At 73.4% G+C, this 55,221-nt stretch carries 51 protein-coding genes, 1 tRNA gene, 1 other RNA gene and 4 riboswitches (1 of these 57 cut by a window edge); of the genes, 21 read left to right on the top strand and 32 right to left on the bottom strand.

Annotation, left to right across the window (positions count from 1 at the left end):
- Together ACPYN7_RS03670 and ACPYN7_RS03665 are read right to left on the bottom strand one after the other, a co-directional pair.
- Positions 1–272: the start of an enoyl-CoA hydratase/isomerase family protein gene (locus ACPYN7_RS03670; RefSeq protein WP_424346718.1), read on the bottom strand. It extends 514 nt beyond the left edge of the window; only the first 272 of its 786 coding nucleotides appear in the window; it begins with the start codon at positions 270–272; its stop codon lies off the left edge, out of view.
- On the bottom strand, positions 272–1,480 hold the full coding sequence (locus tag ACPYN7_RS03665) for a thiolase family protein (protein ID WP_058875432.1): 1,209 nt from the start codon (positions 1,478–1,480) through the stop codon (positions 272–274). The genes ACPYN7_RS03670 and ACPYN7_RS03665 overlap by 1 nt, the downstream gene beginning before the upstream one ends.
- 280 nt (positions 1,481–1,760) lie before the next feature.
- Between ACPYN7_RS03665 and ACPYN7_RS03660 the strand changes: the two genes are divergently transcribed.
- Positions 1,761–2,141: a DUF1622 domain-containing protein gene (locus ACPYN7_RS03660; RefSeq protein ID WP_058875431.1), complete on the top strand. Its 381-nt coding sequence runs from the start codon at positions 1,761–1,763 to the stop codon at positions 2,139–2,141.
- 14 nt (positions 2,142–2,155) lie between these two features.
- Here ACPYN7_RS03660 and ACPYN7_RS03655 read toward each other — a convergent pair whose 3' ends face one another.
- The 4 genes from ACPYN7_RS03655 to ACPYN7_RS03640 all read right to left on the bottom strand — a co-directional run bounded on the left by ACPYN7_RS03655 (position 2,156) and on the right by ACPYN7_RS03640 (position 7,286).
- Positions 2,156–2,428 carry a hypothetical protein gene (locus ACPYN7_RS03655; RefSeq protein ID WP_058875430.1) on the bottom strand — a complete coding sequence of 91 codons (273 nt, stop codon included), beginning with the start codon at positions 2,426–2,428 and terminating at the stop codon, positions 2,156–2,158.
- Between the two features lie 95 nt (positions 2,429–2,523).
- Entirely contained in the window at positions 2,524–4,212 is a 1,689-nt protein-coding gene (locus ACPYN7_RS03650; RefSeq protein WP_058875429.1) for a thiamine pyrophosphate-binding protein, read from the bottom strand.
- 145 nt (positions 4,213–4,357) lie between these two features.
- Positions 4,358–5,767 carry an MFS transporter gene (locus ACPYN7_RS03645; protein ID WP_058875428.1) on the bottom strand — a complete coding sequence of 470 codons (1,410 nt, stop codon included), beginning with the start codon at positions 5,765–5,767 and terminating at the stop codon, positions 4,358–4,360.
- Between the two features lie 301 nt (positions 5,768–6,068).
- Entirely contained in the window at positions 6,069–7,286 is a 1,218-nt protein-coding gene (locus ACPYN7_RS03640; protein ID WP_424346717.1) for a cobalamin-independent methionine synthase II family protein, read from the bottom strand.
- A gap of 210 nt (positions 7,287–7,496) precedes the next feature.
- A riboswitch (SAM riboswitch) is annotated at positions 7,497–7,599 on the bottom strand.
- A gap of 192 nt (positions 7,600–7,791) precedes the next feature.
- Between ACPYN7_RS03640 and ACPYN7_RS03635 the strand changes: the two genes are divergently transcribed.
- Positions 7,792–8,556, top strand: a complete 765-nt coding sequence (locus ACPYN7_RS03635; RefSeq protein WP_424346716.1) for a 3-hydroxybutyrate dehydrogenase — start codon at positions 7,792–7,794, stop codon at positions 8,554–8,556.
- 118 nt (positions 8,557–8,674) lie between these two features.
- On the opposite strand, the gene ACPYN7_RS03630 is transcribed toward ACPYN7_RS03635, so the two are convergent.
- Entirely contained in the window at positions 8,675–9,454 is a 780-nt protein-coding gene (locus ACPYN7_RS03630; protein ID WP_424346715.1) for an IclR family transcriptional regulator, read from the bottom strand.
- A gap of 142 nt (positions 9,455–9,596) precedes the next feature.
- On the opposite strand from ACPYN7_RS03630, the gene ACPYN7_RS03625 reads away from it, so the two are divergent.
- From ACPYN7_RS03625 to ACPYN7_RS03615, 3 genes are read left to right on the top strand one after another with little or no spacing between them, the layout of a single operon-like run.
- On the top strand, positions 9,597–10,334 hold the full coding sequence (locus ACPYN7_RS03625; RefSeq protein ID WP_058875424.1) for a CoA transferase subunit A: 738 nt from the start codon (positions 9,597–9,599) through the stop codon (positions 10,332–10,334).
- On the top strand, positions 10,331–11,032 hold the full coding sequence (locus ACPYN7_RS03620; RefSeq protein WP_058875423.1) for a 3-oxoacid CoA-transferase subunit B: 702 nt from the start codon (positions 10,331–10,333) through the stop codon (positions 11,030–11,032). Before ACPYN7_RS03625 ends, ACPYN7_RS03620 begins: the two co-directional genes overlap by 4 nt.
- Positions 11,029–12,219, top strand: coding sequence for an acetyl-CoA C-acetyltransferase (locus ACPYN7_RS03615; RefSeq protein ID WP_424346714.1), 1,191 nt, complete (start codon positions 11,029–11,031; stop codon positions 12,217–12,219). Before ACPYN7_RS03620 ends, ACPYN7_RS03615 begins: the two co-directional genes overlap by 4 nt.
- Positions 12,220–12,247: 28 nt before the next feature.
- On the opposite strand, the gene ACPYN7_RS03610 is transcribed toward ACPYN7_RS03615, so the two are convergent.
- The gene (locus ACPYN7_RS03610) at positions 12,248–12,541 is read right to left on the bottom strand and encodes a hypothetical protein (RefSeq protein WP_058875421.1); all 294 of its coding nucleotides are present in this window, start codon (positions 12,539–12,541) and stop codon (positions 12,248–12,250) included.
- A gap of 278 nt (positions 12,542–12,819) precedes the next feature.
- Positions 12,820–14,346 (bottom strand): gluconokinase, encoded by a 1,527-nt coding sequence (locus ACPYN7_RS03605; RefSeq protein ID WP_424346713.1) that lies wholly within the window; start codon positions 14,344–14,346, stop codon positions 12,820–12,822.
- Positions 14,347–14,573: 227 nt separating this feature from the next.
- Here ACPYN7_RS03605 and ilvD point away from each other — a divergent pair, with 227 nt between their 5' ends.
- From ilvD to ACPYN7_RS03590, 3 genes are all read left to right on the top strand, one after another.
- Positions 14,574–16,406, top strand: coding sequence for a dihydroxy-acid dehydratase (gene ilvD / locus ACPYN7_RS03600; protein ID WP_424346712.1), 1,833 nt, complete (start codon positions 14,574–14,576; stop codon positions 16,404–16,406).
- Between the two features lie 212 nt (positions 16,407–16,618).
- Positions 16,619–18,097, top strand: coding sequence for an alanine/glycine:cation symporter family protein (locus ACPYN7_RS03595; protein WP_424346711.1), 1,479 nt, complete (start codon positions 16,619–16,621; stop codon positions 18,095–18,097).
- Between the two features lie 60 nt (positions 18,098–18,157).
- Positions 18,158–18,679: an OsmC family protein gene (locus ACPYN7_RS03590; protein WP_424346710.1), complete on the top strand. Its 522-nt coding sequence runs from the start codon at positions 18,158–18,160 to the stop codon at positions 18,677–18,679.
- 64 nt (positions 18,680–18,743) lie between these two features.
- On the opposite strand, the gene ACPYN7_RS03585 is transcribed toward ACPYN7_RS03590, so the two are convergent.
- The 9 genes from ACPYN7_RS03585 to ACPYN7_RS03545 all read right to left on the bottom strand — a co-directional run bounded on the left by ACPYN7_RS03585 (position 18,744) and on the right by ACPYN7_RS03545 (position 29,263).
- Positions 18,744–19,238: a CoA-binding protein gene (locus ACPYN7_RS03585; protein WP_424346709.1), complete on the bottom strand. Its 495-nt coding sequence runs from the start codon at positions 19,236–19,238 to the stop codon at positions 18,744–18,746.
- A complete protein-coding gene (locus tag ACPYN7_RS03580; RefSeq protein WP_424346708.1) occupies positions 19,235–20,578 on the bottom strand; it encodes an O-acetylhomoserine aminocarboxypropyltransferase/cysteine synthase family protein in 1,344 nt (447 codons plus the stop codon). The genes ACPYN7_RS03585 and ACPYN7_RS03580 overlap by 4 nt, the downstream gene beginning before the upstream one ends.
- An 81-nt stretch (positions 20,579–20,659) precedes the next feature.
- Positions 20,660–20,758, bottom strand: a riboswitch (SAM riboswitch).
- 110 nt (positions 20,759–20,868) lie between these two features.
- Positions 20,869–22,488, bottom strand: coding sequence for an SLC13 family permease (locus ACPYN7_RS03575; protein ID WP_424346707.1), 1,620 nt, complete (start codon positions 22,486–22,488; stop codon positions 20,869–20,871).
- An 80-nt stretch (positions 22,489–22,568) separates the two neighbouring features.
- Positions 22,569–23,291, bottom strand: coding sequence for a succinate dehydrogenase/fumarate reductase iron-sulfur subunit (locus ACPYN7_RS03570; protein ID WP_424346706.1), 723 nt, complete (start codon positions 23,289–23,291; stop codon positions 22,569–22,571).
- 124 nt (positions 23,292–23,415) lie between these two features.
- Positions 23,416–24,174, bottom strand: coding sequence for a succinate dehydrogenase (locus ACPYN7_RS03565; protein ID WP_424346705.1), 759 nt, complete (start codon positions 24,172–24,174; stop codon positions 23,416–23,418).
- Between the two features lie 86 nt (positions 24,175–24,260).
- Positions 24,261–26,387 carry an AMP-binding protein gene (locus ACPYN7_RS03560; protein ID WP_424346704.1) on the bottom strand — a complete coding sequence of 709 codons (2,127 nt, stop codon included), beginning with the start codon at positions 26,385–26,387 and terminating at the stop codon, positions 24,261–24,263.
- A 59-nt stretch (positions 26,388–26,446) separates the two neighbouring features.
- Entirely contained in the window at positions 26,447–27,274 is an 828-nt protein-coding gene (locus ACPYN7_RS03555) for an ABC transporter permease (RefSeq protein WP_058873850.1), read from the bottom strand.
- Complete coding sequence (locus ACPYN7_RS03550; protein WP_424346703.1) at positions 27,271–28,314, bottom strand: aliphatic sulfonate ABC transporter substrate-binding protein; 1,044 nt, start codon at positions 28,312–28,314, stop codon at positions 27,271–27,273. Before ACPYN7_RS03550 ends, ACPYN7_RS03555 begins: the two co-directional genes overlap by 4 nt.
- A gap of 115 nt (positions 28,315–28,429) precedes the next feature.
- Positions 28,430–29,263 (bottom strand): ABC transporter ATP-binding protein, encoded by an 834-nt coding sequence (locus tag ACPYN7_RS03545; protein ID WP_424346702.1) that lies wholly within the window; start codon positions 29,261–29,263, stop codon positions 28,430–28,432.
- Positions 29,264–29,268: 5 nt separating this feature from the next.
- A riboswitch (SAM riboswitch) is annotated at positions 29,269–29,373 on the bottom strand.
- 106 nt (positions 29,374–29,479) lie between these two features.
- Here ACPYN7_RS03545 and ACPYN7_RS03540 point away from each other — a divergent pair.
- The 4 genes from ACPYN7_RS03540 (at position 29,480) to ACPYN7_RS03525 (ending at position 33,850) form a co-directional block, all read left to right on the top strand.
- Complete coding sequence (locus tag ACPYN7_RS03540; RefSeq protein WP_424346701.1) at positions 29,480–30,157, top strand: maleylpyruvate isomerase N-terminal domain-containing protein; 678 nt, start codon at positions 29,480–29,482, stop codon at positions 30,155–30,157.
- A gap of 155 nt (positions 30,158–30,312) precedes the next feature.
- Positions 30,313–31,290, top strand: coding sequence for a hypothetical protein (locus ACPYN7_RS03535; RefSeq protein ID WP_424346700.1), 978 nt, complete (start codon positions 30,313–30,315; stop codon positions 31,288–31,290).
- Between the two features lie 259 nt (positions 31,291–31,549).
- Positions 31,550–32,014 (top strand): CoA-binding protein, encoded by a 465-nt coding sequence (locus tag ACPYN7_RS03530; protein ID WP_058873854.1) that lies wholly within the window; start codon positions 31,550–31,552, stop codon positions 32,012–32,014.
- Between the two features lie 225 nt (positions 32,015–32,239).
- Positions 32,240–32,354, top strand: a riboswitch (SAM riboswitch).
- Positions 32,355–32,431: 77 nt separating this feature from the next.
- The gene (locus ACPYN7_RS03525) at positions 32,432–33,850 is read left to right on the top strand and encodes an LLM class flavin-dependent oxidoreductase (RefSeq protein WP_058873855.1); all 1,419 of its coding nucleotides are present in this window, start codon (positions 32,432–32,434) and stop codon (positions 33,848–33,850) included.
- A gap of 189 nt (positions 33,851–34,039) precedes the next feature.
- On the opposite strand, the gene ACPYN7_RS03520 is transcribed toward ACPYN7_RS03525, so the two are convergent.
- A complete protein-coding gene (locus tag ACPYN7_RS03520) occupies positions 34,040–35,170 on the bottom strand; it encodes a Vms1/Ankzf1 family peptidyl-tRNA hydrolase (RefSeq protein ID WP_058873856.1) in 1,131 nt (376 codons plus the stop codon).
- Between the two features lie 160 nt (positions 35,171–35,330).
- Here ACPYN7_RS03520 and ACPYN7_RS03515 point away from each other — a divergent pair, with 160 nt between their 5' ends.
- Complete coding sequence (locus tag ACPYN7_RS03515) at positions 35,331–35,549, top strand: hypothetical protein (RefSeq protein WP_058873857.1); 219 nt, start codon at positions 35,331–35,333, stop codon at positions 35,547–35,549.
- 39 nt (positions 35,550–35,588) lie between these two features.
- Here ACPYN7_RS03515 and ACPYN7_RS03510 read toward each other — a convergent pair whose 3' ends face one another.
- Positions 35,589–36,335: an SDR family NAD(P)-dependent oxidoreductase gene (locus ACPYN7_RS03510; RefSeq protein WP_058873858.1), complete on the bottom strand. Its 747-nt coding sequence runs from the start codon at positions 36,333–36,335 to the stop codon at positions 35,589–35,591.
- A 203-nt stretch (positions 36,336–36,538) separates the two neighbouring features.
- Between ACPYN7_RS03510 and ACPYN7_RS03505 the strand changes: the two genes are divergently transcribed.
- From ACPYN7_RS03505 to ACPYN7_RS03490, 4 genes are all read left to right on the top strand, one after another.
- The gene (locus ACPYN7_RS03505) at positions 36,539–37,357 is read left to right on the top strand and encodes a DUF4397 domain-containing protein (protein WP_058873859.1); all 819 of its coding nucleotides are present in this window, start codon (positions 36,539–36,541) and stop codon (positions 37,355–37,357) included.
- 149 nt (positions 37,358–37,506) lie between these two features.
- On the top strand, positions 37,507–38,145 hold the full coding sequence (locus ACPYN7_RS03500) for a class F sortase (protein ID WP_157571345.1): 639 nt from the start codon (positions 37,507–37,509) through the stop codon (positions 38,143–38,145).
- A 128-nt stretch (positions 38,146–38,273) separates the two neighbouring features.
- The gene (locus ACPYN7_RS03495; protein ID WP_424346699.1) at positions 38,274–38,837 is read left to right on the top strand and encodes an RNA polymerase sigma factor; all 564 of its coding nucleotides are present in this window, start codon (positions 38,274–38,276) and stop codon (positions 38,835–38,837) included.
- Positions 38,821–39,669 carry an anti-sigma factor domain-containing protein gene (locus ACPYN7_RS03490; RefSeq protein WP_424346698.1) on the top strand — a complete coding sequence of 283 codons (849 nt, stop codon included), beginning with the start codon at positions 38,821–38,823 and terminating at the stop codon, positions 39,667–39,669. Before ACPYN7_RS03495 ends, ACPYN7_RS03490 begins: the two co-directional genes overlap by 17 nt.
- A gap of 16 nt (positions 39,670–39,685) precedes the next feature.
- On the opposite strand, the gene cls is transcribed toward ACPYN7_RS03490, so the two are convergent.
- The 5 genes from cls to purS form a co-directional block, all read right to left on the bottom strand.
- Positions 39,686–41,164 (bottom strand): cardiolipin synthase, encoded by a 1,479-nt coding sequence (cls, locus tag ACPYN7_RS03485; RefSeq protein ID WP_231738328.1) that lies wholly within the window; start codon positions 41,162–41,164, stop codon positions 39,686–39,688.
- A 53-nt stretch (positions 41,165–41,217) separates the two neighbouring features.
- Positions 41,218–41,736, bottom strand: a complete 519-nt coding sequence (locus ACPYN7_RS03480; protein ID WP_058873864.1) for a GNAT family N-acetyltransferase — start codon at positions 41,734–41,736, stop codon at positions 41,218–41,220.
- A 106-nt stretch (positions 41,737–41,842) separates the two neighbouring features.
- On the bottom strand, positions 41,843–44,140 hold the full coding sequence (gene purL / locus ACPYN7_RS03475; RefSeq protein ID WP_058873865.1) for a phosphoribosylformylglycinamidine synthase subunit PurL: 2,298 nt from the start codon (positions 44,138–44,140) through the stop codon (positions 41,843–41,845).
- 17 nt (positions 44,141–44,157) lie between these two features.
- Positions 44,158–44,952, bottom strand: a complete 795-nt coding sequence (gene purQ / locus ACPYN7_RS03470) for a phosphoribosylformylglycinamidine synthase subunit PurQ (protein ID WP_424346697.1) — start codon at positions 44,950–44,952, stop codon at positions 44,158–44,160.
- Between the two features lie 2 nt (positions 44,953–44,954).
- On the bottom strand, positions 44,955–45,218 hold the full coding sequence (purS, locus tag ACPYN7_RS03465) for a phosphoribosylformylglycinamidine synthase subunit PurS (RefSeq protein WP_058873867.1): 264 nt from the start codon (positions 45,216–45,218) through the stop codon (positions 44,955–44,957).
- Between the two features lie 214 nt (positions 45,219–45,432).
- Here purS and ACPYN7_RS03460 point away from each other — a divergent pair, with 214 nt between their 5' ends.
- On the top strand, positions 45,433–45,924 hold the full coding sequence (locus ACPYN7_RS03460) for a hypothetical protein (protein WP_424346696.1): 492 nt from the start codon (positions 45,433–45,435) through the stop codon (positions 45,922–45,924).
- A gap of 150 nt (positions 45,925–46,074) precedes the next feature.
- Positions 46,075–46,914, top strand: coding sequence for an SDR family oxidoreductase (locus tag ACPYN7_RS03455; protein WP_424346695.1), 840 nt, complete (start codon positions 46,075–46,077; stop codon positions 46,912–46,914).
- 55 nt (positions 46,915–46,969) lie between these two features.
- On the opposite strand, the gene ACPYN7_RS03450 is transcribed toward ACPYN7_RS03455, so the two are convergent.
- Complete coding sequence (locus ACPYN7_RS03450; RefSeq protein ID WP_424346694.1) at positions 46,970–47,392, bottom strand: CBS domain-containing protein; 423 nt, start codon at positions 47,390–47,392, stop codon at positions 46,970–46,972.
- A gap of 164 nt (positions 47,393–47,556) precedes the next feature.
- Here ACPYN7_RS03450 and ACPYN7_RS03445 point away from each other — a divergent pair, with 164 nt between their 5' ends.
- On the top strand, positions 47,557–48,162 hold the full coding sequence (locus ACPYN7_RS03445; protein WP_197412669.1) for a helix-turn-helix domain-containing protein: 606 nt from the start codon (positions 47,557–47,559) through the stop codon (positions 48,160–48,162).
- A 7-nt stretch (positions 48,163–48,169) separates the two neighbouring features.
- Here ACPYN7_RS03445 and ACPYN7_RS03440 read toward each other — a convergent pair whose 3' ends face one another.
- The 6 genes from ACPYN7_RS03440 to ffs all read right to left on the bottom strand — a co-directional run bounded on the left by ACPYN7_RS03440 (position 48,170) and on the right by ffs (position 54,941).
- The gene (locus tag ACPYN7_RS03440; RefSeq protein WP_058873871.1) at positions 48,170–48,544 is read right to left on the bottom strand and encodes a Rieske 2Fe-2S domain-containing protein; all 375 of its coding nucleotides are present in this window, start codon (positions 48,542–48,544) and stop codon (positions 48,170–48,172) included.
- Positions 48,541–49,476 (bottom strand): hypothetical protein, encoded by a 936-nt coding sequence (locus ACPYN7_RS03435; protein WP_058873872.1) that lies wholly within the window; start codon positions 49,474–49,476, stop codon positions 48,541–48,543. The genes ACPYN7_RS03440 and ACPYN7_RS03435 overlap by 4 nt, the downstream gene beginning before the upstream one ends.
- A 43-nt stretch (positions 49,477–49,519) precedes the next feature.
- On the bottom strand, positions 49,520–50,806 hold the full coding sequence (locus tag ACPYN7_RS03430) for an aspartate kinase (RefSeq protein WP_058873873.1): 1,287 nt from the start codon (positions 50,804–50,806) through the stop codon (positions 49,520–49,522).
- 103 nt (positions 50,807–50,909) lie between these two features.
- Entirely contained in the window at positions 50,910–51,506 is a 597-nt protein-coding gene (recR, locus tag ACPYN7_RS03425; RefSeq protein ID WP_058873874.1) for a recombination mediator RecR, read from the bottom strand.
- Positions 51,507–51,607: 101 nt separating this feature from the next.
- Entirely contained in the window at positions 51,608–54,769 is a 3,162-nt protein-coding gene (locus tag ACPYN7_RS03420) for a DNA polymerase III subunit gamma and tau (RefSeq protein WP_424346693.1), read from the bottom strand.
- Between the two features lie 75 nt (positions 54,770–54,844).
- An RNA gene (gene ffs / locus ACPYN7_RS03415) (signal recognition particle sRNA small type) lies at positions 54,845–54,941 on the bottom strand.
- Positions 54,942–55,075: 134 nt separating this feature from the next.
- Between ffs and ACPYN7_RS03410 the strand changes: the two genes are divergently transcribed.
- Positions 55,076–55,160, top strand: a tRNA-Ser gene (locus ACPYN7_RS03410).
- Positions 55,161–55,221 lie beyond the last annotated feature (61 nt).

Genomic DNA, 55,221 nt, shown 5'->3' with positions numbered 1-55,221 from the left:
GCCAGGGCGTCGTCCCGGCGCCGCTCGCGCAGCTGGGCGATGTCGGCGCCGGAGGCGAAGATCCCCTTGCCGTTCACCTCGGTGCCGGAGAGGATCAGGACCTTGGGATGCCGCTCCAGGTAGCCGCAGACCGTGTGCAGCTCCTCGACCATGGTCGCGTCGATCGCGTTGCGCACCGCGGGGCGGTCCAGGACCACGTGCAGGCGGTCCTCGCGCTCCTCGAGCCGCAGGGCGGCGAACTCTCCGCCGAGGATCTCGCTGGGGCCCACCATCAGAGCTTCTCCACGAGCATCGCGGTGCCCTGGCCCACGCCCACGCACATCGTGGCCAGGCCGCGGTCCGCGCCCTCGCGCTCCATCCGGCCCAGCAGCGTCACGACCAGCCGGGAGCCGGAGGAGCCCAGTGGGTGGCCGAGCGCGATGGCCCCGCCGTCGTTGTTCACGGTGCCCGCGTCGAGGCCGAGACGGCGGATGCAGGCGAGGGACTGGCTGGCGAACGCCTCGTTGAGCTCGACCGCCCCGAGGTCGTCGATGCCCCACCCGGTGCGCCCGAGCACCTTCTGCGTGGCGGGGACGGGGCCGATGCCCATGATCTCCGGGGGCACGCCGGCGGAGGCGCCGTCGACGATCCGGGCCCGGGGGGTCAGTCCGTACTTCTCGGCGGCGCGCTCGGAGACCACGAGGATCGCCGAGGCGCCGTCGTTGAGGGAGGAGGCGTTGCCGGCGGTGACGACCGTGCCGTGGTCGACCACGGGGCGCAGCTTGGCGAGGGCGTCCATCGTGGTGCCCGGGCGGGGGCCCTCGTCGGTGTCGACGACCGTCTCGGCGCCCTTGCGGCCCTTGACCGTGACCGGGACGATCTCGGGGGCGAAGCGCCCGGCGTCGATCGCGGCGATCGCCTTCTCGTGGGAGGCCACGGCGAACGCGTCGGCGTCCTCGCGCGAGATGCTGTCGACGATCGCGACCTCCTCGGCCGTCTCCGGCATCGAGTAGGTCATCTTGTCGTGCTTCTTGAACTCGGGGTTGGTGAAGCGCCAGCCGATCGAGGTGTCGAACACCTCGCCGGGCTTCGCGTACGCCTTGGCCGGCTTCTCCATCACCCAGGGGGCGCGGGACATGGACTCCACCCCGCCGGCGACGACGATGTCCGCGGCCCCGGCCTTGACCATGTGCGAGGCCATGATGATGGCCGAGAGCCCGGAGGCGCACAGCCGGTTGACGGTGATGCCGGGGACGGTGTCGGGGAAGCCGGCCAGCAGCCAGGCCATCCGGGCGACGTTGCGGTTCTCCTCGCCGGCGCCGTTGGCGTTGCCGAGGATCACCTCGTCGACGTCGTGCGGGTCGATCCCCGCGTCGGTCACCGCGTGCTTGACCACGAGGGCGGCGAGGTCGTCGGGGCGCACGCTCGCCAGCGCGCCGCCGTAGCGGCCCACGGGGGTGCGGGCCCCGCCGACGAGGAGGGCCTGAGGGGTTGAGGGCATGGAAGGAACTCCTGTCGCGACGGGGAGCGGCCGGCGTCCGGGCATCGTCGCCCGAATTTACTGACCGATCGTTCATCAAACCTTCCCACGCGGGCGCCCACGGGGTCAACAGAGCGCGCCGCCGCAATGGCCCGTGGGGTGCTCCCCGGCGCGGGAGCCGGGGGCTGCGGGCCGGACGCCGTGTCCCGGGAGGCCGCCGCCGGACCGCGGGCCCGTGAGATCCTGGCGTCCTCATCGCAGACACGAACCGGCGCCGCGCCGGGGTCACCGGAGGTGCAGGATGTCGTTCCAGGAGTCCATGGAGCTCGTCGGGGAGGCCGTCGACGTCGCCGGCGTCGTCGCCATCGTCATCGGGACGGTGGTGGCGAGCCTCCTGGCCCTCAGGGAGCTGCTGGGCCGCCGCGGCGGGGACCGCGGCACCTACGAGAGCTACCGGCAGCGGCTCGGCCGCTCGATCCTGCTGGGCCTGGAGCTGCTCGTGGCCGCGGACATCATCAAGACCGTCGCCATCACCCCCACGTTCGAGTCGGTGGGGGTGCTGGCGCTCATCGTGCTCGTGCGCACCTTCCTCAGCTGGTCCCTCGAGCTCGAGATCACGGGGCGGTGGCCCTGGCAGAAGGAGCACGGGGAACCCGCCCTCCGGTCCCCGCAGGCCGGGTAGGCCCGCCCGGGCCGTCAGGCCTCGGGCGGGTACTCCTCCGGGCGCAGGTCACGGCTGCACGGAACGCGGTGGCCGGGCGCCAGCTGGTTGGCGGCCCGTGCGAGGCCGTCCCGGTGCCGGGGCGGCAGGTACAGGGCGTGGTGCAGGTAGGCGTCGAGCTCCAGCTCCCCGACCTCTCCGCCCAGGTGGGCGTACCGCACCCACAGGTCGCGCGCTCCCAGTCCGCTGCTCGTCAGCGCGGCGCGGATCATCCTGGCCTGCGTCCTGGCGACCGTCCGATCGTCCATCCGACTCCTTCTGCCCGCTGCCACCAGGATATCGGGGACCGGGGCACGGGCAGCCCGCACGGGGGCACGGACCGGCCGACGGGGACCGCCCGCGTCTACAGCCTCCTGCCGGCGGTGAGGGAGGCGGACATGAACTCGGCGACGACCTGCTGGGAGATGGCCACGTCCAGGACGAAGACGCCCTCGTCGTGGGTGTCCAGCCAGTCGGCCAGGACGGTGAGATCGGCCAGGGAGGTGGCCTTGGTCCCGGCCGCGCCCATCGCCCGGCCCAGGGCGGCGAAGTCGACCTCGTCGATGAGCATCGCGGTGGGGTCCAGGCCCTTGGAGGCGTACTGGTGCAGCTCGGCGCCGTAGGCGGAGTCGTTGAGCACCACGACCACCCCGCGGCGGGTGGCGCGCAGGAAGGTCTCGAGGTCGGCCAGGCCCATCAGTCCGCCCCCGTCGCCGGAGACGAACACCGTGGTGCGCTCGGGGCGGGCGACCGAGACCCCGGCGGCGGAGCCGAAGCCCAGGCCGATGGACTGGAAGGCGGTGCCGACCAGGACCATGGCCTGCGGGTCGGGCACGCTCAGGTACATCGGGGCCCAGCCGATGAAGTGGCCCCCGTCCATCACCACCGAGCGTTGCGCCGGCAGGATGTCCTCGAGGGCCGCGACGACGGCGCGGGGGTTGAGCCGGCCGTCGGGGCCGAACTCGGCCGGGTCCTCCACGGGGGCGGAGCCGCGGAAGTCCTCGGTGGCGACCTCGGGGGCGGCCGCCCGCCAGGTGCGCTGCGGGTCGGCGGCCGGGATCCGGCCGGTGAGGGCCTCCAGGGCCGGGCCCAGGTCTGCGCGGACGTAGTCGGTGACCGGGGGCGTGCGGTCCTCGGGCTCGTTGTCGATGCGGATCACCCGGGTGTCCTCGCCGAAGAGCGTGCCGTAGCGCAGCTGGAAGGCGTTCAGCGAGGCCCCGGCGACCAGCACGAGGTCGGCCTGGCGGGCCAGGTCCAGGCGGTGGGCGCGGGTGAAGCCCCCGGCGATGCCCAGGTCCCAGGGGGAGTCGAAGATCCCGGTGGCCATCGCCGAGGTCATGAACAGGGCCCCGAGGCGGTCCCCGAGCTCGGTGAGGGCGGTGGCGGCCCCGGCCAGCAGCACCCCGCGCCCGGCCAGGATCAGCGGGCGGGCGGCGCCGCGCAGCAGGGCGGCGATGCGGTCGAGGTCCTCGGCCGGGGCGTTCCAGGCCGGCTTGCCCGGCAACGGATCCAGCTCCACCGGGTCCGCCAGCGCGGCGGTGGCGTGGTCGTAGGGGATCGCCAGCACCACGGGCTGGACCGTCTGGGCGGCCAGGTCGAAAGCCCGGTGGGTGATCGCGGCCGCGTTGTCGGGGCCGGCGACGAGGGTGGTGACCCCCACGGCGGCGGCCGCTCCGGTCTGGTCGATGTCGAAGGGGCGGGCGCCGGTGGTGGGGGCGTCGCCGACGACGAGGACCAGGGGGATGCGGGCCATCCGGGCCTCCGCCAGGGCGGTGTAGGTGTTGGTGAACCCGGCCCCGTAGGTGGTCGTGGCCGCCCCGACCCGCCCGGTGGCCCGGTGGTAGGCGTCGGCCATGGCCACGGTGGCGGCCTCGTGCCGGGCGGAGGTGAAGCCGAAGCCGCGGGAGGTCAGCGAGCTGATCAGGTGTGCGTTGCCGTTGCCCATCAGCCCGAACAGGTGCTCGGTGCGCTCGGCCAGCACGTCGGCCACTGCCGTCGAGACCGTGGGGAGCAGGGGATCGGTGGTCGTGCCGGTGGTGGTGTCGGCGGTCATGGAGGAGTCCTTTCGGCGGGGCTCCGGTGGGAGCCCCCGGGGTGGGAGCTGGGGTGTGCTCGGGGCGGGCCCGGCACGGGCGGAGCCGCCCGCCCGCACCCGTGGGTGCCGGCGGGCGGCTCGGTCGTGCGTGCCGGGGCCGAGGTCAGTCGCGCTGCTTCTCGGCGGCCTCCGCGGCGGCGAGGATCTCCGCGGCCTCGGGGTGCTCGGAGACGTAGTCCTGGTGCACGTCCTGGACGTGCAGGTCGATCTCCTGGATGTCCTTCGGGACCATGGACACGGCGATGAAGGAGACGATCGCGATGCCGGCGATGTAGACGCCGATGGTCCACGACATCCCGGTCTCGTTGAGCAGCAGCTGGGCGATCATCGGGGCGAACGCGCCGCCGATGATGGAGCCGAACGCGTAGCCGATCGAGACGCCCGAGTAGCGCACGCGGGCCGGGAACATCTCGGCGTAGAGCGCCGACTGCGGTCCGTAGGACGGGCCGAGGCCCACGGTGAGGATCACGATGGACAGGGCGAACAGCGGCAGGGACGCGGTGTCGAGCAGGAACCACATCGGCACGGCCCACAGGATGATGATCCCGTAGCCGATCTGGAAGGTGCGGACACGGCCGATCTTGTCGGAGATCCAGCCGCCGAACATCGTGAACACGAGCCAGCCCACGCCGCCGATGAGGGAGGCGATGAGGGTCTGGGACCGGGGCATGCCCAGCACGTTGGCGCCGTAGGAGGCGAAGAACGCGATGACCAGGTAGCCGGCGGCGTTGTTGGCGGCGAAGATCAGGGCCGCGAGGGTGACCTGCTTGGAGTTGTGCTTGAACAGCTGGCCCAGGGGAGCGGAGGACTCCTTCTTGCGCAGCTGCATCTCCTTGAACACCGGGGACTCGTCCACGGTCTTGCGGATCAGGTAGCCGACCACGATGAGCACCACGGAGGAGATGAACGGGATGCGCCAGCCCCAGGCCTGGAAGTCCTCGGGGGTCATCATCGAGGTGAGGGCGAACATGAAGGACGTGGCAAGCAGCATGCCCAGCGGCACGCCGATCTGCGGATAGGCGCCGAAGAGCCCGCGCTTGTTCCGCGGGGCGTGCTCCACGGACATCAGGGCGGCGCCGCCCCACTCGCCGCCGGCCGAGAAGCCCTGCATGACGCGCAGCAGCACCAGGAAGATCGGGGCCCAGACGCCGATCGTGGCGTAGGTGGGCAGCAGGCCGATCAGCATCGTGGCCGCGCCCATGCCCACGAGGGTGAGGACCAGGACGAGCTTGCGGCCGTACTTGTCGCCGAGGTGGCCGGCGACCACCGCGCCGAGCGGACGGAACAGGAAGCTGATGCCCAGGGAGGCCCACGCGACGACCTGGGCGAGGCCGGCGTTCTCCTCGGACAGCGGCGCGAAGTACAGCGGGGCCAGGACGAAGGCCGCGGCCTGGGCGTAGATGAAGAAGTCGTACCACTCGATGGTGGTGCCCACGAGGGTGCCGGCGAGGACCTTGCGCTCCTCGCGGGACATCTCGTGCCGCCCGGCCGGGGCGGATGAAGTGTGCGCCATGGGTTCTCCAGTGTGGTCGGGGACGGCGACGTCCTCGGCGGAACCGAACGGATTATGACCGAACGTTCGGTAGTTCAGGACGATACTACGGATGAAAGTGATGCCTGTCACCATCCGTGCGGAACGATCAATTCGTCGTCGGAAATGTGACGCGCCTCACCTGCGGGGGGCCGGTGGCGGCAGCCCGCCGCCGACCGCTCGGAGCCGCGCACGCCGGGACCGCGCCCGTCGGAACGCCGCCGGGCCCGGCCCTCGAGGAGGACCGGGCCCGGCGGCGCGAAGGGGCGTCGACAGCGGCGGCTCAGCGGTAGAGCCGCTCCGAGGCAAGGCGGGCGCCCTCGACGAGGGACTCGAGCTTGGCCCACGCGATCTGCGGGTGCAGGCGCCCGCCGAGCCCGCAGTCGGTCGAGGCGACGACGTTCTCGCGGCCCACCACGGAGGCGTACTGCTCGATCCGGTCCGCGACCAGCTCGGGGTGCTCCACCACGTTCGTCGAGTGCGAGACCACCCCGGGGATGATCACGCGGCCCTCGGGCAGCGGGTGGTCCCGCCAGACCTTCCACTCGTGGGCGTGGCGGGCCGAGGCGCCCTCGAAGGTGTAGCCGCCGGCGTTGATGGTCAGCATCAGGTCCACGAGGTGCTTCAGCTCGAGGTCCGTGGTGTGCGGGCCGTGCCAGGAGCCCCAGCACAGGTGGAAGCGGACCTGCTCCTCGGGGATCCCGCGCAGCGCGTGGTTGAGGGCCTCGACGCGCAGCCGGGTGAACGCCAGGTAGTCCTCGACCGTGGGCTCGGGGTTGATCTGGTCCCAGGACTCCGCGATGGAGGGGTCGTCGATCTGCACGGTCAGCCCGGCGTCCGTGATCGCCAGGTACTCCTCGCGCATCGCGTCGGCGCACGCGTACACGAGCTCCTCGTCGGTCTCGTAGTACTCGTTCGTCACCCGTGCCGCGGAGCCGGGGGAGAGGGCGGCGACGAACCCGGTCCCGGCGCCCGTGGCCTCCAGAGCGGCGCGGAGGTTGCGGACGTCCGAGGCCACGGCCTCCTGGCCGGTGTAGCGGAGCGGCCCGGTGATCTTGGGCTGCTTGGTCGAGGAGCGCCCGGTGAGGATGCCCGACGCCGGGTCCTCGTACGCCTCCCGGAAGCGCTCGCGGTCCCGGCGGTCCGGGAAGCTGGTGAGCACGATGTGGCCGGGCGAGGAGCGCTTCTTCTCCGTCGACGCCCACCGGTCCTCGTCGGAGGGGGTGAGGCCGCCGAGGCGGGAGAAGGAGTAGTTCCACCACGCGCCGTAGTCGACCGCGCTGGACATGGTGTGCCCGTACTCGCCGTCGTTCACGACGTCCAGGCCGATCTCGCGCTGCCGGCGCACCACGTCCTCGACGCCCGTGGCGAGCTCGGCGGTGAGCTGCTCGAACGTGATGGCGCCCTCGGCGTGCTGCTGGTTGGCCTCGAGCAGCCGCGGGGTGCGCGGCAGGGAGCCCACGTGGGTGGTCTGCACGTGGTCGGTGTTCTGCATGGTCATGGGTGTCCTCCTCGGGGACGGCGGGGACGGCGGGGACGGCGGGGGAGTCGGGTGGGGCCGGTCAGGGCCGGTCAGGGTCGGAGCCGGCGGGAGGCGAGCTCGGCGCCACCCCTCGCCCGGTTCGCCCCGAGCGGCGCCGGGGTCCGGGGGAGGGACCCGGCATGGGTCGTGCGGATGCGGTCGGTGCTGTGCGGCATGGGCCGTGCGTCCTTTCCATCGGTCCTGGCGGTAGCACCGGAGGCGGGACGGGAAGCCCTCGCCCGGGTTGCTGCGGCGTCGTCGAGCCAGATCTCTCGGCCGCTCTGGATGGTGACCGTCCCATCCAAGCGCACCCGTGCGCGCTGCGCCATCCGGCGCCCGGATGACGGACATGACGCCGTGTGACGCGACCCGGCGCGCGCTCCCGGGTGGCCCTGTCCTTCGCGAACATGGCCTGGATCACATACCGTGGCGGTGATCCGTGCCCCTCACCCCGCGGGCACGACGGACCAGAGGAAGGACCCCCATGTCCCAGACGCCCCCGCAGCAGGACCTCGAGGGCCGCGCGGCGCTCGTCACCGGTGGCGCGAGCGGCATCGGCCTGGCCGCCGCCCGGGCCCTCGCCGGCTCCGGCGCGCACGTGGTCGTGGCCGACGTCGACGAGGCCGGGGCGCGGCGCGTCGCGGACGAGCTCGGCGGCCGCGCGTGGGCCGTCGACCTGCTCGACACCGCGGCGCTCGCCGAGCTGAGCCTCGAGGTCGACGTGCTGGTCAACAACGCCGGCATCCAGAAGGTCGCCCCCCTGCAGGAGTTCGACCCCGCGGACTTCCACCGGATCCTGGTGCTGATGCTGGAGTCCCCGTTCCTGCTGGTGCGCGCCGCGCTGCCGCACATGTACGAGAGGGGCTGGGGGCGCGTCATCAACGTCTCCTCCGTGCACGGGCTGCGTGCGTCCCCCTACAAGAGCGCCTACGTCTCGGCGAAGCACGGCCTGGAGGGGCTGTCCAAGACCGTCGCGGTGGAGGGCGCGGCCCACGGGGTGACGAGCAACTGCATCAACCCCGGCTACGTGCGCACCCCGCTCGTCGAGAAGCAGATCACCGACCAGGCGAGGGTGCACGGGATCCCCGAGTCCGAGGTGGTCGAGCGGATCATGCTCGGCGAGACGCCGATCAAGAAGCTCGTGGACCCGGAGGACGTCGGCAGCCTGGTCGCGTGGCTGGCCGGACCGCACGCGTCCATGGTCACCGGGGCCTCCTACACGATGGACGGCGGCTGGACGGCGCGCTGAGCCCGCCCCACGCCGCGGCGGTGCGCTGCCGCGTCCGGACCGCCCGGCGGCCCGGCCCGCCCGCTGCCGGTCCGGACGGGCCCGGCGGCCCGGACGGTCCGCCGCCGGCCCGGTGCGCTCAGCGGTGGCCCAGCTCCCGGGAGAGCCGGTGGGCCTCCGTGAGCAGGGCCCGCCCCAGGGGCTGCCGGCGCTCGCCGGTGAACCGGGGCTCGATGCCCGTGAGGCTCAGCGCGTAGACCGGCGCCCCCGTCGCGTCGAAGACCGCCGCGGCCATGCCCCAGCTGCCCTCGACGATCAGCCCGGGGTTCACGGCGAAGCCCTCCCGCCGCACGTCCGCGAGCAGGGCCCGGATCCGCTCGGGCGTGTGGCCCGGACCCCAGTCGGCGCGGGCCCCGGCCGTCGCCGCGAGGATCCGGTCCACCTCCGGGTCGGGGAGGTGGGCCAGGATCGCCAGCCCCGCCGAGGCCACGCCCAGCGGCAGTCGCAGCCCTTCGTAGAGGACGTGGGAGCGGATCGGGAACGCCCCCTCCACGCGCGCCAGGCAGACGGTCTCGAGTCCGCGGCGGACCGACAGGAACGCGCTCTCGCCGGTGGCCTCCGCGAGCCGGCGCAGCGACGGCCCGGCCAGCTCGCGGATCGGATAGCGGTGGGCCGCGACCGCGCCCAGCACGTACAGCTCGGGGCCCAGCTGCCAGGCCCCCGTCCCCGCGGCGCGGTCCACGAGACCCTCCTCGGCCAGCCCCGTGAGCAGCCGGTGCACGGTGGGGCGGGTCAGCCCGGTCCCGGCCGCGAGCTCCGCCACGGTGCTGCCCTGCTCCCGGCCGGCCACGGCGCGCAGCAGCCGCGCCACCCGGTGGACCACCTGGGTGCCCGCACCCGTCGTCCGCTCCTGTCCCATGACTCCACTATATGGACACTCGGCCCACGAATGGCCGGATGCTGAGGTGAAGTCCTGCGTTTCCGCCGGTCCTGTTGACCGACATGTGGAGGCTCCCTAGATTGAGGTCTGAGTCACAGTCGCACGAGAGGGAGGGGCCAGGGTGTCCAAGGTCAGGGACAACGCCGCCGAGCTGCTGGCGGAGAGCCTGCGGGACGGCATGACGCTCGCCGTGGGCGGGTTCGGGCTCAGCGGGATCCCGCGGGATCTCATCGAGGCGGTGCGGGACTCCGGGGTCACGGACCTCACGGTGGTCTCCAACAACATGGGCGTGGACGGCAAGGGCCTCGGGGTCCTGCTCGAGAACCGGCAGGTCAGGAAGGTCCTCGCCTCCTACGTGGGCGAGAACAAGCTGTTCGCCCAGCAGTACCTGGACGGTGACCTCGAGGTCGAGTTCAACCCGCAGGGCACCCTGGCCGAGCGGCTCCGGGCCGGCGGCGCGGGCATCCCCGCCTTCTACACGAGGACCGGGGTCGGCACCCTCGTGGCCGAGGGCAAGCCGCACGCCGAGTTCGACGGCGAGACCTACGTGCAGGAGCGCGGCATCGTCGCCGACATCGCCCTGGTCCACGCCCACACCGGCGACTCCGACGGCAACCTCGTGTACCGCTACACCGCGCGCAACTTCAATCCGATCGTCGCGACCGCCGGGAAGGTCACCTTCGCGGAGGTCGAGCACCTCGTGGAGGTCGGGCAGATCCACCCGGACCACGTCGTGACCCCGGGCGTCTACGTCCAGCACGTCGCGCAGTACAGCGGCGCGCCCAAGGACATCGAGCAGCGCACCGTCCGCCCCCGCCCGGCCGGGCGGGCCGACCAGCAGAACGGAGACCAGGCATGAGCTGGACCCGCGACGAGATGGCGGCGATCGCCGCCGTGGAGCTCTCCGACGGCGACTACGTCAACCTCGGCATCGGCATCCCCACCCTCGTGGCCAACAACCTGCCCGAGGGCGTCAACGTGGTGCTCCAGTCCGAGAACGGCGTGCTCGGCATGGGCCCGTTCCCCTACGAGGGGGACGAGGACCCGGACCTCATCAACGCCGGCAAGCAGACGATCACGCTGCAGCCCGGGGCCTCGATCTTCGACTCCGCGACGTCCTTCGGGATGATCCGCGGCGGCCACGTGAAGATCGCGATCCTCGGCGCCATGCAGGTCTCCGGCACCGGCGACCTCGCCAACTGGATGATCCCCGGCAAGATGGTCAAGGGGATGGGCGGCGCCATGGACCTGGTGGCCGGCACCCCGCGTGTCGTCGTGCTGACCGAGCACGTGACCAAGGACGGCTCCGCGAAGATCAAGACCGAGTGCGACCTCCCGCTCACCGGCGTGCGCGTGGTCGACCGCGTCGTCACGGACCTGTGCGTGTTCGACGTCGAGGACGGCGGCCTCGTGCTGCGCAGCCTCGCCCCCGGGGTCACCGAGGAGGAGGTCCGGGCGAAGACCGAGGCGTCCTTCCGCACGGACCTGCGGGACGTCACCCCCGACACCGTCCCCACCGAGACCGCCGCCCCCGGCGGCGCTGAGGAGAACCGATGAGCACCCCCACCGACGTCGTCGTCCTGTCCGGCGCCCGCACGCCCCAGGGCAAGATCCTGGGCCACCTGGCGTCCTTCACCGCGGCCGAACTGGGCGCCCACGCCATCCGGGCCGCGCTCGAGCGCGCCGGGATCGCCCCCGAGCAGGTGGACTACGTGGTCATGGGCCACGTCCTGCAGGCCGGGGCCGGGCAGAACCCGGCCCGGCAGGCCGCGGTCTCGGCGGGCATCCCGCTGGACGTGCCCGCCGAGACCGTCAACAAGGTCTGTCTCTCCGGGCTCGTGGCCGTCACCAACGCCGCCCGGATGATCCGGGCGGGCGAGGCCGAGGTCGTCGTGGCCGGCGGCCAGGAGTCCATGACCAACACCCCGCACCTCGCGATGGGCGTGCGGCAGGGCAAGAGCTACGGCGACCTCAAGCTCGAGGACGCCGTGGCCAAGGACGGGCTCGTCGACGTCGCCGCGTGCGTGTCCATGGGCTCCCTCACGGAGTCCGGCAACGGCGAGCGCTCGATCTCCCGGGAGGAGCAGGACCGGGTCGCCGCCCAGAGCCACCGGCGCGCGGCGCGCGCCGCGGAGGACGGCGTCCTCCGCGACGAGATCGCCCCCGTGTCCGTCCCGCAGCGCAAGGGCGAGCCGCTGGTCGTCGACACCGACCAGGGCGTCCGGCCGGAGTCCACAGCGGAGTCGATGGCGAGGCTGCGCCCGGCCTTCGCGAAGGACGGCACCATCACGGCCGGCAACTCCTCGCCGCTCTCGGACGGCGCGGCCGCCCTGGTCCTGGCCAGCCGCGAGTACGCCGAGCGCCACGGCCTCGAGCACCTCGCCGTGGTCGGGGCCCCCGGCCAGGTGGCCGGGCCCGACACCTCGCTGCACTCCCAGCCGTCCCGCGCGATCGAGGCGGCCGTGGCGAAGGCCGGCTGGTCCGTGCAGGACCTGGACTTCATCGAGATCAACGAGGCGTTCGCGTCCGTGCTGATCCAGTCCCTGCAGGACCTCGACTACCCGGAGGAGAAGGCCAACATCCACGGCGGCGCCGTGGCCGTCGGCCACCCCATCGGCGCCTCCGGGGCGCGCCTGGCGCTGCACGCGGCGTTCGAGCTCTCCCGCCGCGGGTCCGGCAGGGCCGCCGTGTCGCTGTGCGGGGGCGGTGGCCAGGGCGAGGCGCTGCTGCTCTACCGCGACTGACGCCCGCCGCGCCCGGCGGGCCGGCCGCTCACGCGGTGCGCTCCGGGACGCCGCGGTCGCTGCCCGGGCGCAGTAGGTCGGCGCTCGAGGGCACGCGCGGGTGGTAGCGGCGGTCGAGCAGGGTGTTGGCCGCCCAGGACAGCAGGTCCCGCTCCCGCGTCGGCAGCTCCAGGCACTGGTGCAGGTACGCGCCGACCTCGAGCTCGTCGGCGCTCCCGCCGAGGCTGAGGTAGCGGACCCAGAGCCGGCGGTGCTTGATCGACGCCCGCTCGAGCGCCTGGTGCAGTCTGACGGCCTGTTCCCGGCCCAGGGAGTCGTCCATCGTGGTTCCTTCCGTGCGGTGCGGGGGGATGTGGGGCCGGGGGCTCGTGCCCCCGCGCTCACGGGTTCCACGGTAGGAAAGCGGCCGCTCCGGAGCCACGGTATTCGCGGAGGCACAGCATTGTGTCCCTGTGTGAGGAAACGTCCGGCTCGCACCCAGGTCACGCCAAGACGGGCTCGCGGTCCGGCCCGCTGTCCCGCACCCCGCCTCCGCGGTCCCACCGGGCACGCCCGGTGGGACCGCGGACGGACCGTCCGACGCCGGGCAGGGGCGGCGGGTCAGGAGGCGAGGAGCGCCCCGTAGAGCTCCTCGAAGCGGGCGCGGACGGCGCGGTAGTGCTCGGCGCGCCCGGGCTCCGGCTCGTGCTCGGGCCCGTAGGGCGGGCGGGCCCGTTCGACGTCCGGGGCCAGCGTCTCGAGGGCGAGCAGGGCCGTGCCGCGCAGCGTCGCGCGCTTGAACTCGGCCCGCGCCACGGGCTTGCCCAGGGTGTCGGCCAGGATCTGCATCAGCCCGGGCACGTCCTGGGACGCGCTGCCCGAGGCCACCACGCGCTCCACGCCGCCGGCGACGTCCTCGAGCTGGTCGGCCACGCGTGCGTAGGAGGCCGCCACGCCCTCCAGGACGCCCCGCGCCAGGTCCGCCCCGGTGGAGGAGGCGGTCACGTCGGCCAGCACCGCGCGGGCCCCGCCCGCCCACCCGGTCGAGCGCTCACCGGTGAAGAAGGGCAGCACCACGGGGGTGCCCTCGGCGGCCTCGGCCTCGGCGACGTCCTGCAGCGTGGTGCCCTCCGGCAGGGCGACCGTGTCCTCGAGCCAGCGGATCGCCCGTCCCACGTCGTTGAGGGCCCCGCCCAGCAGGCACCGCCGCGCGTCGACGCGGTAGCACCACAGCCCGCTCGGCACCCGCTCCGGGATCCCGTGCAGCAGCACGCGCGCGGCCCCGGAGGTCGCGGCCGAGACCACCAGGGTCGAGGCGTCGGCGCCGCCGGAGCCCAGGTTGGCGCTCAGCCCGTCGGCCACGGGCGCGAACCAGTGCGCCCCCTCGAGGGCGGGCCACCGCTCGGCCACGGAGACCGCGACGTCCGGGACGGGCTCGTGCGGATCGAGGACCGGGCTGAGCTGCTCGGCGTCCAGGCCGCAGGCCAGCAGCAGCGGCTCGTCCCACCGGCCCGTGCGCCGGTCCAGCATGCCGGTCCAGGCGGCCGTGGCGGTCCCGGCGCACGCGGTGCCGAGCAGGCGCAGGTGCACGTACTCGCCCAGGGACATCCACCGCCGCGCCCGCTCCCACGTCTGCGGGTCCGTCTCCCGGATCCAGCGCAGCCGCGGGGCCAGGTACGAGGTGTGCAGGCGGGCTCCGGTGCGCTGGAGGGCGGCGGGCTCGTCGAGCTCGGCGCGCAGCCCGGCCAGCTGCTCGGCGCACCGGGAGTCCGCGTAGGTGAAGCAGGGGGTCACGGCCTCGTCGTCGGCCCCGACGCCCACGAGCGAGGACGCGAAGGTGTCCAGGGCGACGCCGGCCACCCGGCCGGCAAGCGCGTGGTCGGCCAGGACCAGGTCGAGGATCCCGGCCAGCTCCTCGGTGACCTGGTCGGGGTCGATCACGGAGGTGCCGTCGGCCGCCGTGCGGAACTCGTGCTCGATCTTGTGCCGGTAGCCGAGCACCGGGGTCCCCGTGGCGTCGTGCAGCCCGCCGCGGCTGCCCGTCGAGCCGACGTCGAGGGCCATCACCAGCGGGTCGGCGGCGTCCTGCAGGTCCACGCTGAAGTCGGCGCCGTCGTCGGGCCGCGGGGGCTGCGAGTGCTTGCTCATGGGGCCCATCCTCCTGCGGGTCGTGTCGTGGCCCCAGTGTAGGAGCGGCGCCCGGTGCGATGGCCACATGCTGAGACGACCGTCCGGAAGACAGGCGTTGCGGCCCAGAAGCGTATTCTGGACGGCGGACCGCCGGCGGTCGCCCCCGGTGCTCCGCCCCCACGGGCCGCCCGCCCGGCCGCCGGACATCCACCGGACATCCTCGACCAAGGAGACGCAGCTCCGCCATGCCCCACCTCCGCTCCCGCACCTCGACCCACGGCCGCAACATGGCCGGTGCCCGCGCCCTGTGGCGCGCCACCGGCATGGGCGACGACGACTTCGGGAAGCCGATCGTCGCGATCGCGAACTCCTACACGCAGTTCGTGCCCGGCCACGTGCACCTCAAGGACATGGGCGACCTCGTGGCCTCGGCGATCCGGGAGGCCGGTGGGGTGGCGAAGGAGTTCAACACCATCGCGGTCGACGACGGCATCGCGATGGGCCACGACGGGATGCTCTACTCGCTGCCCTCCCGGGACATCATCGCGGACTCCGTGGAGTACATGGTCAACGCCCACCGGGCCGACGCCCTGGTCTGCATCTCCAACTGCGACAAGATCACCCCGGGCATGCTGCTGGCCGCGCTGCGGCTCAACATCCCGGTGGTCTTCGTCTCCGGCGGGCCCATGGAGTCCGGCGAGGCCGTCGAGGGCGTCGTGGAGCACCGCCTGGACCTCGTGGACGCGATGTCCATGGCCGTCGACGAGTCCGTCACCGACGAGCAGCTGGGCCAGATCGAGCGCAACGCCTGCCCCACCTGCGGGTCCTGCTCCGGCATGTTCACCGCCAACTCCATGAACTGTCTCACCGAGGCCCTCGGCCTGTCCCTGCCCGGCAACGGCACCACGCTGGCCACCCAGGTGGCCCGCAAGGAGCTCTTCCTCGAGGCCGGCCGCCGGGTGGTGGACCTGTGCTGCCGGTACTACGAGCAGGACGACGAGTCCGTGCTCCCGCGCAACATCGCCACGAAGGCGGCGTTCGAGAACGCCATGGCCCTCGACATCGCCATGGGCGGGTCCACCAACACGATCCTGCACATCCTCGCCGCCGCCCAGGAGGGCGAGGTGGACTTCACCCTCCCGGACATCGACGACCTGTCCCGCCGGGTGCCCTGCCTGTGCAAGGTCGCGCCCAACTCCACGCGGTTCCACATCGAGCACGTGCACCGTGCGGGCGGGATCCCCGCGATCCTCGGCGAGCTGCGCCGGGCCGGGCTGCTCAACGAGGACGTGCACACGGTGCACGCCCCGGACCTGGCCACCTGGCTGGACGAGTGGGACGTCCGCGGCGGCCGGTCCTCGGAGCGCGCCCGGCGGCTGTTCCACGCCGCGCCCGGCGGCGTGCGCACCACGCAGGCGTTCTCCACGGCCAACACGTTCGAGTCCCTCGACCTCGACGGCGAGGACGGCTGCATCCGCTCCGTGGCGCACGCCTACACCCAGGACGGCGGGCTGGCGATCCTCTACGGCAACATCGCCGAGGACGGAGCGGTCATCAAGACCGCCGGCATCGACGAGGAGCTGTTCCACTTCGTCGGCAAGGCCTTCGTGGTCGAGTCCCAGGACGAGGCCGTGTTCGAGATCCTGTCCAAGAACGTGCAGCCCGGCGACATCGTGGTCATCACCCACGAGGGCCCCAAGGGTGGCCCGGGCATGCAGGAGATGCTCTACCCGACCTCCTACCTCAAGGGCCTCGGTCTGGGCCGGGAGTGCGCGCTCGTCACCGACGGCCGCTTCTCCGGCGGCACCTCCGGCCTCTCCATCGGGCACATCTCCCCGGAGGCCGCCGCCGGCGGCGCCGTGGGGCTCGTCGAGACCGGCGACGAGATCGAGATCGACGTCGCCCGGCGCGTGCTGCGCGTGAACGTGGACGACGCCACGCTCGCCGCCCGCCGGCAGGCCCGGGGCCCCGCGCCCTGGTACCCCACGAAGCCGCGCGAGCGCCAGGTCTCCAAGGCGCTGCGGGCCTACGCCTCGATGGTCACCTCCGCGGACAAGGGAGCCGTGCGCGTGATCTGATCCGCGCCGCCCGTCCCGCGAGGTCGCGGCCGACGGCGACCGGGCACCGTCCGGTCGCCGTCGGCCGCGACCTCGGCGCAGACCGAGGGGGACGAGACGCCGGTCACGTCCACTAGAGTTCCGTCGGGGCGCGCGACCGCTGCGCCCGGTCGTTCACGCGGACCCCCGCAGACCCCACGCCGGGGACCGCGTCGTCACAGTTCGGAGCTGCAATGGAACTCGTCACCGATCTCGTCGGCACCCTCGGCGGCTGGGTGTGGAACGTGGTCTTCGCCATCCTCATCGGGGTGGGCCTCTACCTGACCGTCCGCACCGGTGTGGTGCAGCTGCGGCTGGTCCCGGAGATGTTCCGGGTGCTGGGCGACAAGCCCGGCCTGGCCGAGGACGGCAAGAAGGGCATCTCCGCGTTCCGGGCCTTCACCGTCTCCGCCGCGTCCCGCGTGGGCACCGGCAACATCGCCGGCGTCGCGATCGCCATCAGCCTGGGCGGGCCGGGCGCCGTGTTCTGGATGTGGGTGATCGCCGGGATCGGCGCCGCGAGCGCGTTCACGGAGTCCCTGCTGGGCCAGCTGTACAAGATCAAGGCCCCCACCGGGTACGTGGGCGGACCCGCCTACTACATGGAGCGCGGCATCGGCGCGCGCTGGATGGGGCTGCTGTTCGCCGTCGTCATCACCCTGACCTACGGGTTCGTGTTCAACTCCGTGCAGTCCAACTCGATCGTGGACGCGCTGGGCGGCTCGCTCGGCGTGGACGTCGCCGCCGCCGAGGTCCTGTGGTTCCGGATCCTGGTCGGCGCGGTGCTCGTCGGGCTGACCGCGGCGATCATCTTCGGGGGCATCCGCAGGATCTCCGCGGTCTCCGAGATCGTCGTCCCGTTCATGGCCGTGCTCTACGTCCTGCTGGGCCTGCTCGTGGTCGTGCTGAACGTCGGCGAGGTCCCCGCGGTGCTCGGCCAGATCCTGGAGGGGGCCTTCGGCATCCGCGAGTTCGTCACCGGCGGGCTCATCGGCGTCATCATCCAGGGCATGAAGCGCGGCCTGTTCTCCAACGAGGCCGGCATGGGCTCCGCCCCCAACGCCGGGGCCACCGCGTCCGTGTCCCACCCCGCCAAGCAGGGCTTCCTGCAGGCGCTCGGCGTGTACTTCGACACCTGGCTGATCTGCTCGATCACCGCGTTCATCGTGCTCCTCTCGGACCCCGAGCTCGGCGGCCGGGAGGGCGCGTCCCTCACCCAGTCCGCGCTCGCCCTGCAACTGGGCAACTGGGCGGTGCACTTCCTGACCGTGGCGATCTTCCTCTTCGCGTTCACGTCCGTGATCGGCAACTACTACTACGGCGAGTCCAACATCCGCTTCCTCACGGGCTCGGCCGCGGCGATGACCGCCTACCGCGTGCTCGTGCTGGTGTTCGTCTTCGGCGGTGCCGTGCTGGCCCTGGACCTCGTCTGGTCCCTGGCAGACCTGTTCATGGCGGTCATGGCCACCATCAACCTGGTGGCCCTGGTCCTGCTCTCCGGCGTGGCCGTCCGGGTGCTCAAGAACTACGAGGCCCAGCGCCAGCAGGGGGTCGAGCCGATCTTCCACAGCGGCGACGTCCCGGGTCTGTCCGGACTGGGCGCCTGGGACGGCACGGACGTGGTGACCACCCGCGCCTACTGGGAGGACCGCGTGGCCGAGCGCGCCCGCTGAGCGGACCGGTGCGGACGCCCTGCGTGGTGCCGTCCGCGCCGGACGCTCTACAGTGACAGCATGGAATCTCGAACCCAGATGACCGCCACGGAGCTCCGACAGCTCCAGGCTCCCCTCAAGGACCGCTACCGGGAGGACCCCGGGGCGGCGCGCACGCCCCTGCACTCCCAGGGCGACTTCCGGGACCCCGGACTGACCTGCACGGTCGACACCTGGGCGGGCCCCGTGCGGGGCGGACCGCACGCCGCCACCGGCGGGGACGGCAGCGACGCCTGCTCCGGGGACATGCTCCTCGACGCCCTCCTGGCCTGCGCCGGGGTGACCCTGCGCAGCGTGGCCACCGCCATGGGCGTGGAGGTGCGCTCGGCCGAGCTGACCGCCGACGGCATGTTCGACGCCCGCGGCACGCTGGGCGTCGACCGGACCGTGCCCGTCGGGGTCCAGGACGTCGTGGTGACCGCCCGGGTGGACGCGGAGGTCGACGACAGCGCGCTGGAGCGCCTCGCGCGGGCCACGGAGCGCTACTGCGTGGTCAGCCAGAGCCTGAAGGCGGACGTGCGGTTCGTCCTCGAGCGCGCGTAGCGGCCTGCCGCTCGCGGCGCGGAACGGTCCCGGAGGCCCCAGGCCTCCGGGACCGTTCCGCGTCTCAGGCCAGGACCTGCCGCCTCGCCGAGATGACCCCGGTGTTGAAGCCGGCCAGGTGGAGCCCGCCGTGGAAGCGGGCGTGCTCGATCTTCACGCAGCGGTCCATGACCACCGTGAGCCCGCCCTCCTCGGCGATCCGCGCGGCCTCCTCGTGCCAGGAGCCCAGCTGCAGCCACAGCGTCCTGGCCCCGACGGCCACCGCGTCGCGGGCCACGTCCGGGAGGTCGTCGTGGCGCCGGAACGCGTCGACCACGTCGGGGACCTCCGGCAGGTCCGCCAGCGACGGGTAGACCGGCCGGCCCATGATCTCCCGCAGCACCGGGTTGACGAAGTACACCCGGTACGGCGAGGACGACAGCAGGTAGGTCGAGACGAAGTAGGAGGCGCGGGAGGGCTTGTCGGAGGCCCCCACGATGGCGATCGACTCGGTGCCGTGCAGGATCTTCAGCCGCTCGGGGGCGCTCGGCCCCGTCCAGGTGCGGGTCTCGGCGGTCATCGGAGCACTCCTTCGGCGGTCGGTGCGGACTCCCGGGAGAGCCCGGTCGCCGCGGAGAGGGCCTGGTCCAGGTCCCAGAGGATGTCCTCGACGTCCTCGAGGCCCACCGACAGGCGGATGAGGTCCTCCCGCACCCCGGCCCGCAGCAGCTGCTCGGCGCTCAGCTGCTGGTGGGTGGTCGAGGCCGGGTGCAGGACGAGGGTGCGGGCGTCGCCGATGTTGGCCAGGTGGCTGGCCAGCTGCAGGTTCTCGATGAAGCGGGCGCCGACCTCCCGTCCGCCGAGCCGCTCGGTGGGGGAGACCCCGAACGCGAACACGGCGCCCGGGCCGAGGGGCAGGTACTTCTGCGCCCGGTCGTGGTGGGGATGGCTCGGCAGCCCCGCCCAGTCGACGTAGGAGACGCGCGGGTCCTCCTCCAGCCAGCGCGCGACGACGTGCGCGTTGGCCAGGTGCGCGTCCATCCGCTGCGGCAGCGTCTCGACGCCCTGGAGCAGGTTCCACGCGGACTGGGGCGCCAGGGCGGGGCCGATGTCCCGCAGCTGCTCGGTGCGCAGCCTGGTCAGGAACCCGTACTCCCCGAAGTTCCCCCACCAGGTGACGTCGTTGTACGTCGGCACCGGCTCGGTCATGGACGGGAAGTTGCCGTTCGCCCAGTCGAAGCGGCCGGACTCGACGACGACGCCGCCCAGCGTGGTGCCGTGGCCGCCCAGGAACTTGGTCGCCGAGTGGATGACGATGTCCGCCCCGTGCTCGAACGGGCGGATCAGGTAGGGCGGGGTCATCGTCGAGTCGACGACGAGCGGGACGCCGGCCTCGTGCGCGACCGCGGCGAGGCCCTCCAGGTCGGCGATCTCCCCGGACGGGTTGGCCACGACCTCCGTGTAGACGGCCTTCGTCCCCGGGCGCACGGCGGCCCGGTAGTCGGCGGGGTCCGTGCCCGGGACGAACGTGGTCTCGATGCCGAAGCGGCGCAGGGTGACGTCCAGCTGGGTGACCGTCCCCCCGTAGAGCTGCGCGGAGGCCACGATGTGGTCCCCGGCCTGGGCAAGGGCGGCGAACACGAGGAACTCGGCGGACATCCCGGAGGCGGTGGCCACGGCGCCGATGCCGCCCTCGAGGGAGGCGATGCGCTCCTCGAACGCCGCGACGGTCGGGTTGCCGATGCGGGAGTAGATGTTGCCGTACTTCTGCAGGGCGAACAGGTTGGCGGCGTCGTCGGCGTCCTTGAAGACGAACGAGCTGGTCTGGTAGATCGGGACCGCGCGGGCGCCGTGCTCGGCGTCGGGGGTGCCCCCGGCGTGCAGGGCGCGGGTGCGGAACCCGAACTGGTGGTCGGCCATGGGGAGAACTCCTCGTGCGAGTGGTGCCGCTGGACGGTCCCGGGCGGAGACGGACCCGGGCGAGCGGTCCGGGGGTGCGCTGCTCCATCGGTCCTGGCGGTAGCACCGTGCGGTCTGCGACGTCGACCACGGTTGCTGCGGCGTCGTCGATCCAGGTCTCTCGGCCGCTCGGGATGGCTGCCTCCCATTGTGCTGCCCCGGGCGGCCCCGCGCCAACCGGGCGCACGCTCCGCCGTGCGGCGTCCGGCCGGCCCCGCGGCGGCGGCCGGCCGGACGTGCACGAGAACCGGTCAGATCACCAGGCCCAGCGCGAACGGGCCGATCAGCACGGTGAAGATCGTGATCAGGATGACGCCCACGATGTTGAGCACCACGCCGCCGCGCACCATCTCGGCGATCTTGACCTGGCCGGTGGCGAAGACGATGGCGTTGGGCGGGGTGCCCACCGGCAGCATGAACGCGCACGTGGCCGCCAGCGCCGCCGGGATGAGCAGCGTCATGGGGTCCACCCCGATCCCGACGGCGACCCCGCCCAGGATCGGGATGAACGTGGCGGCCGTGGCGGTGTTGGACGTGATCTCGGTCAGGAGCAGCACGATCAGCACGACCGCGGCCAGCAGCAGCACGATCGGCAGCGCGCCCAGCCCGCTGACCTGCTCGCCGAACCAGGCGTCCAGGCCCGTGCCGGCCACGGCGGCGGCCAGGGACAGGCCGCCGCCGAAGAGCAGGAGCACGCCCCAGGGCAGGCCCTCCTCGGCGTCGTTCCACTCCAGGGTCATGTTCCCCTGCTTGTCGCCGGGGAGCAGGAAGAGCAGCACGCCGGCGCCGATGGCGACCACCGTGTCGTCGAAGAGGTCCAGCCAGGGCAGCTGCTCGCCGATGTCGCCGATCCCGGAGAGCAGCCCCGGGACGATCCAGAAGAACGCCGCGGTCACGAACACGCCCAGCACGATCTTCTCGCCCTGGCTCATCGGGCCGAGGGCGGCGATCTCCTCGTTGATCAGCTCCTTGCCGCCCGGCACCTCGTCGAGGTGGAAGCGGAAGATGACGCGGGTGATGATCAGCCACGCGAGCCCGATGAAGACGATCACGATGGGCACGCCGAGCATCATCCACTGCGCGAAGCCCACGGTCCGGCCCAGCTCCTCGCTGATGTAGCCGGCGACGATCGCGTTGGGCGGGGAGCCCAGCAGCGTGCCCAGGCCGCCGATGGTGGCCGCCCAGGCGATCGCCAGGACCAGGGCCACGCCGAACAGGCGCACGTCGCGGTCGTCGATGACGTCGCTGATGGCCTTGCCGGAGCGGATGTCCTCACCCATGGCCCCGGCCTCCGCCCGGGTGCCGGCGTGCCTGCTGTTCTCGACCACCAGGGTCAGCACGGACAGGCCGATGGGCAGCATCATCAACGTGGTGGCCGTGTTGGACACCCACATCGACAGGAAGGCCGTGGAGATCATCAGGCCCAGGATGATCTGGCGGGGGTGGGTGCCCACGCGGTGCAGGGTGAGCAGTGCGATCCGGCGGTGCAGGTTCCACTTCTGCATGGCGATCGCGATCAGGAAGCCGCCCAGGAACAGGAACACGATCGGGTTGGCGTAGGGCGCCGTGACCTCGGAGACCTCGAGGGCCGTGAGCACCGGGAAGAGCACGATCGGCAGCAGCGAGGTGATCGACAGCGGCACCGCCTCGGTCATCCACCAGACCGCCATCAGCGCGGCGACGGCGCCCACGATCCGGGCGTCGGCCGAGACCTCCGCGCCGTCGAGCAGGAACCAGACCAGCAGGGCCAGGAGCACGCCGAGGCCGCGGTAGAGCCAGGTCCTGCCGGGGGCGCGAGCGGGGTCGCGGTCCTCCGGCTCGTAGTCGAACTCTCCCTGTTCGGGGACGATGTTGCCGGGGCGCTCGCTCATGTGATCCACCTCACGGGTCTCGAGGACGTGCCCGAAAAGTAGCAGTCACCTCCCCGCGCGGCAAGACACGCCGCGCGGGGTCACCGCGGACCCGGCGCGTCCCCGCCCCGGCGCGGGAAGCGGTTGCGCAGGTACTCCTGCGCCACCGCGGAGAGGTTCTCGACCGGCAGCCCGGCCGGGCAGACCTCCACGCAGTCGCCGAGCAGGGAGCAGGGGCCGAACTGCTCCTCCGCCGCGTCGATCACCTTGGCCGAGCGCTCCCGGCGCTCGGCGTCGTCCTTGGCCAGCGGCGGCAGCTCCTTGAGCATCGTGCCCACGAAGAGCTGGCCGGAGCCGTTGGGGCAGGACGCCACGCACGCCCCGCAGCTGATGCAGCCGCCGTTGGCCAGTGCCTTCATCGCCACCGGGAACTTCCCGGCCTTCGCCACCAGGCGCAGCGCCTTCTTGTCCACGGAGAGGTCCTGCTTGACCGGGAAGGAGGACGCCCGCAGGGGCTCGATGCGCACCCGGTCCCCGTCCCGGTAGGCGCCCAGGTGCTGCATGCAGCTCGCGGCGTTGCGCTCGGGTCCGTGCGCCACGCCGTCGACCGTCACCCCGCACTTGCCGCAGATCCCCTCGCGGCAGCCGTCGTCGAAGACCACCGGGTCCTCGCCGGCGGCCTCCAGCTGCGCGTTGATCCGGTCGAGCAGCTCGAGCACGGTCATCTCCGGGCTCGCGTCCGGGACGTCGTAGGCCGTGAAATCCCCGGGCTCCTCCGGGGAGGGCTGGCGCCACACGTCCACGGTCAGGGAGAAGGTGCTCACTCGCTCGGGTCCTTGTCGTCTCGTCGGGGGTCGTCTCGTGTTCGTTCGCCGGCAGGTGCCCGATCCCGCGGCAGGCCGTTCCGCAGGAGGTCGCCCCGCCGGCGGGGGAGGGCGGCCACGGGGCTCAGCGCACCGCGCGGGTCAGCACGGCCACGGGGATCGTGGTGTTGCCGGCGGCCACGGCGGCGCCGAAGGCGTTCGCGGCGATCCGCAGCCGCCGCTGGAACCGCTGGTCCCCGGGCACGCCGACGTCGTTGGCGATCTCCGGGATGCCGTGCACCAGGTGGGCGGCCAGCGCCGCCATGGACACGGCGTACGCCGCGGCCACGGGCGGCCGCGAGAGGCTGGCCACGAGGTTGCCGTAGGCGCTGCCGTGCGCGAAGCCCCGGGCCGCGGCGGGTCGGGCGCCCAGGGTCAGGTCGAGGACGTGGAAGGCCGTGAACAGCCCGAGCACGCCGCCCGTGCTGCGCATCGAGCGCTTCGCCACCGCCCAGGGGGAGCGACGGCGCCCCCGCGGGCGCCGGCCGGCGCGCGGCAGCAGCGTCCCGTTCGCCGCCCAGGACCGCGCGGTGAGCACCGCGGCGGCGCCGACGTGGACGAGCAGACCGGTGGCCAGCACGCCGCGTGCCACCCAGAGCACGGTGCCGCGCGGCAGCACGGGGGCGCCGGCGGTGCGGAGGAACGCGGCGTAGGCGTTGAACTTCTCCTCGCCCTGGTAGACCTTCAGGTTCCCGAGCAGGTGCACCAGGACGTAGGCCGAGAACAGGGCGCCGGAGCCGGCCATCGCGAGCTTGAGCTCGGTGTTCGGCAGCCCGGGCAGCAGCCCGGCCGGTGCGGGGCGGCCGGTTCCTGCGGGGCGGGGGGTGTCGTTCACGGCATTCATCCTAGGGGCGGTGCGGACTGGGACGTCACAAGTCTCAACGTCCTTGCGGAGCGGGTCGCGGGCCGTCACCCGGCGTCGCCGTGCTCCTACCGCCGTGCGGCCAGGACCTCGGCGATGTGCTCCAGCGCCTCCTCGTTCTGCAGGGAGGACCGGTCGCCCAGCGGCGCCCCCTCCCACAGCTGCGCGAGCAGGCGCCGGGTGATCTTTCCGGAGCGCGTCTTCGGCAGGTCCGGGACGGCCACGACCGCCCTGGGCTTGGCGATGGGGCCGATCTCGTGCGCCACGTGCTCCCGCAGCGCCGCGGTCAGCTCGTCCGCCGGGACGCGGGCGGCCTCGGGGGCCAGCACCACGTAGGCGAGCACCGCGTGGCCGGTCAGCTCGTCGCGCACCGGCGCGGCACCGGCCTCGACCACCCACGGGTGGGTGACGAGCGCCGACTCGATCTCGATGGTGGACAGCCGGTGCCCGGAGACGTTGATGACGTCGTCGACCCGCCCCAGGATGTAGATGTCCCCCTCCTCGTCGCAGCGGGCGCCGTCCCCGGCCAGGAACCAGCCCTGCTCGGCGTAGGCCTGCCAGTAGGAGGAGAGGTAGCGCTGCGGGTCGCCCCACACGGTGCGGGCCATCGAGGGGCCGGTCCGGTCCACCACCACGAAGCCCTGCACCCCGGGCGGGACCGGCTCCCCGGCCTCGTCCACCACGCGGGTGGAGATCCCCGGGACCGCCCGGGTGGCGCAGCCCGGCTTCAGGGCGGTGTGCGGCGCTCCGTCGTCGAACGTCCCCGGGGGCGCGAACTGCGGGTCGTGCGGGCGGGGGGACATCACGGTGGCGCCCGTCTCGGACTGCCACCACGTGTCCACGAACGGCACCTCGTCCCGGCCCAGCTGGGCGCGCAGCCAGCGCCACGCCTCCGGGTTGATCGACTCCCCCACGGAGCCGAGCAGCCGGACGGAGTTGAGGTTGTAGAGCGGCGGCACGCCCTTCGGGAACGCCCCCATCAGGGAGCGGATCAGCGTGGGCGCCGTGTAGTAGGCGGTGACCCCGTAGCGCTCGATCACCTCGAAGTGCCGGCCCCAGTGCGGCGTGTTCGGGGTGCCCTCGTAGATCACCTCGGACACGCCGTTGACCAGGGGCCCGTAGATCTCGTAGGTGTGCGCGGTGACCCACGCGAGGTCGGCGGTGCACCAGTGGACGGTCGAGTCCACCTTCGCGGGGTCGTTGACGGTCGCCAGCTCGTCCGGGCGCAGTTCGCCGTCCTCGTCCTCGACGTCGGGCAGCAGGTCGAACAGCAGGGCGTGGGTGTAGGCGGCCTGCACGAGGTAGCCGCCCATCGTGTGCACCAGGCCCTTGGGCCTGCCGGTGGTCCCGGAGGTGTAGATGATGAACAGCGGCGTCTCGGCGTCGAACGCCTGGGGCTCGTGCACGTCGGACTGCTCGGCGACCAGCTCGTGCCACCACACGTCGCGCCCGCGCGTCCACGGGACGGCGTCCTCGTCCTTGGAGTGCGTCCCCCGGGTGCCCCGCGGCAGGTCCGTGCGGCCCGGCCGGGAGGTGCGGCGGACGACGACGACGTGCTCGATCGCGTTGTCGCCGCCGCAGGCCTCGTCCGCGACGGCCTTCACGGGCACCACGGCCCCGCGCCGGTGCTGCCCGTCCGTGGTCACGAGGACCTTGGCGCCGGTGTCCTCGACGCGGAACCGCAGCGCCTCGGCGGAGAACCCGCCGAAGACCAGCGAGTGCACCGCCCCGATGCGGGCGCAGGCCAGCGTGATGATGACGGTCTCCGGGATGACCGGGAGGTAGATCACCACCCGGTCGCCCTGCTCCACGCCGAGGGCGAGCAGGGCGTTGGCGGCGCGGGAGACCTCCCGCTGCAGGTCGGCGTAGGTGTAGACCAGCCGGTCCCCGGGCTCGCCCTCGAAGTACAGGGCCACGTGGGCGCCGCGGCCGGCCTCGACGTGGCGGTCCACGCAGTTGTGGGCCACGTTGAGCTTCCCGCCCTCGAACCACGCGATCTCGGGGACCGACCAGGTGGGGCTGCCCTGCTCGTCCTCGCCGATCCGCCGCGGCTGCTCGAAACGGTGGGCCGTCCGCCACGGCTCGGCCCAGTCGAGCCGGGAGGCCTGGCCCTCCCAGAAGGCGATCCGGGCCTCGTCGGAGACGAGCGCGGGATTGGGGGTGGGGGAGGAGGGGTTGCTCCAGCTGAAGCTCACGGTGCTGCGGTCCTTTCCTGGCTGCACGGACGACGGTTCCACGGTGCCGGGCGCATGGGTCAGGCCCATTTCCGCACGGCCCACTTCTCGAACACGCCCAGCAGGGCGTCCGAGAGCTTGCCGAGCACCGCGAGCAGGACGATCGCCAGCAGCAGGCGGTCGGTGCGCCCGTTGTTCTGCGAGTCGGTGAGCAGCCAGCCCAGGCCCATGGAGGCGCCCAGGAGCTCGGCGGCCACGAGGAACAGCCAGGCCTGGGCCAGCGCCAGGCGCAGCCCCGAGATGACCGAGGGCATGACGGCCGGCAGCTGGACCGTGGTGAGCAGGCGCAGCCCGTGGAGCCCGAAGGCCCGCGCCGCCTCGATGAGGTTGCGGTCCACGTGCTGCAGGGCCGCGGAGACGGTGGTGTAGACGGGGAAGAACGCGCCGATGGCCACCAGCGTGACCTTGGAGTCCTCGCCGAGGCCGATCCACAGCAGCAGCAGCGGCACCCACGCCAGGGACGGCACCGCCCGGAACGCCCCGATGGTGGGACCCACCAGCGTGGAGCCCCACCGGGAGAGGCCGATGAAGGACCCGGCCATGAGGCCGAGCCCGGCCCCGAGCAGGAAGCCGATCAGCACCCGCTGGCTCGAGATGCCCACGTGGGTCCAGAGGTCCCCGCCGGCCAGCAGGCCGATCCCGGCCTCGAGCACCGCGAGCGGAGCCGGCAGCTGCACGGCGCTGAACACCCCGGCGGCGGACAGCACGTGCCACAGGACCAGCAGCGCCGCGGGCAGCAGCAGGCCCAGCGCGGCGCGCAGCAGCGGCCGCCGCCGGGTGGCCGTCGCGGCCGCGGGTGCGTCCTCGGGGCGCTCCGTCTCCTGGGCGGGCGTCAGCGGCTGCGTCATTGCCGGCCCTCGATCAGCTCGGCCGCGCGGGAGGCGTCGGCGTCCTCGGCGTAGGAGCTCTCCACGAGGCTTGTGAGCGCCTCGTCGATCTGCTCCTGGTCGGCGACGTCGTCGGAGTCGACGAAGATCGGCCCGACCTTCTCGAGGACCGCCAGCTGCTCGTCCCCGGGCACGTGGTCGATGTCCAGGTTGGTGCGCTCGAGCACCGCCTCCGCCACGGAGAGCTCGATCCCGGCCGCCTCGGACAGCAGCTGCGCCGTCTCCGCGGAGTTCTCCTGCGCCCACTCCCGGGCGTAGGCGTAGACGTCCACCACGGTCTGGGCGGCCTCGGGCTGCTCCTCGAGGAAGTTCTCGTGGGCGTTCAGGAAGCCGTACGTGTTGAAGTCGACGTTGCGGTAGAACAGCTCCGCGCCGTTCTCCTCCGCGGCGGCCATGATCGGGTCGAGCCCCGCCCAGGCGTCCACCTGGCCGTTCTCCAGGGCGGCGCGCCCGTCGGCGTGCTGCAGGTTCTGGACCGTGACGTCCTCGGCGGCCACCCCGGCCTCGTCGAGGGCCTGGAGCAGGAAGAAGTAGGGGTCGGTGCCCTTGGTCGCGGCCACGGTGCGGCCCTCGAGGTCCGTGACCTCCTGCACCCCGGTGCCGGGGGCGGTGACCAGGGCGGACCACTCCGGCTGCGAGTAGAGGTCGATCACCTGGATGGGGGTGCCGTTGCTGCGGGCCAGCAGCGCCGCGGAGCCCGCGGTGGAGCCGATGTCCACGGCCTCCGCGCGCAGCGCCTCGTTGGCCTTGTTCGACCCGGCGGACTGCACCCACTCCACCTCGGTGCCCTCCGCGGCGAAGGCGGCCTCGAGCCAGCCCTTCTCCTTGATCACCACGGAGAGCGGGTTGTAGGTGGCCCAGTCCACGCGGACGGTGCCGCCCCCGGCGGCCTGCGCGGGGGCCTCGCCGGAGCCCTCGCCCGCCATGCACCCGGTCAGGCCGAGGGCCAGGACGGCGGCGAGCGCGGGGACGGTGCGGACGGAACGGTGGAACAGGGGCATGGCGGGGCCTTTCGTGGTGGGCGGACGGGGCGGACGGGGCGGACGGGGCGGTCGGCGCGGGCGGGCGCCGCCGCCGGTCCTGCGAGCAGAGCGGGAGGAGCGGGAGCGGGCCGCGTCAGCGGGCCGCGGGGTGGTGGACGTCGACGCCCAGGTGGCCGAGGAGCTGCACGCGCAGCCCGGCGAGGACCTCGGAGGCCCGGTCCCGGGGGCGTTCGCCGGGGACCGTGAGGACCGTGCTGATCGAGGCGGGAGCGGTGGGCCCGGTCCGGCCCAGGACCACGATCCGGTCCGCGAGCTGCAGCGCCTCGTCGACGTCGTGGGTGACGAGCAGGACGGTGGTGGGCTGGGCCGCGTGGACGGTGAGCAGCAGGTCCTGCATCTGCAGGCGGGTCAGGGCGTCGAGCGCGCCGAAGGGCTCGTCGAGCAGCAGGACCCCCGGGTTGCGCGCCAGGGCCCGGGCCAGGGACGCGCGCTGGGCCATGCCGCCGGAGATCGCGCGGGGACGGTGGCCCGCGTGCGCGGTGAGCCCGACCAGGCGCAGCAGGTCGTCGATCACGGCGTCCCCCTCGTCCCGGGGGAGCCCGCGGGGCAGGCCCAGGCGGACGTTCTCGCGCACGGAGCGCCACGGCAGCAGGCGGGGCTCCTGGAAGGCGACCGCGCAGCGCGGGTCGATCCCGGACACGGGGGTGCCGTCGATGAGCACCCGGCCCGCCGAGGCGGTGTCGAGGCCCGCGGCGGCCCGCAGCAGGGTGGACTTGCCGCAGCCCGAGGGCCCGAGGACCGCCAGGACCTCGCCGGGCCGGGCCGTGACGTCGACGTCCTGCAGGACGTGGTGCGTCTCGCGGCCGGCCGGGAACGCCTTGCCGACGTGCTCGAAGGCCACGGAGAAGGCGCGCTTCGACGGGTTCGGGGCGGCGGGCGGCGCAGGGCTCAGCAGAGAAGTGCTCATGATCAACTCCATCGGTCCTGGCATTAGCACCTCGCACGGGGGATCAGGCGGATCCGTGCCGGTTGCTGCGACGTCGACGAGCCAGGTCTCTCAGCCGCTCCGGATGGTTACGGGCCCATTGAACGTCCTCGGCGTGTCCCCTGGCAAATCCGTCGCATCCGCGGGCGTCGCGACACATCGCTGGCCCGAGGGTCCTCCGTGCCCCACCATGGACCCATGACGAGCCGCAGAACCCCGGTCCGGGCGGATCTGGTGCGCGACGCCTTCGCGGCGTTCGGCGCGGTCCTCGACGGGCTCGGCGACGACGACTCCTGGGCCGCCACGGGGTGCACGGGCTGGTCGGTCCGGGACCTGGTCCAGCACTGCACGACGGACGCGCTGCAGGGGCTGGTCGCCCTGCACACGCCCACGACCGCCCGCCCGGACCGGGACGCCGCGACCTACTGGACGGACTGGGGCGGCGATCCCGCGGCGGCCGCCGAGCAGCGGCGCCGCGCCCGTGTGGCCGGGTCCATGGTGCTGGACTGGGACCCGGTGCGGGAGCTCCACCGCGAGGCCACCCGGGCGCTCGTGCACGCGGCGGAGCACTGCGGCGGCGGCGCGGTCCGCACCGAGGGCCACGTGCTGCGCGTCGAGGACCTGCTGAGCACCCTCGCGGTGGAGGCCACGGTGCACCACCTGGACCTGATCCGGCACCTGGACGGCTCCCCGGGCCCCGCCGCGGACGGGCTCGCCGAGGTCCGCCGGGTGCTCACCGACCTGTGGGAGCGGGAACCGCTCGGGCACTGGAGCGACGAGCACTTCGCCCGTGTGGGCACCGGCCGGGCCGGGCTGACCGCCCAGGAGCGCACGGAGCTGGGTGCGCACGCGGACCGCCTGCCCCTCTTCTCCTGACCCCTCCCCCCTGCTCCTCCTCCTGCGCGAGGTTGCATCTGTCGGCGACCGACGCGCCGTCGGTCGCCGACAGGTGCACTCTCGCGCGGTGGTCCTGGCTCCACAGCCCGGTGTCCACGCGGTCCGCCGCCCCCGGCGGGCTGTTGAGTCGTGCCATGCCCGCACCGCGACCCGTTCCCGCCCCGCTCCTGCCCGGTCCGTTCACGGCCGCCGAGGCCGACGCCCTGGGCGTCACCGACTCCCAGCGTCGCGGTCTGCGCTACCGCACCCTCTCCCGCGGCGTGCACGAGGTCGTCCGGCACGGACCCGGGACCGACGTCGAGGGCGCGGCGCGCAGCGCGGTTCTCGCCGGCGCCCGCCCCGTGCTCGCGCTGACCCCGGGCGGTGCGCTCAGCCATGCGAGCGCCGGGATCGTCTGGAACCTCCGGCTGCCGCGGCGGCTGCAGGACGTCGCGCCGATCCACATCACCCGCGCCGACGACGGGGTGCCGCCCAGACGCCGTGGGGTGGCCGGGCACCACGCGGACCTCGCTCCGTGGGAGACCGTGCGCGTGGCGGGCGTCGAAGTGACGGTCCCGGTGCGGACACTGCTGGACCTGGCCCCGGTGCTGGGCCCGGACGAGCTGGTGGTCTGCGTCGACGGCGCCGTCTGCGAGCACCGTCACGGCCTGCGGAGCGGCGTCCCTCCTCTGCTGCCGAAAGCCGAGCTGATGCGGCTGCTCGTCCGGTACACAGGGCGGCGGGGCGTGCGCAGGCTCCGGATCGCCGCAGAGCTGTCCGCACAGGGTGCGGACTCGGCCCCGGAGACCCGGCTCCGCCTGCTGCTGCGGCAGCACGGGATCGGGGAGGTGGAGACCGACCGCCGGATCGTCGCCCCCGACGGCACGGAGGTCCTGCCGGACCTCGCGGTCGAGTCCGCCCGGGTCAGCATCCAGTACGAGGGCGCCCACCACGACCGCGCCGGCCAGCGCGAGATCGACATCCGGCGTCAGCGCCGCACGGAGGCCGCGGGCTGGACCGAGGTCCGCATCACCCACCGTGACCTCGTGGAGGACGTGGTGACGCCGTGCGGCACCGTGCCGCGCGCGGTGGCTCTCGTGCGGGCGGCGATCCGCGGCCGTCCCGTGCCCTAACCCCGCACGAGAGACCCCCGCGAAGGCCCCCGTGCGAGCACCCGCGAGTACCCGCCGCGCGAGGTTGCCGGTGTCGGCGACCGGACACGCCGCGGTCGCCGACACCGGCAACCTCGCGGGAAAGCAGGAGGGTGGGAGAGCGGGAAAGCAGGAGGGTGGGAGAGCGGGAAAGCAGGAGGGTGGGAGAGCGGGAGAGCGGAGAAGCAGGAGAGCGGCGTCAGGGGTCGTGCGGGGGAGGGCGCCGTGCCAGGCTGGTGCCATGACCCGAAACGACCCCGCCGTCATCGACCGCCTCATGACCCGGCCCGGCCGGTGGGCCGTGGTGGGGCTGACCGGCAACACGGCCCGTCCGGCCCACTCGGTGGCGAAGCAGATCCGGGACGACCTCGGCATGACGATCGTCCCGGTGAACCCGAAGGGCGAGCCGGTGCACGGCGAGCCCGGCTTCCGCACCCTCGCCGAGGTCCCGGGGCCGATCGACGTGGTGGACTGCTTCGTCAACTCCCGCCGCGTCGGCGCGGTCGTGGACCAGGCCATCGCCGCGGGCGCCGCGGCGGTGTGGCTGCAGCTCGGCGTCGTCGACGAGGACGCGGCCGCCCGGGCGGAGCAGGCCGGCCTCGAGGTGGTCATGGACACCTGCCCCCTGATCGAGCTCCGCGTCCGGCTCCGGCGGGGCTGGACCCTGGACCCGGGCCGGACCCCGCCGCTCGCCCCGCCCGCCTGAGCCGCCCGGCCGATCCGTCGGACCGAACCGGCCGACCGAACCGGCCGACCGAACCGGCCGACCGAACCGTCGGACCGAACCGTCGGACCGACCCGGCCGACCGAACCGTCGGACCGACCCGGCCGACCGAACCGGTCCGGCCGAACCGTCCCCTGGCCTGCGCCGTGGTGCGCGGTCCGGCTTGCGCCGGGTGCCGGGCGACCCGCTAAGCTGTTCCCCGACGACGATGACGAGTCCCGACGCGAAGCTCTGGCTGGTCGGGCGGCAACCCTCTCCCGTAGCGGGGTGCCCCAGATGAACATCGGGCCGTGGTGCACACGCTCCGCGGCAAGTACGGCGCCCAGCAGTGCGTCGGACCCGCGAGCAGGTCTCCACGACGCACGGGCGCGGGTCGGCATCGACCCGGGAGGAACACCCATGAGCAAGCGCATCGCCCTCAACGCCTTCGACATGACCTGCGTGGGCCACCAGGCCCCCGGCCTGTGGAAGCACCCCCGGTCCCGGGCGGACGAGTACAACACGATCGAGTACTGGACGGACGTCGCCCAGCTCCTGGAGAAGGGGCTCTTCGACGCGCTCTTCCTCGCGGACGTCGTCGGGTACTACGACGTCTACCAGAACTCCGCGGCCCCGGTGATCAGGGACGCCACGCAGATCCCCGTCAACGACCCCTTCATGCAGATCTCCGCGATGGCGGCCGTGACGAAGCACCTCGGCTTCGGAGTGACCAGCGCGATCACCTACGAGCAGCCGTATCCGCTGGCCCGGAAGTTCGCGACCCTGGACCACCTGACGAAGGGCCGGATGGGCTTCAACGTGGTGACGTCCTACCTGAAGTCCGCCGCGGAGAACCACGGGCTCACGGAGCAGATCTCCCACGACGAGCGCTACGAGATCGCCGAGGAGTTCATGGAGGTCTGCTACAAGCTCTGGGAGGGCTCCTGGGAGGACGGGGCGGTCAAGCGGGACCGGGTCAACGGTATCTTCGCCGACCCGGCGCTCGTCCACCCCATCCAGCACCACGGCAAGTACTTCGACGTCCCGGGGATCGGGCTGACCGAGCCGTCCCCGCAGCGCACGCCGCTGATCTTCCAGGCCGGAGCCTCGTCCCGCGGGCGTGCGTTCGCCGGCCGGCACGCCGAGGCGGTGTTCGTGGGCGGCATCCGCCCGGACCTGACCCGCGTGGTCACCGACAAGCTGCGCGACGAGGCGGAGGCCAACGGCCGGGGCCGGGACGACCTCAAGATCTTCGCCATGCTGCACGTGATCGTCGACGAGACCGACGCGAAGGCCGAGCAGAAGCGCCGCGACTACGAGCGGTACGCGGACACCGACGGCGCGCTGGGCCTCGTGGGCGGCTGGTCCGGGGTGGACCTGGGCCGCTACGACGAGAACGACGTCCTGGAGTACATCAAGACCGAGTCCATCCAGTCCTTCCTCACGCCGTTCACCACCGCGGACCCGCACAAGAAGTGGACGGTCAAGGAGGTCGCCAAGCACATCTCGATGGGCGGCATGGGCGTGCCGATCGTCGGCTCCCCGCAGACCGTGGCCGACGAGCTCGAGCGGTGGATCGACGACGGCGGGCTGGACGGCATCAACCTCGCCTACCACGTGTCCCCGGGCTCGTTCGAGGACTTCGTGGAGTGGGTGGTGCCGGAGCTGCAGAAGCGCGGCCGCTACCGGACCGGGTACGAGGGCACCACGCTGCGCGAGAACCTCTACGGCGCCGGGCAGGCCAAGGTGCTGGGCACCCACCCGGCCGCCGCGTACCGCGGCGCCTACGCGGGCAAGCCCTCCGCCGCGGACACTCCCGCCCGCGAGCTGATCTCCTGACCCCGGGGCGCTGACCCTTCATCCTGGGCCCCGGCCCGGGATCCCCGCCCGGGCCGGGGCCCCCGGCCCGGGGCGCGGAGCGGACGAGGGCCCCCGCACCGAGAACTGCTCCCCGGACGCCGGCTGAGGAATTCAGGTCCGGTGTCCGGGGAGCAGTTCCGTGGAGGCACGAAGTTCGTCGTCCGGGGATCAGCGCGCCGGTGCGGAGCCCCAGCGGAGCAGGGCCGCCACGTCCGTGCCGTTGGGCAGCGCCCCCGGCGGCACGAAGACGGGGCGGCCGTCGGTCAGCACCGCGGCGCGCACCAGCGCGGCGTCGGCGGAGACCCTGCCGAGCACGCGGGCGCCCACGGCCTCCGACTCCTGGACGGCGATCCACGGCTCGGCGTCCAGGGCGATGAGCTCCTGCTCCGTGTCCAGGTGGGTGTCGTCGATGAGCAGCGTCTGCGCCTGCGCCTGCTGCAGGGCCGAGACGACGGGCTCCATCCCCGAGACGGCAGTGGGGTCGGGCCGCCCCTGCTGCTCGGCGAGCCGCTCGAGCAGCTCCTGCTGGCGGTGGGCCACGACCTCCGCCACGCGCTCCTCGACCTGGTGGTCGAAATCGGCGGACTTGCTGCCCTCCGCGCGGGTGTTGGCGTCGACGACGCTCAGCATCGCCCGGCTCGCCTTGGACAGCTGCTCCTCGACCAGCCCCCGGGCCCGCATGTCCCCCGCCAGGACCACGAGCTGCGCCCCGCTCTCGGCGACGACCTTGTCGATCTGCTCGGCCACCTGCTCGGTGTTGCGCCGCCACACGTCCTCGGTGTGCCGCTGCCAGCGTCCCTGCGACCAGCCGCCCCCGGGGAACTTCTTCAGGTGCTCGGTCTCGCCCTCGATCTGCTGCTCGTCCGTGCTCCGGACGCGGCTCGCGTACTGCAGGCGGATCTCGCCGCCGTCGCGCCCCACCTCGGCGACCACGTAGGGGAAGTCGTCCGGGCGGTGCCGGAACAGGGGAGTGAGGTCGGGCACCTCCTCCACCTGGATGACACCGCGGCCGGCCCGGGGGCCGGGGAGGACCTCGTCGATCTCCACGGTGCCGTCGCGCACCAGCAGGTACCGGCAGACCGGGTCCGGCGCGCCCTCGGCCGGCCGCACGGCCGCCTCCACGGCGGCGAGATCGGCCTTGCTCGCGCCCTGGCGCTCCAGCTCTCGGCAGATGTTCTCGGGAAGGACGTCGATGGCGTGCAGCGAGTCGACGGTGCCGGTGCTGATGTCCGTGTAGACGGTGCACCAGGGGCCCTTGCTCTTGAACAGTTCGGCGTAGCGGTGGAATCGGCTCGTCATGATGGACAACTCCTGCTGTTGAGCGGTGCTTCCTGTGGTGCAGACCACGTTATCCGACCGTCAGGGGGCTGGGAACAGAGGACAGGACGAGTAGGGTCGGACGCACACGACCGGTCGCGCGACCGGTGGTCCCGTTGGTCCCACGACGCAGGAGGCATCCATGAGCGACGTACCCGAGTACGACGAGGCCGACCGGCTCGAGCAGTCGATCGACGCCGAGCGGCCGGAGCTGGACGACCAGGACGACGAGGCGCCGGCGCACGAGCCCGACCGCTCCGAGGCGTCCTCCCTCGAGGCGAACCCCGACGACCTCGTGGAGCAGGACCAGGAGGTCGACCTCGAGGAGCCCGAGGAGACCTCCTCGCTCGAGGAGCAGTGAGCCGGGGCCCGCGCGGGGGCGTGCACCCTCGCGCGGGCCTCACACGGCGGACCAGCCGCCGTCCGAGGGCATGACCACGCCGTTGACGTTCGAGGCGTCGTCGCTCGCGAGGAAGACGATCACGGCGGCCACCTGCTCCGCCGTGGCCGTGTAGGGGATGTTCTGCATGAACGCCGCCATCCGGCCGGGGAACAGGTCCGAGCCCATGGGCGCCTCGATCGCCGTGGCCGTGGCCCCGGGGGCGACCGCGTTGGTGCGGATGCCGTCCGCCGCGTGCATCAGGGCCGTGCTCTTCGTCAGCCCGGCCACCGCGTGCTTGGAGGCGGTGTAGGCCGCCCCCGCGGCGGAGCCGCGCAGCGACGCCTCGGACGCCACGTTCACGATCGCTCCTCTGCCGGAGACCCGCAGCAGCGGGATCGCCGCGCGGGTCAGCCGCATCACGGAGCCGACGTTGACGGCGAAGACCCGCTCCCACGTGGCGTCGTCGACCTCGGCCACGGACTCGAAACGGTCCATGATCCCGGCGTTGTTGACCAGGACGTCGAGCCGGCCCTCGGCCGCCGCCAGCACGCGGCCCACCGCCTCCTCGTCCGTGACGTCCGCGACCACGGGGAACAGCGGCAGGCGAGGCTCGTCCGCCACCAGGGCCTCGAGCCGGCGCGCCGACAGGTCGGCGACGACCACGGTGGCCCCCTCGGCGGCCAGCCGCAGCGCGGTGGCGCGCCCGATGCCCGAGCCGGCCCCGGTCACGACGGCGGTCCGGCCGGTGAAGCGGTGTGTGTCCACGGTTCCTCCTGGAGATCCGTCGGGTGCTCCGGCGGCGCCGCGCGAGCCGCGGCGCCGCCCTCCTCATTGTGGTGCGGAACGGTCCCGGAAGAACTTTCCGAAAAAAATGTGACCTGCTGCATCCGCGGAGGGGTCCACGCCGGTAGTACGGGTGCAAGGTCGATTCCGCTTCCGCCAGGGAGCCCGTTCAAGGAGCAGTTACCATGCGCAAGACCCTTTCCGCCGCAGCAGTCCTCGGCCTCGGTGCCGGTGCCCTCAGCATGAGCCCGGCGTTCGCCGCCGAGCACGCGGAGCTGTCCGTGCTCCACGGCGTCCCCGACACCGTCGTGGACGTGTACGTCAACGGCGAGCTGACCCTCGACGACTTCGAGCCGGGCACCCTGGCCGGTCCGCTGGAGCTGCCCGCCGGCAGCTACGACCTGGCCATCACGGCCCCCGACGCCGCCGACGCCTCGGAGCCGATCATCGGCCCCGTGACCGCGGACCTGCAGACCGGCATGAGCTACACGGCCGCGGCCCACCTGGACGCGGAGGGCAGCCCCACGGCCGCCCTGTTCACCAACGACATGTCCGAGATCGAGGCCGGGAAGTCGCACCTCACCGTGCGGCACGTGGCCGCGGCCCCGGCCGTGGACGTCCTCGCGGGCGGCCAGCCGGTCATCACCGGGCTCGAGAACCCGAACGAGGAGACCCTGCCGGTCGACGCGGGCACGGTCTCGGCGTCCGTGGCCGCCGCGGGCACCACCGAGCCGGTCATCGGCCCGGCCGACCTCGAGCTGGCCGAGGGCACCCACAACATCGTGTACGCGTGGGGCTCCCTCGAGGCCGGGAACCTGGCCCTCGCCGTCCAGACCCTGGAGGGCATGGAGCAGGCGCCCGAGGCCGTGCCGGGCGGCCAGTCCGGTCTCGCGGCCCAGGAGCAGCGCACGATGCTGACCGCCGGCCTCGCGGCCGCCGGTGCGCTCGGGCTGATCGGCGCGGCGTACGGCGCCCGCCGGGTGCTCGCGGGCAGCCGCCGGTAGTGAGCGGTCCCGACAGGCTCGGTCCGGGGGCGCGGCAGGCAGCAGCCCACCGCGCCCCCGGGCCGGCAGTTCCCGGCACCCGTCGTCGTCGTCTGGCGGCGGCGGGTGCCGGGGCGGTCGCCTCGGTGTCCCTGCTCGCGGCAGCGGCCGTGTCCGCTCTCCCCGAGAACGGGGGGCCGCCGACCGCGTACTCCCTGGCGGCGGGGCCGTACCCGGGCGAGGACGCGGTGCCGGCGCTCGCCGGCCCCGACCGTCCGGTCCCCGCGGAGGGCGCGGCGCAGTCCACCGCCGCCCCCGCGGAGATCCCCGTGGCCCCCGCCACCCAGGCACCCGCCGAGGAGATCCCCGCCCCGGTGCGCGTGGTCGTGGACGGGTCGCCGATCGACATGCCGGTGGTCCCGGTGGGGGTCGAGGACAACGGGGCCATGACCATTCCGGACAACCACGTGGAGCTGGGCTGGTACCGGCACGGTCCGTCCCCCGGGGCGGACGAGGGCGCCGCGGTCGTCGCCGGCCACGTCGACACCCTCACCGAGGTCACGCCGATGGCCCGGCTCAAGGACGTGCCGGTCGGGGCGGAGGTCCGGGTGGAGCGCGCGGACGGCAGCGTCCAGCGCTACCGCACCGAGTCCGTCCAGCACGTCCACAAGAAGTCCCTCGCGGACGCGGACCTGTTCCGGCGGACCGGGGAGCCGGTGCTCCACCTCGTGACGTGCGGCGGGGAGTGGCTGGAGGAGATCGGGGACTACGAGGACAACGTGGTGCTGCGGGCGGTCCCGGTGCCCTGAGCGACGGAGGAGGCGAGAGGCGCATGACCGCATGGCCGGTGTCCACTAGGCTGGGCACGACGCGGATGCCCGCACCTCGCCCGACCGCTCGCCACCACGACCTCCGGCCCACGAGGAGCCTCCCCACGATGCCGACGCCGCCCCCGGACTGGGGACCCGAGCTCGACACCGCGTTCGCCGCGGGAGACGAGCAGGCGCTGAGTGCCGCGTACCGGCACTGCGCCGGGGTCATCCGGGGACTCGCCGTCCGGGCCCTGCGCGACGACGCGGGCGCCGACGACGTGGTGCAGGAGGTCTTCATCCGGGCGTGGAAGTACCGCTCCGGCTACCGCCCCGAGCACTCCTCGGCCCCCGCCTGGCTCATCGGCATCGCCCGCAACTGCATCGCCGACGCCGCGAGGACGGCCGGCCGCGACGCGGAGCGGCGCCAGGCGGACGCCGTGCGCACCGACCGGGAGCAACAACACGAGGAGTCGGACCTGCTCGTGGACCGGCTCGTGGTGCGCGCGGAGGTCGAGCGGCTGGGGCCTCCCCGGTCGACGATCATGGCGCTGGCCTTCTACGAGGAGCTCACGCACCAGCAGATCGCGCAGCACCTGGACCTGCCCCTCGGCACGGTCAAGAGCCACCTGAGGCGCGGCCTCACGAACCTACGAACACGATTGGGAGACGGTCATGGCACACCTGAGTGAGGAGACGCTGACGCTCCTGGCTCTGGGTGAGGCCCGCGACGCCCAGGACCAGCAGCATGTCGCCTCCTGCCCGGACTGCGCGGCCGAGCTCGCGTCCCTGGAGCGCGTCGTCCGCGCCGGCCGGGCGGAGCCGCCCGTCCTGACGGCTCCCGGCCCCGGGGTCTGGGCCGCCATCCACGCCGAGCTGGGCCTCTCCGCCGGCGTCGCGGCGGATCCGCTCGCCGGGTCCCGGGGCGGGGACGTCCTGGACGTCGCCTCCGAGGACGCGGCGGACGAGGCGTCCGACGACGCCCGCGACGACGCCACGAGCCACCGGACCGGCACGCCCGCCGACGACGGCGCAGGGCACGGCGGGGCGACCGTCGTCGACCTCGACGCCCGCCGGAGCAGGCCCCGGCGCGGGGTGCCGTACCCGCTGGCCGCGGCCGCCGCGGCGGCGGCCCTGTTCGTGGGCGGCATCTCGGTCTGGGGCGCGCAGCGGGTGGGCCTGGAGCCGGATCCCACGGTGCTGGCCACCGCCGAGCTGGAGCCCCTGGCCGGCTACACCGCCCGCGGCTCGGCCGAGGTGGACGAGCGGCCGGACGGGACCCGTCAGCTGGTGGTGCGGACCGATCCGGCGGACGTGAACGGGTTCAAGGAGGTCTGGCTGCTCGCCCCCGATGCGCAGCGGATGGTCAGCCTCGGGGTGATGGCCGGGGACGAGGCCGTGTTCGTGCTGCCCGAGAACCTGGACGTCGGGGAGTTCCCCGTCGTGGACGTCTCGAACGAGCCGATCGACGGCGACCCGACGCACTCGGGGGACTCGATCGTGCGCGGCGTCCTGGACGCCTGAGCACGGGCCGGCCGGATCAGAGCAGGGCCGAGGTCAGCCGGGCCACGTTGTCGGCGTACTTGTGCCACAGCGGCCGGCGGTTCCACTCGTCGAAGTCCAGCAGGGTGCTGGCCTCGTGGAACTCGGCGACCACCGCGTCCATCCGCCGCCGGAACTCCCGGTCCGCGATGTACACCGAGACTTCGAGGTCGAGGGCGAACGAGCGCTCGTCCATGTTGGAGGAGCCGATCACGGAGGCGTAGTCGTCCACGAGCACGAACTTGGCGTGCAGCACGGTGGGGGAGCGGTACCGGTAGATCTTCACGCCGGCCTCCACGAGCTCCTGGTAGTAGGAGTTCTGGGCGTGGTAGGCCAGGAAGTGGTCCGAGGTCTCGCCCACGAACAGCTGCACGTCCACCCCGGACTGGGCCTCGGTGGTCAGCGCGTGCATCAGCGACTCGTCCGGGACGAAGTACGGGCTGGCGATGATGATCTGCTCGTTGGCGTTGTAGATCAGGTGGTTGAACAGGCGGAGGTTGTTCTCCGTCTCGAACCCGGGCCCGGAGGGCACGACCTGCGCGAAGACCGGTCCCTGCACGTCCGGGAGGTCGCGGGTGGCCTCGTCGAGCAGGAGGTCGCCCGTCTCGGAGTACCAGTCGCTCGTGAAGAGGGCGTTGAGCTCGGCGACCACCGGGCCGGTGCACTCGAGCATCAGGTCCTTCCACTGGAGCCCCTTCCGGAGGTTCCGGCGCTTGTTGTAGGAGCGGTGGATGATGTTCTGCGAGCCGGTGAAGGCGAGGGTCCCGTCGACCACGAGGATCTTGCGGTGGTTGCGCAGGTCGGGCCGCTGCCACTCGCCCTTCCACGGGCGCACGGGCAGCATGCGCTGCCACGGCAGCCCGGCCTCGTCGAAGCGCTTGATCATCTGCCGGTACCCGGGGTAGCCCACGGAGCCGAGGTGGTCGATGAGCACCCGCACCCGCACACCCCGCCGGTGGGCCCGCACCAGGGCCTCCAGCAGGGGGCGCGAGGCGTCGTCGATGGCCACGATGTAGAACTCGAAGTGCACGTAGTCCCGGGCCCGGTCCACCGCCTCCGCCATGATCCGCATCGCCTCGTGGTTGTCGGTGAGGATCTCGAAGGAGTTGCCGCCGACCATGGGCAGGGCGCCGAGCTTGTAGTTCAGCGCCGCGGTGGAGCTGACCCACTCGGGCAGCTCCTCGTCCGTGTTGCCCATGATGTGGGAGTCCGGGGTGTTCTCGCGGATGACGTCGTTCATCTTCGCCTGCATGGCCATCCGCTTCTTCGGCAGCTTCGAGGAGCCGATGGCCAGGAACAGCAGGACCCCCACGTACGGCAGCAGGAAGATCGCGAGCAGCCAGGCCAGGGCCACGGAGGGCCGCCGGTTGTGCGGGATCCAGCCCAGGGCCACCACGTTGATGAGCAGGCCGAGCACCAGGACCACGAGCGTCGCGGGCTCCGGGAGGAGGTTCGCGACGCTGTTGAACGGGTACACGGCCGGGGTCACCTCGTCGGTCGGGGGGTCGCCGCCGCGCGCGGCGGCGCGGTCTACGCGGGGCGGGACAGGAAGTAGTCGGTCTCCGGGCCGGGGGTCTCCCGGTGCACGAAGCCCGCGGCGACGAGCACCTGCTCGGCCGGGGCGTTGTCGCCGGGCACGCTGGCGCGCACCCCCGTGACGGAGGGGTCCCCGAAGGCGACGCCGAGCAGCGCGGTGACGCCCTCCTGCGCGTAGCCGAGGTTGCGGTGGTCCGCGGCGAGGGAGCCCACGATCTCGAGCTCGTCGTCGATCGGAGGACCGACGAAGCCGGCCGTGCCGATGACCTCCCCGGTCGACTTCTCCACGACGGCCATCCGCGCGTACACGGACTCCGTGAAGAAGTAGCCCCCGGCCATCAGGGACTCGCGGGCGAAGTCCATGTCCTCGGCGGTCGGGAAGCCGTGGGCGAAGTGGGCCGCCCGCTCGCCGGCGGCCACGGCGTCGAGCTCCTCGGCGGTGAAGGGACGGAGCAGGAGTCGTGCCGTCTCCAGGACGGGTGCGGGGCGCAGGGCCTCGAGGTCCTCAGTCATGCTGGTGCTGCTTTCTGCGTGCGCGGATGGCGCGGGTGCCGGCGGTGGACGGACGGGGTCCGGTGGAGCGGGGTGCCGGGGGCGGCTCCGTGCCGCCCCCGGCGGATCAGCCGAAGTGCTTCGGCAGCGTGCCCTCGTGCGCTGCGCGGAGCTCGTCCAGGCCGATGCCGAACTCGCTCTGCACGTCCAGCGCGCGGTTCTCGGTGTCCACCACGCCGATCCGCGTGTGCGGATAGGCGCGCATGGTGCACATGTCCTTGAACCGTACTTCCTCGCTGCGCGGCACGGCCACCACGGCCCGTCCCTGGGTCTCGGAGAAGAGCATGGTGAACAGGTCCACGCCGTCCCGCTCGCAGACCTCGCCCAGCCCGATGCGCGCGCCGGTGTCGAAGCGCAGCGCCATCTCGGCGAGGGTCGCGGCGAGGCCGCCCTCCGCGACGTCGTGCGCGGCGTCGATCATGCCGTCGCGGGACATGTTGATCAGCAGGTCCCCGAGCAGCTTCTCCTGGGCGAGGTCCACGGCCGGGGGGAGCCCGCCCAGGTGCCCGCGCAGGTTCGCCCACTCGGAGCCGTCGAGCTCGTCCCGGGTGGTCCCGAGCAGGTAGATCGCCTGGCCGTCCTCGCGCCAGCCCGACGGCGTGCGGCGCCGGACGTCGTCGAGCACGCCCAGCATGGCCACCACGGGCGTCGGGTGGATGGCCACGCCGCCGGTCTGGTTGTAGAGGGACACGTTGCCGCCCGTCACGGGCACCCCCAGCTGCTGGCAGCCGTCGGCGAGCCCGCGCACGGCCTCGGCGAACTGCCACATGGTCTCCGGGTCCTCGGGGGAGCCGAAGTTGAGGCAGTCGGAGACGGCCGCGGGCCGGGCGCCGGAGGTCGCCACGTTGCGGTAGGCCTCGGCCAGGGCCAGCTGCGCGCCGGCGTACGGGTCGAGGTAGGCGTAGCGGCCGTTGCAGTCGGTGGACAGGGCCACGCCCAGGCCGGTCTCCTCGTCCACGCGGACCACCCCGGCGTCGTCGGGCATGGCCATCGCGGTGTTGCCCTGCACGTAGCGGTCGTACTGGTCGGTCACCCAGTCCTTGGCGCACAGGTTCGGGGAGGCCATGAGCTCGAGGACGGCGTTGCGCAGCTCCGCCCCGGAGGGCCGCCCGGCGTCGGCCGGGGAGCCGGCGAAGCGGTCGGCCTGGAGCCGGTCCTGGTCCGCGGGACGGTGATAGGGGCGGTCGTAGACGGGGCCCTCGTGGGCGACCGTGCGGGGGTCGACGTCGACGATGACCTCGTCGTCCCACTCGATCACGAGCCGGCCGGTGCCGGTGACCTCGCCGATCCACGAGAACTCGACGTCCCACTTCTCCATCACGGCTTCGAACGCGGCGACCCTCTCGGGGGTCACGACCGCCATCATGCGCTCCTGCGACTCCGACATGAGGATCTCGCCCGGCGTCAGGGTCGGGTCCCGCAGGAGCACCTGGGTGAGGTCCACGTGCATGCCGCCCTCGCCGTTGGAGGCCAGCTCCGAGGTGGCGCACGAGATGCCCGCCGCCCCCAGGTCCTGGATGCCCTCCACGAGGGAGCCCTTGAACAGCTCGAGGCAGCACTCGATGAGCACCTTCTCCGCGAACGGGTCGCCCACCTGCACGGCCGGCCGCTTGGACGGCTTGGCGTCGTCGAAGGACTCCGAGGCGAGCACGGAGGCGCCGCCGATGCCGTCGCCGCCGGTGCGGGCGCCGAACAGCACCACCTTGTTGCCCACGCCGGAGGCGTTGGCCAGGCGGATGTCCTCGTGGCGCATCACGCCCACGGCGAGCGCGTTGACGAGCGGGTTGCCCTGGTAGCAGGAGTCGAAGACGACCTCCCCGCCCACGTTGGGCAGGCCCAGGGAGTTGCCGTAGCCGCCCACGCCCGCCACCACGCCGTGGACCACGCGGGCGGTGTCCGGGTGGTCGATCGCCCCGAAGCGCAGCGGGTCCATGACGGCCACGGGCCGGGCGCCCATCGAGATGATGTCGCGCACGATCCCGCCCACGCCCGTGGCGGCGCCCTGGTAGGGCTCCACGTAGGACGGGTGGTTGTGGGACTCGATCTTGAAGGTCACGGCCCAGCCGTCCCCGAGGTCGGTGACGCCGGCGTTCTCGCCGATGCCGACCAGCAGGTCCTTCTTCATCTCCTCGGTGACCTTCTCGCCGAACTGGCGCAGGTGGACCTTGGAGGACTTGTAGGAGCAGTGCTCGGACCACATGACCGAGTACATCGCCAGCTCCGCGGCGGTGGGCCGGCGGCCGAGGATCTTCTTGATCTCCTCGAACTCGTTGTCCTTGAGGCCCAGCTCGGCCCAGGGCAGCTCGGTGTCGGGGGTGGCCGTCGCGTGCTCGACGGTGTCCAGGTTGAAGTGCTTCTCGCTCATGAAGTGTCCGGTGTCCCTTACTTGACCAGTGCCTTGAGGGCGGAGACGAACAGGCCCAGCCCGTCCGTGCCGTCGCGCATGCCGACCTCGCCGGAGGCCGAGGAGTCCGCGCCGAAGCCCGGCTCCACCGCGTGCTCCGGGTGCGGCATGAGGCCCACCACGTTGCCGCGCCCGTTGCAGATCCCGGCGATGTCCCGGCGGGAGCCGTTGGGGTTGTCCCCGACGTAGCGGAACACCACGCGGCCCTCGGCCTCGAGGGCGTCGAGGGTCGTCTCGTCCGCCACGTACTGTCCGTCCTGGTTCTTGAGCGGGACCACGATCTCCTGGCCCGGCCGGAACTCGGTGGTCCACACGGTCGCGTTGTTCTCCACGCGCAGGCGCTGGTCCCGGCAGAGGAACTTCAGGCCCTCGTTCTTGATCATCGACCCGGGCAGCAGGTGGGACTCGGTGAGCATCTGGAAGCCGTTGCAGATCCCGAGGACCGGCAGGGGGACGGACCCGGAGGTGCCCGCGGCGTTCGCGCCCTCGATGATCCGGTCCATGAGCGGGGCGAACCGGGCGATGGCCCCGGCGCGCAGGTAGTCGCCGTAGGAGAAGCCGCCGGGCAGGATCACGGCGTCGACGTCCTGCAGGTCCTCGTCGGCGTACCAGAGGGACACCGGGGTGCCGCCGGCCAGGGTCACGGCGCGCGCCGCGTCGCGGTCGTCGAGGGTGCCGGGAAAGGTCACCACGCCGACGCGGGCGCCGGCGAGCGCGGCGTCCGGCGCGGGGCCGGAGAGGTCCGCGATCAGGGGGGTCTCGAGGTCGGGCATGCTCAGGCCTCCTCGGTCTCGTCCAGGACGGCCACGCGCACGACGTCCTCGATGACGGGGTTGGAGAGCAGCTTCTCGGCGGCCTCGCGGGCCTGGGCCAGTGCGTCCTCGGTGACCTCGCCGTCGACGGTCAGCTCGAAGCGCTTGCCCTGCCGGACACCGGCGAAGCCGTCCAGGCCGATGCGGGGCAGTTCGTTGGCGATCGCCTTGCCCTGCGGGTCAAGGATCTCGGGCTTGGGCATGACGTCGACAACAATGCGGGCCATCGGGGAACTCCTGAGGGTCGAGCAGCGGGCCGGGATCCGGCGAACGTCAGCCATTCTATCGGTTCGGGCACGCCGGTCCCGCCGCGCCGGGGTGGGCGGCCCCCGGTGTGGTAGGGGTCACCGCCGCCCGTCCGCGGCGGCCCGGGGCGAGGAGGAGAGCCCCGGCGGCGGTCTCCCGGAAATCTCCAAGGCGGGTCCGGTAGACCCTGGTGCCATGAGCACCGCACCGGGGGCCGCAGCGGCCGGCGCCGACGACGCACGGCTGGTGCCGGTCTACCGCCGGGTCCTGACGCTGCTGGGGATCGGCACGGTCCTCGGTGCGCTGACCGAGCTGGCGATGCTGCGGCACTGGCAGGGGCCCGCGCAGCTGGTCCCGTGGGCGGTCCTGGCCGTGCTGCTGCTCGGGGCCGCGGCGTGGCTGGTGCGGCGCAGCGCCGGGACGGCCCGCACCGTGCGGATCGCCGCGGTCCTCTCCGTGCTCGGCAGCGCCTACGGCGTCTACGAGCACGTCCTGGCGAACCTGCGGGCCGGGCCGGAGGATCCGCGGTACGCCGGGGTCTGGGAGTCGATGTCGGGCGCCGCCCAGCTGTGGGCGGCGACCAGCGGGGCGGTCGGGCCGTCCCCCGTGCTCGTGCCCGGGACGATGGGCCTGGCCGGGGTGCTGCTCTGGCTGGCCGTCCTCCGCTGGCGGGACGGGGCCGGCTGAGCCCGGCCCGTCCCGGTGGCGTCGGGGCCGAGAGGGGGCGCGACAGAACCGGCGTGGCCGCCTAAAGTGAACAGCGTGCTGATCATCGGAGGTGTCCGGTGGGCGGTGCGCGCACCGTCCGGACGCCCCAGACCACGGAAGGACCACGCCATGAGCCAGCCAGAACAGCAGCAGGAGGTCCCCGGCGTCCAGGCCGCGATGACCCCCGTCCCGGACTGCGGCGAGCACAGCTACCGTGGCTCCGGCAAGCTCGAGGGCAGGGCCGCGATCGTGACCGGCGGGGACAGCGGCATCGGCCGCGCCGCCGCGATCGCCTACGCCCGGGAGGGCGCCGACGTCCTGATCGCCTACCTCGAGGAGGACGACGACGCGCAGGACACCGCCCGCTGGATCGAGGAGGCCGGTCGCCGGGCCGTCCTGGTCCGCGGCGACCTCTCGGACCCGGCCCACTGCCGGGCCGTCGTCGAGAAGGCCGTGCAGGAGTTCGGCCGGATCGACGTGCTCGTCTCCAACGCCGCCTACCAGATGAGCCACGACAGCCTCGACGAGATCAGCGACGAGGAGTGGGACTACACGTTCCGGCTCAACGTCGGCGCCATGTTCCACCTCACCAAGGCCGCGGTGCCGCACATGGCCCCGGGGTCGGCGATCATCGGCAGCTCCTCGGTGCAGTCCGACCAGCCGTCCCCGCAGCTGGCGCCCTATGCCGCCACGAAGGCCGCGGTCGCGAACTTCTCCGCCGGGCTCGCGCAGATGCTGGGGGAGAAGGGCATCCGGGTCAACAGCGTGGCGCCGGGACCCATCTGGACGCCGCTGATCCCGTCCACCATGCCCGCGGAGAAGGTGGGGTCCTTCGGCGACGACGTCCCGCTGGGCCGCGCCGGTCAGCCGGCCGAGCTCGCGCCCGTCTACGTGCTGCTGGCCTCCGACGACGGCAGCTACATCTCCGGCTCGCGGGTCGCCGTCACCGGCGGCAAGCCGATCCTGTGACCCCGGTGCCCGGGGCGGCCGGAGGACCGCCCCGGGCGCTGCTCGCAGGGCCCGGTCAGTGCTTGCCGAACGAGATGAGCTCCACGAGCTCGCCCACACGGTCCTCGGGCATGCTCCTGGCGATGTCGGCCTGGCTGACCATCCCGACGAGGTCGTGCCCGTCGATCACGGGCAGGCGGCGCACCTGGTGGTCGGTCATCGTCCGGACGGCCTCCTCCACGCTGTCGTCCGCGCCGACGGTGACGGGCTTGCCCTCGGCGAGCTGGCCCGCCTTGACCTGCCGGGGGTCGGTGCCGATCGCCAGGCACCGCACCACGATGTCGCGGTCGGTGAGCACGCCCATCAGTCGCTCGTGCTCCCCGCAGATCGGCAGGGCGCCCACGTCGAGGTCCTTCATCTTCCGGGCCGCGTCCTCGAGCGTCTCGTTCTCGCCGACGCACTCCGCGCCCGGGGTCATGATCTCTCGCACCGTGGTCATCTCGGTCCTCCTGTCCGCCGGAGGTGGTCCGTCAGTTCACTGATCGTTCCGGTCCCTCCAGGGTAGGAGCCGCACCGCCCGTTGTCTGCCCCACCGGGAGCTCGTGACCCCGGCACCCGGAGCGCGTGCCGCGGTCCGGAGCGCGGTGCTGGGACAATGGGCCCATGACTCAGCACCCTCCGACCACCACCCCCGGGCTCAGCGGCCGGGAGGCCGAGCGCCTGGCGGAAGCCCTCGAGTCCCGGGACGTGACGGTCTTCGTGGACGGCACCTCCCTGCGCCTGCCGGAGGGGGCGCGCGACGCCGTCGTGGACCTCCTGGCCCGGCTGACCCGCGGGGAGGCCGTCACCGTCACGTCCGCCGCGGTGACCTCCGCCGCCGGGCCGCCGAGCGGCGCCGAGGAGCTGCTGACCACCTCGCAGGCGGCCGCGCTCGCCGGGATCTCGGCCACCTATCTGCGCAACCTCACCTCCGAGGGCGTCCTGCCGGTGCAGTACCGGGGCAGCCACCGCCGGATCCGGCGCGCGGACGTCCAGGCGTGGCTCGCGCGCCAGGGCGAGGACTCCGCCCGCTCCCCGGAGGACCTGCTCACCACCTCGCAGGCGGCCGCGCTCGCCGGGATCTCGGCCACCCATCTGCGCAATCTCACCACGGAGGGTGTCCTGCCGGTGCAGTACCGGGGCAGCCACCGCCGGATCCGGCGCGCGGACGTCGAGGTCTGGCGCGCGGGGCGGCGGCGCGACGACGACGGTGCCGCCGCGGCCGACTGAGCCGCGATCAGTCGAAGCGGGCCACGACCCAGCCGTCGACCACGTCGACCGCCGCCGCCGGGAGGTCCTTGGCGGGATCCGGTGGTGCCTCCCGGCCGGCGGCGAGGGCCAGCCGGGACCCCACGAAGCGCCCGTCCGGGGCGAACACCCAGAAGTGGTTGGGGCACTCGAACGTCCCGGCGCGCCCGGCGGGCTCCCGGCACACGGTGGCCTGTTGGTGCGGGCACGTGTTGCGCAGTACGTGCAGGACGCCCCCGGCGTCACGGGTGACGAGCACCTGCCCCGTGCTGGAGGGCACCGTCACGAAGTCGAGCGGCGCCGGCACGGCGGCGGCCGCCACGATCCGCTCCCAGCCCCCCGCGGGCTCCCCGGGGGCGCTCACGCCGCGGCGCCCTCGGTGGCGCGGGCCGGGTCGAGGACCTCGAGCGCCGCGCCGAGCCGCCGGCGCAGCGGCTCCGCGCGGCGGGCGAACTCCCGCTGCCGGCGCACGTACTCGGCCTTGCCCTCCGGGGTCTCGATCCGCACGGGCTCGTAGCCCCAGCCGGCGAGGTCGTAGGGCGCGGCCGCCATGTCCGTGGCCCGGACGTCCCACGCGAGCTCGAAGCAGTCCATCAGCAGCTCGGACGGGATCGCCGGGACCAGCTTGTACGCCCACTTGTAGAGGTCCATGGTGGCGTGCAGGCAGCCCGGCTGCTCCATCCGGCGCTGGGACTCCCGGGTGGGCCGCAGCTCGTTGAGCGGCACGGCCTGGGGCTGGAAGAACCGGAATGCGTCGAAGTGGGTGCACCGGATCCTGGCGGACTCCACCACGGCGTCCGTGCCCGCGGCCCCGAGCCGCAGCTCCAGCTGCTCGTGCCGGATGTCGTTGTCCTCCGACCGGTACGCCATCGCCCACTCGTGGAGGCCGAAGCAGCCGAAGAAGCCCGGGTTGACCGCGTGGGCGCCCAGCACCGACCGGGCGAAGTCGACCGCGGGGGCCCGCCGGTCGCGGAAGGCGTCGTCGTCGACGGCCACGGCCCCGTCCCGGGGGGAGAGCCCCCGGTCCGCGAGCTCGGGGCCGGTGAGCGGCCGGTAGAACTTCTCCCCGGCCCGCTCGGCGGCGTCCAGCAGCACGGTGCCCGCCCCGGGGTGCCAGCGCTTCAGCTGCGCGGGCTTGAGCGTGTAGTAGGTGAACAGGAAGTCCTCGACCGGGTGCTTCTGCCCGCGGTGGCGGCGGGCCACGAAGGGGTCGGCGTAGCGCGCCGCGCGCCGCTCGTGGGCGTGCGCCCGCGGCTCCCACTCCTCGCGGGGCAGGACGACGACGGGGCGGGTCACGGGACCCGCCCCGTCGTCGGGCCGGTGGAGCGGGGCACGCGGATCAGCGACCGGTTCCTGCGTAGACCGTGGCCTCCTCGTCGGTGTCCAGGTCGAAGGCGCTGTGCACCACGCGCACGGCCTCGTCGAGCCGGTCGGCGGCCGTGACCACCGAGATCCGCACCTCGGAGGTGGAGATCATGTCGATGTTGATGTCCGCGGACGCGAGCGCCTCGAAGAACGTGAACGTCACCCCCGGGTTCGACTTCATGCCGGCGCCCACGAGCGACAGCTTGCCGACCTGGTCGTCGTACTCCAGGCCCGCGTAGCCGATCTTCTCCTCGGCGGCGCGCAGCAGGCTCATGGCGAGGTCGCCCTGGGACTCGTCCACCGTGAAGGAGAGGTCCGTCAGGGGGTTGTCGCCGGTGGAGATGTTCTGCACGATCATGTCCACGTTGACCTTGGCCTCGGCGAGCAGCCGGAAGATGCGGGCGGCGATGCCCGGCTTGTCCGGCACCCCGACGACGGTGACCTTCGCCTGGCTGCGGTCGTGGGCGATACCGGCGATGAGCGGCTGTTCCAACGGGATCTCCTTCGGGGAGGTGGCGGCGTCTTCGGGGCCCGGGATGACCCAGGTGCCCTCGTTCTGGGTGAAGGACGAACGGACGTGCAGCTTCACGCCGAAGCGGCGGGCGTACTCGACGCAGCGCAGGTGCAGGATCTTCGCGCCGTTGGCGGCGAGCTCGAGCATCTCCTCGCTGCTGACCACGTCCAGCTTGCGCGCCCGGGGCGCGATGCGCGGGTCGGCGGTGAACACGCCGTCGACGTCGGAGTAGATCTCGCAGACGTCGGCGTCGAGGGCGGCGGCCAGCGCCACGGCGGTGGTGTCCGAGCCGCCGCGGCCCAGGGTGGTGATGTCCTTGGTCGAGCGGTGCACGCCCTGGAACCCGGCGATGATCGCGATGTTGCCCTGGTCGAGGGACTCGCGCACCCGCTGCGGGTTCACCTCCACGAGCAGGGCCGCGCCGTGGGCGCCGTCCGTGACCATCCCGGCCTGGGAACCGGTGAAGGACTGGGCGGGAGCGCCCATCCCGGAGACCGCCATGGCCAGCAGCGCCATCGAGATGCGCTCGCCGGCGGTGAGCAGCATGTCGAGCTCACGGGCCGGGGGCTTGCGGGTGACCTCGTGGGCGAGGTCGAGGAGCTCGTCCGTGGTGTCGCCCATCGCGGAGACGACGACGACGACGTCGTGGCCCCGGTTGCGCGTCTCCACGATCCGCCGTGCAACGCGGCGGATGCCGTCGGCGTCCGCGACGGAGGATCCACCGAACTTCTGCACGATCAGGCTCATGGGTTCAACTCCTGTGGTCGAGGGTGGCCGGGCACCGGCGGTCGGCCCCGGTCCGTGCGCCCGCTCCCCGCGGCAGGGCACCAGGACATCGTAGCGCGGCGGGTCAGGCGACGACCGTCCGGCCCTCGAACGCCCGGCCCAGGGTCACCTCGTCGGCGTACTCGAGGTCGCCGCCCACGGGCAGCCCGGAGGCCAGGCGGGTCACGCGGATCCCCAGGGTCTTCAGCATGCGGGAGAGGTAGGTGGCGGTCGCCTCGCCCTCCAGGTTCGGGTCGGTCGCGAGCACGACCTCCTGCACGGTGTCGCCGGAGAGCCGGGTCATGAGCTCCCGGATGCGCAGCTGGTCCGGGCCGATGCCCTGGATGGGGCTGATGGCCCCGCCCAGGACGTGGTAGCGCCCGCGGAAGCTGCGGGTGCGCTCGATGGCCATGACGTCCTTGGACTCCTCGACCACGCAGATCACGCTGTCGTCCCGGCGGGCGTCACGGCAGATGGCGCACTCGTCGAGCTCGGAGACGTTGCCGCAGATCCGGCAGAACTTCACCTTGTCCTTGACCGCCGTCATGGCGTCGGCCAGCCGGCGGACCTCCTCCTTGTCGGCGTCGAGGAGGTGGAACGCGATCCGCTGCGCGGACTTCGGTCCGACGCCGGGCAGCCGGCCCAGCTCGTCGATCAGTTCCTGAACGGCGCCTTCGTACACGTTTCCCTCGATTTCCGGGCCGGTGCGCGGCCCTCCTGCTCGTCCTCGGCCACGGCGTCACCGGGGTGCCGGTGCGTGGGCGCCCCGGCTCGCTCCCCAGCTCACTCCCCGGCGTGGAGGTCCCGCTCCTCGATCAGCATGCCCCCGAGGATCCGCTCGATCGCGGCGCGGCCGTAGAGGGTGGAGTCCTCGAGCGCCTCGTCGTCCGAGCTGGGCACGAAGGAGTCGTCCCATTCTACGCCGCCGTCCGGCGGCGCCGCGGCGGCCCCGGGTGCCTGCCGTCCGGCGGCGATGGCGGCGGCGTGGCGCTCCCGGAAGCTCAGCCGCGCGCTCCGGTCGGCGCCGTCCGGAGCGGGCGCCGGGGGAGCCTGCCGCGGGGCGGCAGGAGCGGCGGCCGGGGCCGCAGCCGGTGCCGGAGCCGGGACCGGGGGCGTGGCGCCCGGTGGGTTCCGGGGCTCGTCGGGCTGCGCCGTCGGGCGGGCGGCGGGAGCTGCGGCGGTGCTCCCGGACGCGTTCCCGGGTCCGTTCCCGGACCGGCCACCGGGGCCGCGTCCGGCGTCCGGGCTCCGCGGTGCGGGGGCCGCGGGCCGCCACTGCTCGGGGGGCGCCGCGTCCGGGTCGTCGGGATAGGGGGGCTCGTCGGGGTAGGGAGGCTCCTCCGGATGGGGCGGTTCCTCCGGCGGCGGGACGTCGTCGTCGGACGGGGGGACGTCCCGGTCCCGGGCCCCCGGGGTCCCGGTCCGGACCGTAGGGTCCGCACGGTCGGCGGTCCGGGCCGGGCTCCCGGCCGACTCGGGGCCGGGAGCCCGGCCCGGCACCGGCTGCGGTCCGGCCTGCCGCGCCGGCCGGCCGGCCGGCTGCTCCGGTGCCTGCTCCGGGGACCGGTCGGCGGGCTGCGCCGGCGCGCGGGAGGCGGGGCCGGCAGGGTCCTCGGGCGCGGCACCCCCCTGAGGAATGGCGGCCACGGACCAGCTGTGCACGGGCTCCTGCGCCCAGGCGGGGTCGGTCCACTCCGGGGGAGCGTCCGTGGCGGGCACCCCGTGCGCGTCCCACGGGTCCTGCCCGCCGCCGGCCCCGTCCCGGGGCGCTGCGTCCGCGGCCGGTTCCGGCGCGGTCGCGGACGCGCCGGCCGGTGGCGTGCCCGGTGCCCGGAACGGAACCGGCCGCTCCGCCCGGCCGCGCGGGCTCTCGGGCCGGTCCTGGTCACGCGGGCCCTCCGGTCGGTCCTGGCCGTGCTGGCCCTCGGGCCGGTCCTGGCCGTGCGGACGGCCCGGCCGGTCCTGCCCGGCGGGACGCCCTTCCGGGCCGCCCGGGATCCCGGGCCCGGCCGCGCGCTGCTCCGGGTGCGGTCCCCCGGCTCGGGGCTCGTCCCGGTGCCCGGACGGGCGCGTCGACGGCTCGGGGCCGCGCGGCGTTCCCCCGCCGCCGCCCCGGCCGTGCCCGCCGCCGCCCGGGGGAACGGCCTCCGCGCGGCAGTCGATGCCGAGGATCTGCTGCACCGCCTGGCGCAGGTCGTCCTCGAACCGGGGGAAGTTCATGAGGTCGCCCTCGGCGTCGAACATGATGCGCAGCACCTTGCCGTCGAAGGACTGCGGCGTCCCCCGCTGGACCGTGAACCAGGCGACCCGGCGGATGTCGGCGAGCGCGTTGACGATCTCCGGCCAGGAGGCACGCAGCAGGTCGATTTCGTTGCCGCCGGGCTCGCCCGCCCGGGGCGTGTCCTGGCCGGACGGCTGCTCGGCGGCCGGGGGCCGCTGCCGTTCGGCGGGCTGGTCCCGTCCGGCGGACGGATCCTGCTCCCCGGGCCGGTCCTGCCCGTAGCCCTCCCCGGCGGACGGGCGGTCGCCGGGCGCCCGGGCCGGCCCGGTGCCCGGCGCGGCCGTCTCCCGCGGGTCGGTCTCCCGTGGGGGCGTCTGCTGCGCCTCCGCGCCGGGCGCGGCCGGGCCCGGCCGCTGCGGTGCGGGAGCGGCCGCGGGCCCGGGGCCCGGGTCGGTCCGGTCCTCGGTCGGGGCGGCAGGAGCGGTCGCCGCCGCAGGGGCCTCGGGGGACTGGGCCGGACCGGCGGCCTCCTCCTGGCCGGCGGCCGCAGCGGAGCCGCGGCCGATGCTCAGGCGCCGCTCCAACCGGTCCACGCGGGCTGTGACCCCGCGCGTGGTGTCCTCCGAGGAGGGCAGGAGGATGCGCGCGCACAGCAGCTCGAGGTGCAGCTGGGGCGAGGTGGCCCCGGTCATCTCGGTGAGGGCCGTGTTCGTGATGTCCGCGGCGCGGGAGAGCTCCGCCGCCCCGAGCTGGGACGCCTGGTTGCGCAGCCGGGCGATCTGGTCCTGGGGCATGCCGTGCAGGATGTTGCCCGCCGACTCGGGGACCGCGTTGACGATGATCAGGTCCCGGAACCGCTCGAGGAGGTCCTCCACGAAGCGGCGCGGGTCCTGACCCGTCTGGACCACGCGGTCCACCGCGCGGAAGACCGTGGCGCCGTCCCCGGACGCGAAGGCGTCGACCACGTCGTCGAGCAGGGCGCCGTGCGTGTAGCCCAGCAGGGCCACGGCGAGGTCGTAGCCGATGCCGCGCTCGTCGGAGCCGGCCATCAGCTGGTCGAGCACGGAGAGGGTGTCGCGGACGGAGCCGGCGCCGGCGCGGACCACCAGGGAGAGCACGCCCGGGGCCACCTGCACGTGCTCCTCCGCGCAGAGCTGCTCGAGGTAGTGCATGAGCGGCTCGGTGGGGACCAGGCGGAAGGGGTAGTGGTGGGTGCGGGACCGGATGGTCGTGAGCACCTTGCTCGGCTCGGTGGTCGCGAAGATGAACTTGATGTGCTCCGGCGGCTCCTCCACGATCTTGAGCAGGGCGTTGAAGCCCTCGCGCGTGACCATGTGCGCCTCGTCGATGATGAAGATCTTGTACCGGTCCCGGACGGGGGCGAACGTGGCGCGCTCGCGCAGGTCGCGGGCGTGGTCCACGCCGCCGTGACTGGCCGCGTCCATCTCGATCACGTCGAGGGACCCGGCGCCGTCCCGGGCCAGGTCGCGGCAGCTGTCGCAGCGGCCGCAGGGGGTCGCGGTGGGGCCCTCCGCGCAGTTGAGGCAGCGGGCCAGGATGCGGGCGGAGGTGGTCTTGCCGCAGCCGCGCGGGCCGGAGAAGAGGTAGGCGTGGCTGACCCTGTCCTTGCGCAGCGCCGTCATCAGCGGCTCGGTCACGTGCTCCTGGCCGATGACGTCCTCGAAGGTCTCCGGGCGGTAGCGGCGGTACAGGGCGGTAGTCACAGATGACACCTTAGCGACGGAATCCGACAGGCGGGCCGGGCGGATCGGCGCTGGGGACGCGGGCCGCCGCGGGGACGAGAAGACCCCTCGCGCACCCGCCAGAGCCCATTTACCCTTGCTACCTTCCGGTCCTGGGGGAGTTCAACAGGATGACGCCACGCGAGGGGCTGTCAGAGAGTCTAGCGGATGCGGCGGGGCGGGTCGAAACCCGGCGGGCGGATCCGCGGATTCGGCATTGCCCGGAGCTTCGGTTATGCTGGACCTCGCATGTTCCGGTGCCGTCAGGCCGCCGTGACGTGCATGCCTGGAGGATTCGCCTAGCGGCCTATGGCGCACGCCTGGAACGCGTGTTGGGTTCACGCCCTCGGGGGTTCAAATCCCCCATCCTCCGCACTTGCAGAAAGAGCCCCGCACCGGGAGATCCTCCCGGTGCGGGGCTCTTTCTCGTGCGC

Source organism: Kocuria sp. CH-021 (genome assembly GCF_049716185.1).
Taxonomy (GTDB): domain Bacteria; phylum Actinomycetota; class Actinomycetes; order Actinomycetales; family Micrococcaceae; genus Kocuria; species Kocuria cellulosilytica.
The sequence above is the reverse complement of the archived record's forward strand: the minus strand, read 5'-3'. Positions and strand labels throughout refer to the sequence as shown.

Coding starts and splice junctions, on each gene's coding strand:
- ACPYN7_RS03665 (WP_058875432.1), bottom strand. CDS start 1,480: ATGCCCTCAACCCCTCAGGCCCTCCTCGTCGGCGGGGCCCGCACCCCC.
- ACPYN7_RS03660 (WP_058875431.1), top strand. CDS start 1,761: ATGTCGTTCCAGGAGTCCATGGAGCTCGTCGGGGAGGCCGTCGACGTC.
- ACPYN7_RS03655 (WP_058875430.1), bottom strand. CDS start 2,428: ATGGACGATCGGACGGTCGCCAGGACGCAGGCCAGGATGATCCGCGCC.
- ACPYN7_RS03650 (WP_058875429.1), bottom strand. CDS start 4,212: ATGACCGCCGACACCACCACCGGCACGACCACCGATCCCCTGCTCCCC.
- ACPYN7_RS03645 (WP_058875428.1), bottom strand. CDS start 5,767: ATGGCGCACACTTCATCCGCCCCGGCCGGGCGGCACGAGATGTCCCGC.
- ACPYN7_RS03640 (WP_424346717.1), bottom strand. CDS start 7,286: ATGACCATGCAGAACACCGACCACGTGCAGACCACCCACGTGGGCTCC.
- ACPYN7_RS03635 (WP_424346716.1), top strand. CDS start 7,792: ATGTCCCAGACGCCCCCGCAGCAGGACCTCGAGGGCCGCGCGGCGCTC.
- ACPYN7_RS03630 (WP_424346715.1), bottom strand. CDS start 9,454: ATGGGACAGGAGCGGACGACGGGTGCGGGCACCCAGGTGGTCCACCGG.
- ACPYN7_RS03620 (WP_058875423.1), top strand. CDS start 10,331: ATGAGCTGGACCCGCGACGAGATGGCGGCGATCGCCGCCGTGGAGCTC.
- ACPYN7_RS03615 (WP_424346714.1), top strand. CDS start 11,029: ATGAGCACCCCCACCGACGTCGTCGTCCTGTCCGGCGCCCGCACGCCC.
- ACPYN7_RS03610 (WP_058875421.1), bottom strand. CDS start 12,541: ATGGACGACTCCCTGGGCCGGGAACAGGCCGTCAGACTGCACCAGGCG.
- ACPYN7_RS03605 (WP_424346713.1), bottom strand. CDS start 14,346: ATGAGCAAGCACTCGCAGCCCCCGCGGCCCGACGACGGCGCCGACTTC.
- ilvD (WP_424346712.1), top strand. CDS start 14,574: ATGCCCCACCTCCGCTCCCGCACCTCGACCCACGGCCGCAACATGGCC.
- ACPYN7_RS03595 (WP_424346711.1), top strand. CDS start 16,619: ATGGAACTCGTCACCGATCTCGTCGGCACCCTCGGCGGCTGGGTGTGG.
- ACPYN7_RS03590 (WP_424346710.1), top strand. CDS start 18,158: ATGGAATCTCGAACCCAGATGACCGCCACGGAGCTCCGACAGCTCCAG.
- ACPYN7_RS03585 (WP_424346709.1), bottom strand. CDS start 19,238: ATGACCGCCGAGACCCGCACCTGGACGGGGCCGAGCGCCCCCGAGCGG.
- ACPYN7_RS03580 (WP_424346708.1), bottom strand. CDS start 20,578: ATGGCCGACCACCAGTTCGGGTTCCGCACCCGCGCCCTGCACGCCGGG.
- ACPYN7_RS03575 (WP_424346707.1), bottom strand. CDS start 22,488: ATGAGCGAGCGCCCCGGCAACATCGTCCCCGAACAGGGAGAGTTCGAC.
- ACPYN7_RS03565 (WP_424346705.1), bottom strand. CDS start 24,174: ATGAATGCCGTGAACGACACCCCCCGCCCCGCAGGAACCGGCCGCCCC.
- ACPYN7_RS03555 (WP_058873850.1), bottom strand. CDS start 27,274: ATGACGCAGCCGCTGACGCCCGCCCAGGAGACGGAGCGCCCCGAGGAC.
- ACPYN7_RS03550 (WP_424346703.1), bottom strand. CDS start 28,314: ATGCCCCTGTTCCACCGTTCCGTCCGCACCGTCCCCGCGCTCGCCGCC.
- ACPYN7_RS03545 (WP_424346702.1), bottom strand. CDS start 29,263: ATGAGCACTTCTCTGCTGAGCCCTGCGCCGCCCGCCGCCCCGAACCCG.
- ACPYN7_RS03540 (WP_424346701.1), top strand. CDS start 29,480: ATGACGAGCCGCAGAACCCCGGTCCGGGCGGATCTGGTGCGCGACGCC.
- ACPYN7_RS03535 (WP_424346700.1), top strand. CDS start 30,313: ATGCCCGCACCGCGACCCGTTCCCGCCCCGCTCCTGCCCGGTCCGTTC.
- ACPYN7_RS03530 (WP_058873854.1), top strand. CDS start 31,550: ATGACCCGAAACGACCCCGCCGTCATCGACCGCCTCATGACCCGGCCC.
- ACPYN7_RS03525 (WP_058873855.1), top strand. CDS start 32,432: ATGAGCAAGCGCATCGCCCTCAACGCCTTCGACATGACCTGCGTGGGC.
- ACPYN7_RS03520 (WP_058873856.1), bottom strand. CDS start 35,170: ATGACGAGCCGATTCCACCGCTACGCCGAACTGTTCAAGAGCAAGGGC.
- ACPYN7_RS03515 (WP_058873857.1), top strand. CDS start 35,331: ATGAGCGACGTACCCGAGTACGACGAGGCCGACCGGCTCGAGCAGTCG.
- ACPYN7_RS03505 (WP_058873859.1), top strand. CDS start 36,539: ATGCGCAAGACCCTTTCCGCCGCAGCAGTCCTCGGCCTCGGTGCCGGT.
- ACPYN7_RS03495 (WP_424346699.1), top strand. CDS start 38,274: ATGCCGACGCCGCCCCCGGACTGGGGACCCGAGCTCGACACCGCGTTC.
- ACPYN7_RS03490 (WP_424346698.1), top strand. CDS start 38,821: ATGGCACACCTGAGTGAGGAGACGCTGACGCTCCTGGCTCTGGGTGAG.
- ACPYN7_RS03480 (WP_058873864.1), bottom strand. CDS start 41,736: ATGACTGAGGACCTCGAGGCCCTGCGCCCCGCACCCGTCCTGGAGACG.
- purL (WP_058873865.1), bottom strand. CDS start 44,140: ATGAGCGAGAAGCACTTCAACCTGGACACCGTCGAGCACGCGACGGCC.
- purQ (WP_424346697.1), bottom strand. CDS start 44,952: ATGCCCGACCTCGAGACCCCCCTGATCGCGGACCTCTCCGGCCCCGCG.
- purS (WP_058873867.1), bottom strand. CDS start 45,218: ATGGCCCGCATTGTTGTCGACGTCATGCCCAAGCCCGAGATCCTTGAC.
- ACPYN7_RS03460 (WP_424346696.1), top strand. CDS start 45,433: ATGAGCACCGCACCGGGGGCCGCAGCGGCCGGCGCCGACGACGCACGG.
- ACPYN7_RS03455 (WP_424346695.1), top strand. CDS start 46,075: ATGAGCCAGCCAGAACAGCAGCAGGAGGTCCCCGGCGTCCAGGCCGCG.
- ACPYN7_RS03450 (WP_424346694.1), bottom strand. CDS start 47,392: ATGACCACGGTGCGAGAGATCATGACCCCGGGCGCGGAGTGCGTCGGC.
- ACPYN7_RS03445 (WP_197412669.1), top strand. CDS start 47,557: ATGACTCAGCACCCTCCGACCACCACCCCCGGGCTCAGCGGCCGGGAG.
- ACPYN7_RS03430 (WP_058873873.1), bottom strand. CDS start 50,806: ATGAGCCTGATCGTGCAGAAGTTCGGTGGATCCTCCGTCGCGGACGCC.